At 46.9% G+C, this 56,228-nt stretch carries 55 protein-coding genes; 14 read left to right on the top strand and 41 right to left on the bottom strand.

The window, feature by feature from the left end:
* Window positions 1-20: 20 nt before the first annotated feature.
* The 3 genes from CHH53_RS13475 to CHH53_RS13465 form a co-directional block, all read right to left on the bottom strand.
* Complete coding sequence (locus tag CHH53_RS13475) at window positions 21-824, bottom strand: carbohydrate ABC transporter permease (RefSeq protein WP_369819892.1); 804 nt, start codon at window positions 822-824, stop codon at window positions 21-23.
* Between the two features lie 33 nt (window positions 825-857).
* Window positions 858-1,736: a carbohydrate ABC transporter permease gene (locus tag CHH53_RS13470; RefSeq protein WP_095216645.1), complete on the bottom strand. Its 879-nt coding sequence runs from the start codon at window positions 1,734-1,736 to the stop codon at window positions 858-860.
* A gap of 67 nt (window positions 1,737-1,803) precedes the next feature.
* Window positions 1,804-3,093 carry an extracellular solute-binding protein gene (locus CHH53_RS13465; RefSeq protein ID WP_095216644.1) on the bottom strand — a complete coding sequence of 430 codons (1,290 nt, stop codon included), beginning with the start codon at window positions 3,091-3,093 and terminating at the stop codon, window positions 1,804-1,806.
* A 144-nt stretch (window positions 3,094-3,237) separates the two neighbouring features.
* On the opposite strand from CHH53_RS13465, the gene CHH53_RS13460 reads away from it, so the two are divergent.
* Both CHH53_RS13460 and CHH53_RS13455 read left to right on the top strand, forming a co-directional pair.
* The gene (locus tag CHH53_RS13460) at window positions 3,238-4,422 is read left to right on the top strand and encodes an ROK family protein (RefSeq protein WP_095216643.1); all 1,185 of its coding nucleotides are present in this window, start codon (window positions 3,238-3,240) and stop codon (window positions 4,420-4,422) included.
* A 35-nt stretch (window positions 4,423-4,457) separates the two neighbouring features.
* Window positions 4,458-6,101, top strand: coding sequence for a glycoside hydrolase family 43 protein (locus CHH53_RS13455; RefSeq protein ID WP_095216642.1), 1,644 nt, complete (start codon window positions 4,458-4,460; stop codon window positions 6,099-6,101).
* A 71-nt stretch (window positions 6,102-6,172) separates the two neighbouring features.
* Here CHH53_RS13455 and hisIE read toward each other — a convergent pair whose 3' ends face one another.
* From hisIE to CHH53_RS13420, 7 genes are read right to left on the bottom strand one after another with little or no spacing between them, the layout of a single operon-like run.
* Entirely contained in the window at window positions 6,173-6,823 is a 651-nt protein-coding gene (hisIE, locus tag CHH53_RS13450; protein ID WP_095216641.1) for a bifunctional phosphoribosyl-AMP cyclohydrolase/phosphoribosyl-ATP diphosphatase HisIE, read from the bottom strand.
* Window positions 6,813-7,571, bottom strand: a complete 759-nt coding sequence (gene hisF, locus CHH53_RS13445; RefSeq protein WP_095216640.1) for an imidazole glycerol phosphate synthase subunit HisF — start codon at window positions 7,569-7,571, stop codon at window positions 6,813-6,815. The genes hisIE and hisF overlap by 11 nt, the downstream gene beginning before the upstream one ends.
* Window positions 7,568-8,191, bottom strand: coding sequence for an imidazole glycerol phosphate synthase subunit HisH (gene hisH / locus CHH53_RS13440; protein ID WP_095216639.1), 624 nt, complete (start codon window positions 8,189-8,191; stop codon window positions 7,568-7,570). The genes hisF and hisH overlap by 4 nt, the downstream gene beginning before the upstream one ends.
* Window positions 8,188-8,775, bottom strand: a complete 588-nt coding sequence (gene hisB / locus CHH53_RS13435; RefSeq protein ID WP_095216638.1) for an imidazoleglycerol-phosphate dehydratase HisB — start codon at window positions 8,773-8,775, stop codon at window positions 8,188-8,190. The genes hisH and hisB overlap by 4 nt, the downstream gene beginning before the upstream one ends.
* 17 nt (window positions 8,776-8,792) lie before the next feature.
* On the bottom strand, window positions 8,793-10,067 hold the full coding sequence (gene hisD, locus CHH53_RS13430; RefSeq protein ID WP_095216637.1) for a histidinol dehydrogenase: 1,275 nt from the start codon (window positions 10,065-10,067) through the stop codon (window positions 8,793-8,795).
* Window positions 10,064-10,684, bottom strand: coding sequence for an ATP phosphoribosyltransferase (gene hisG / locus CHH53_RS13425; protein ID WP_095216636.1), 621 nt, complete (start codon window positions 10,682-10,684; stop codon window positions 10,064-10,066). Before hisG ends, hisD begins: the two co-directional genes overlap by 4 nt.
* Entirely contained in the window at window positions 10,681-11,799 is a 1,119-nt protein-coding gene (locus CHH53_RS13420) for an ATP phosphoribosyltransferase regulatory subunit (protein WP_095216635.1), read from the bottom strand. The genes hisG and CHH53_RS13420 overlap by 4 nt, the downstream gene beginning before the upstream one ends.
* Window positions 11,800-11,919: 120 nt before the next feature.
* On the opposite strand from CHH53_RS13420, the gene hisJ reads away from it, so the two are divergent.
* The gene (gene hisJ, locus CHH53_RS13415; RefSeq protein ID WP_095216634.1) at window positions 11,920-12,747 is read left to right on the top strand and encodes a histidinol-phosphatase HisJ; all 828 of its coding nucleotides are present in this window, start codon (window positions 11,920-11,922) and stop codon (window positions 12,745-12,747) included.
* Between the two features lie 244 nt (window positions 12,748-12,991).
* Window positions 12,992-13,960, top strand: coding sequence for an arabinan endo-1,5-alpha-L-arabinosidase AbnA (gene abnA / locus CHH53_RS13410; RefSeq protein ID WP_369819891.1), 969 nt, complete (start codon window positions 12,992-12,994; stop codon window positions 13,958-13,960).
* A 208-nt stretch (window positions 13,961-14,168) separates the two neighbouring features.
* On the opposite strand, the gene CHH53_RS13405 is transcribed toward abnA, so the two are convergent.
* The gene (locus tag CHH53_RS13405) at window positions 14,169-14,933 is read right to left on the bottom strand and encodes an SDR family oxidoreductase (RefSeq protein ID WP_095216633.1); all 765 of its coding nucleotides are present in this window, start codon (window positions 14,931-14,933) and stop codon (window positions 14,169-14,171) included.
* Window positions 14,934-15,053: 120 nt separating this feature from the next.
* On the opposite strand from CHH53_RS13405, the gene CHH53_RS13400 reads away from it, so the two are divergent.
* On the top strand, window positions 15,054-15,596 hold the full coding sequence (locus CHH53_RS13400) for a TetR/AcrR family transcriptional regulator (RefSeq protein WP_095216632.1): 543 nt from the start codon (window positions 15,054-15,056) through the stop codon (window positions 15,594-15,596).
* Window positions 15,597-15,837: 241 nt separating this feature from the next.
* On the opposite strand, the gene CHH53_RS13395 is transcribed toward CHH53_RS13400, so the two are convergent.
* Entirely contained in the window at window positions 15,838-16,092 is a 255-nt protein-coding gene (locus CHH53_RS13395; RefSeq protein ID WP_095216631.1) for an HPr family phosphocarrier protein, read from the bottom strand.
* A 403-nt stretch (window positions 16,093-16,495) separates the two neighbouring features.
* Between CHH53_RS13395 and CHH53_RS13390 the strand changes: the two genes are divergently transcribed.
* Window positions 16,496-17,392, top strand: a complete 897-nt coding sequence (locus CHH53_RS13390) for a LysR family transcriptional regulator (protein WP_095216630.1) — start codon at window positions 16,496-16,498, stop codon at window positions 17,390-17,392.
* A gap of 66 nt (window positions 17,393-17,458) precedes the next feature.
* Here the strand turns inward: CHH53_RS13390 and CHH53_RS13385 are convergent, their stop codons facing one another.
* Window positions 17,459-18,499 (bottom strand): NAD(P)-dependent alcohol dehydrogenase, encoded by a 1,041-nt coding sequence (locus CHH53_RS13385; RefSeq protein WP_095216629.1) that lies wholly within the window; start codon window positions 18,497-18,499, stop codon window positions 17,459-17,461.
* Window positions 18,500-18,729: 230 nt separating this feature from the next.
* On the opposite strand from CHH53_RS13385, the gene CHH53_RS13380 reads away from it, so the two are divergent.
* From CHH53_RS13380 to CHH53_RS13370, 3 genes are all read left to right on the top strand, one after another.
* The gene (locus CHH53_RS13380) at window positions 18,730-19,170 is read left to right on the top strand and encodes a MerR family transcriptional regulator (RefSeq protein WP_095216628.1); all 441 of its coding nucleotides are present in this window, start codon (window positions 18,730-18,732) and stop codon (window positions 19,168-19,170) included.
* A gap of 114 nt (window positions 19,171-19,284) precedes the next feature.
* Window positions 19,285-20,034 carry an SDR family oxidoreductase gene (locus CHH53_RS13375; protein ID WP_095216627.1) on the top strand — a complete coding sequence of 250 codons (750 nt, stop codon included), beginning with the start codon at window positions 19,285-19,287 and terminating at the stop codon, window positions 20,032-20,034.
* A 35-nt stretch (window positions 20,035-20,069) separates the two neighbouring features.
* Window positions 20,070-20,459, top strand: a complete 390-nt coding sequence (locus CHH53_RS13370) for a DUF2255 family protein (RefSeq protein ID WP_095216626.1) — start codon at window positions 20,070-20,072, stop codon at window positions 20,457-20,459.
* A 79-nt stretch (window positions 20,460-20,538) separates the two neighbouring features.
* Here CHH53_RS13370 and CHH53_RS13365 read toward each other — a convergent pair whose 3' ends face one another.
* The 6 genes from CHH53_RS13365 to CHH53_RS13345 form a co-directional block, all read right to left on the bottom strand.
* Complete coding sequence (locus CHH53_RS13365) at window positions 20,539-21,714, bottom strand: NupC/NupG family nucleoside CNT transporter (RefSeq protein WP_095216625.1); 1,176 nt, start codon at window positions 21,712-21,714, stop codon at window positions 20,539-20,541.
* Window positions 21,715-22,649: 935 nt separating this feature from the next.
* On the bottom strand, window positions 22,650-24,152 hold the full coding sequence (locus CHH53_RS13360) for an FAD-dependent oxidoreductase (RefSeq protein ID WP_095216624.1): 1,503 nt from the start codon (window positions 24,150-24,152) through the stop codon (window positions 22,650-22,652).
* A 60-nt stretch (window positions 24,153-24,212) separates the two neighbouring features.
* Complete coding sequence (locus CHH53_RS13355) at window positions 24,213-27,773, bottom strand: dynamin family protein (protein ID WP_158221564.1); 3,561 nt, start codon at window positions 27,771-27,773, stop codon at window positions 24,213-24,215.
* A gap of 88 nt (window positions 27,774-27,861) precedes the next feature.
* Window positions 27,862-28,908: a C45 family autoproteolytic acyltransferase/hydrolase gene (locus CHH53_RS13350; RefSeq protein ID WP_095216622.1), complete on the bottom strand. Its 1,047-nt coding sequence runs from the start codon at window positions 28,906-28,908 to the stop codon at window positions 27,862-27,864.
* Window positions 28,909-29,147: 239 nt separating this feature from the next.
* Entirely contained in the window at window positions 29,148-29,273 is a 126-nt protein-coding gene (locus CHH53_RS17805) for a hypothetical protein (RefSeq protein ID WP_255374715.1), read from the bottom strand.
* A 129-nt stretch (window positions 29,274-29,402) separates the two neighbouring features.
* Window positions 29,403-29,492 (bottom strand): YjcZ family sporulation protein, encoded by a 90-nt coding sequence (locus CHH53_RS13345; RefSeq protein WP_095216621.1) that lies wholly within the window; start codon window positions 29,490-29,492, stop codon window positions 29,403-29,405.
* Window positions 29,493-29,692: 200 nt separating this feature from the next.
* Here CHH53_RS13345 and CHH53_RS13340 point away from each other — a divergent pair, with 200 nt between their 5' ends.
* Complete coding sequence (locus tag CHH53_RS13340) at window positions 29,693-29,785, top strand: YjcZ family sporulation protein (protein ID WP_095216620.1); 93 nt, start codon at window positions 29,693-29,695, stop codon at window positions 29,783-29,785.
* 122 nt (window positions 29,786-29,907) lie between these two features.
* Here CHH53_RS13340 and CHH53_RS13335 read toward each other — a convergent pair whose 3' ends face one another.
* From CHH53_RS13335 to CHH53_RS13290, 10 genes are all read right to left on the bottom strand, one after another.
* Window positions 29,908-30,543, bottom strand: a complete 636-nt coding sequence (locus tag CHH53_RS13335; protein WP_095216619.1) for a PepSY domain-containing protein — start codon at window positions 30,541-30,543, stop codon at window positions 29,908-29,910.
* A gap of 89 nt (window positions 30,544-30,632) precedes the next feature.
* Entirely contained in the window at window positions 30,633-31,970 is a 1,338-nt protein-coding gene (locus tag CHH53_RS13330) for a sensor histidine kinase (protein WP_095216618.1), read from the bottom strand.
* The gene (locus CHH53_RS13325) at window positions 31,967-32,659 is read right to left on the bottom strand and encodes a response regulator transcription factor (RefSeq protein WP_095216617.1); all 693 of its coding nucleotides are present in this window, start codon (window positions 32,657-32,659) and stop codon (window positions 31,967-31,969) included. The genes CHH53_RS13330 and CHH53_RS13325 overlap by 4 nt, the downstream gene beginning before the upstream one ends.
* A 17-nt stretch (window positions 32,660-32,676) precedes the next feature.
* Complete coding sequence (locus tag CHH53_RS13320) at window positions 32,677-33,138, bottom strand: flavin reductase family protein (RefSeq protein WP_095216616.1); 462 nt, start codon at window positions 33,136-33,138, stop codon at window positions 32,677-32,679.
* 150 nt (window positions 33,139-33,288) lie between these two features.
* Window positions 33,289-35,730, bottom strand: coding sequence for a DNA topoisomerase IV subunit A (parC, locus tag CHH53_RS13315; RefSeq protein WP_095216615.1), 2,442 nt, complete (start codon window positions 35,728-35,730; stop codon window positions 33,289-33,291).
* A 12-nt stretch (window positions 35,731-35,742) separates the two neighbouring features.
* Window positions 35,743-37,743: a DNA topoisomerase IV subunit B gene (gene parE, locus CHH53_RS13310; protein WP_198946052.1), complete on the bottom strand. Its 2,001-nt coding sequence runs from the start codon at window positions 37,741-37,743 to the stop codon at window positions 35,743-35,745.
* A 300-nt stretch (window positions 37,744-38,043) separates the two neighbouring features.
* Entirely contained in the window at window positions 38,044-39,495 is a 1,452-nt protein-coding gene (locus CHH53_RS13305; RefSeq protein WP_095216648.1) for a protein adenylyltransferase SelO, read from the bottom strand.
* Window positions 39,496-39,556: 61 nt separating this feature from the next.
* Window positions 39,557-39,985 (bottom strand): CoA-binding protein, encoded by a 429-nt coding sequence (locus CHH53_RS13300; protein WP_095216614.1) that lies wholly within the window; start codon window positions 39,983-39,985, stop codon window positions 39,557-39,559.
* 18 nt (window positions 39,986-40,003) lie between these two features.
* Window positions 40,004-41,524, bottom strand: coding sequence for an ABC transporter permease/substrate-binding protein (locus CHH53_RS13295; protein WP_095216613.1), 1,521 nt, complete (start codon window positions 41,522-41,524; stop codon window positions 40,004-40,006).
* Window positions 41,521-42,588 carry an ABC transporter ATP-binding protein gene (locus CHH53_RS13290; protein WP_095216612.1) on the bottom strand — a complete coding sequence of 356 codons (1,068 nt, stop codon included), beginning with the start codon at window positions 42,586-42,588 and terminating at the stop codon, window positions 41,521-41,523. Before CHH53_RS13290 ends, CHH53_RS13295 begins: the two co-directional genes overlap by 4 nt.
* Before the next feature lie 155 nt (window positions 42,589-42,743).
* Here CHH53_RS13290 and plsY point away from each other — a divergent pair, with 155 nt between their 5' ends.
* From plsY to yidD, 3 genes are all read left to right on the top strand, one after another.
* A complete protein-coding gene (gene plsY, locus CHH53_RS13285) occupies window positions 42,744-43,346 on the top strand; it encodes a glycerol-3-phosphate 1-O-acyltransferase PlsY (protein WP_095216611.1) in 603 nt (200 codons plus the stop codon).
* Between the two features lie 112 nt (window positions 43,347-43,458).
* Complete coding sequence (gene folE2 / locus CHH53_RS13280; protein WP_095216610.1) at window positions 43,459-44,391, top strand: GTP cyclohydrolase FolE2; 933 nt, start codon at window positions 43,459-43,461, stop codon at window positions 44,389-44,391.
* Window positions 44,392-44,395: 4 nt separating this feature from the next.
* Window positions 44,396-44,644 carry a membrane protein insertion efficiency factor YidD gene (gene yidD, locus CHH53_RS13275; RefSeq protein WP_095216609.1) on the top strand — a complete coding sequence of 83 codons (249 nt, stop codon included), beginning with the start codon at window positions 44,396-44,398 and terminating at the stop codon, window positions 44,642-44,644.
* A 25-nt stretch (window positions 44,645-44,669) separates the two neighbouring features.
* Here yidD and CHH53_RS13270 read toward each other — a convergent pair whose 3' ends face one another.
* The 5 genes from CHH53_RS13270 to acnA form a co-directional block, all read right to left on the bottom strand.
* Window positions 44,670-44,978: a hypothetical protein gene (locus CHH53_RS13270; RefSeq protein WP_095216608.1), complete on the bottom strand. Its 309-nt coding sequence runs from the start codon at window positions 44,976-44,978 to the stop codon at window positions 44,670-44,672.
* 3 nt (window positions 44,979-44,981) lie between these two features.
* On the bottom strand, window positions 44,982-45,401 hold the full coding sequence (locus tag CHH53_RS13265) for an acyl-CoA thioesterase (RefSeq protein WP_095216607.1): 420 nt from the start codon (window positions 45,399-45,401) through the stop codon (window positions 44,982-44,984).
* Window positions 45,398-47,650 carry an AAA family ATPase gene (locus tag CHH53_RS13260; RefSeq protein ID WP_340082100.1) on the bottom strand — a complete coding sequence of 751 codons (2,253 nt, stop codon included), beginning with the start codon at window positions 47,648-47,650 and terminating at the stop codon, window positions 45,398-45,400. The genes CHH53_RS13265 and CHH53_RS13260 overlap by 4 nt, the downstream gene beginning before the upstream one ends.
* A gap of 65 nt (window positions 47,651-47,715) precedes the next feature.
* Window positions 47,716-48,159 (bottom strand): TlpA family protein disulfide reductase, encoded by a 444-nt coding sequence (locus CHH53_RS13255; RefSeq protein ID WP_095216606.1) that lies wholly within the window; start codon window positions 48,157-48,159, stop codon window positions 47,716-47,718.
* A 90-nt stretch (window positions 48,160-48,249) separates the two neighbouring features.
* Complete coding sequence (acnA, locus tag CHH53_RS13250; RefSeq protein ID WP_095216605.1) at window positions 48,250-50,958, bottom strand: aconitate hydratase AcnA; 2,709 nt, start codon at window positions 50,956-50,958, stop codon at window positions 48,250-48,252.
* 244 nt (window positions 50,959-51,202) lie between these two features.
* Here acnA and CHH53_RS13245 point away from each other — a divergent pair, with 244 nt between their 5' ends.
* Window positions 51,203-51,328, top strand: coding sequence for a small acid-soluble spore protein P (locus CHH53_RS13245; RefSeq protein ID WP_095216604.1), 126 nt, complete (start codon window positions 51,203-51,205; stop codon window positions 51,326-51,328).
* Between the two features lie 39 nt (window positions 51,329-51,367).
* Here CHH53_RS13245 and CHH53_RS13240 read toward each other — a convergent pair whose 3' ends face one another.
* The 7 genes from CHH53_RS13240 to CHH53_RS13210 all read right to left on the bottom strand — a co-directional run bounded on the left by CHH53_RS13240 (window position 51,368) and on the right by CHH53_RS13210 (window position 56,076).
* Window positions 51,368-52,474, bottom strand: a complete 1,107-nt coding sequence (locus CHH53_RS13240) for an ATP-binding protein (RefSeq protein ID WP_233135102.1) — start codon at window positions 52,472-52,474, stop codon at window positions 51,368-51,370.
* Between the two features lie 179 nt (window positions 52,475-52,653).
* The gene (locus tag CHH53_RS13235) at window positions 52,654-53,127 is read right to left on the bottom strand and encodes a CcdC family protein (RefSeq protein WP_095216602.1); all 474 of its coding nucleotides are present in this window, start codon (window positions 53,125-53,127) and stop codon (window positions 52,654-52,656) included.
* A 29-nt stretch (window positions 53,128-53,156) separates the two neighbouring features.
* On the bottom strand, window positions 53,157-53,480 hold the full coding sequence (locus CHH53_RS13230) for a response regulator (RefSeq protein WP_233135105.1): 324 nt from the start codon (window positions 53,478-53,480) through the stop codon (window positions 53,157-53,159).
* Window positions 53,481-53,493: 13 nt separating this feature from the next.
* Window positions 53,494-53,964 (bottom strand): Na(+)/H(+) antiporter subunit B, encoded by a 471-nt coding sequence (locus tag CHH53_RS13225; protein ID WP_095216600.1) that lies wholly within the window; start codon window positions 53,962-53,964, stop codon window positions 53,494-53,496.
* Between the two features lie 54 nt (window positions 53,965-54,018).
* The gene (locus CHH53_RS13220; RefSeq protein WP_095216599.1) at window positions 54,019-54,714 is read right to left on the bottom strand and encodes a cytochrome c biogenesis CcdA family protein; all 696 of its coding nucleotides are present in this window, start codon (window positions 54,712-54,714) and stop codon (window positions 54,019-54,021) included.
* Window positions 54,715-54,801: 87 nt separating this feature from the next.
* Window positions 54,802-55,215, bottom strand: coding sequence for a YndM family protein (locus CHH53_RS13215; RefSeq protein WP_095216598.1), 414 nt, complete (start codon window positions 55,213-55,215; stop codon window positions 54,802-54,804).
* A 114-nt stretch (window positions 55,216-55,329) separates the two neighbouring features.
* Window positions 55,330-56,076, bottom strand: a complete 747-nt coding sequence (locus tag CHH53_RS13210) for a nucleotidyltransferase domain-containing protein (RefSeq protein ID WP_095216597.1) — start codon at window positions 56,074-56,076, stop codon at window positions 55,330-55,332.
* Window positions 56,077-56,228 lie beyond the last annotated feature (152 nt).

Below are 56,228 nucleotides of genomic sequence, written 5' to 3'. Positions count from 1 at the left end.
GTCCCAGCCTCTTTGGCTTTTTAACCTTTGACTGCACTGGAGGAAATACCTTCCACCACTTTATTGCTGAAAAACAGGAAGGCCAGCAATATAGGCAGCATACTGATGATCAGAGTTGCCCCGATTGCCCCCCAATCCGTCATATACTGTCCAATGAAATTTTGTATCCCGACTGTCAGTGTTTTGTATTCATCCGAACTTATAAAGGTATTCACAAAAACAAATTCATTCCAGTTATAAATCATGTTGATGATCACTGTGGTGGACAATACCGGAACAGTCATCGGAAGGATGATCCTGAAAAAAATCCTATGAACCGAACAGCCATCCATAATGGCTGCCTCTTCTATTTCGCGAGGCAATGCATAGTAGAATCCCAACAAAATCATCAAGGTGATCGGTAAATTATAAGCTGTATACGTGATGACGATCGACCAAGGATTATCTATCATATCCACTTTCAAAAACATGTTGAACAAAGGGATGATGGAAGAATGTATAGGAATCATCAATCCCACCATGAATAGCCCAAGCACCGGTTTGCTTAACTTCCATTTCATCCTGGTAATTGCAAATGCGGCCATACTTGCCAACAAAACGGTAAAGATGATGGCTACTCCTGTAATCCAGACACTATTCCAGAAATAACCTCCTATACCGCTATCCCATACCTTCATATAATTTTCCCATCTAAATGCAGTTGGCAGGGCGAATGGGGATTCCGAAAAGATCTCCTGATTATTTTTCAAGGAAAAAAGAAACAGCCATAAAATCGGGAATATCTGCAACACAGCCACTGCAGCCAAACATACATAAAGAAGCATGTAGCTTACTTTTTTCAAGGGAACGACCTCCTTTTAATATTGCAATTCCTCTTTGGAAGCTGTGACTTTTCGTATAATGACGGTAACAATCAGTGTGATGAGCAATAACAAGAAACCAATGGCACTGCCATATCCAAAGTCATTACTGGAGAATGCTAACTTGTACATATAGGATGCCATCACTTCACTGGCACCATTAGGTCCGCCGCCAGTCATGACATAAATCAAGTCAAAGTACTTCAATGAGCCTACGACCGCCAGGACAATCGTCACTTTCACAACCCCCATGATCAAAGGCAGTTTGATCCTGTACGCAATCTGCAATGGTGTTGCTCCATCTATTCTGGCAGCCTCGACTATCGACTCGGGGATATTTTTCAAGGCAGCATAATAGATCAATATATAAAAGCCTGCATATTGCCAAAGAATCGGAATGAAGATGGCATATAGGACTACAGTCGGTTCTGCAAGCCAAGCGGGCGGGTTTTCCACCCCAACTAAAGCTAACATGCTATTTAAAATTCCATTGGAAGGATGAAAGACTTTGATCCATAGTTGGGCAATTGCCACCGATGATAACAACATTGGAATCAAGTATATTTTCCGTAGTAGATTGGATCCTTTAATCTTAGATGCCAGAACTAACGATATTGCCAAATACGCAATCAGACTCACAGTGGAAAATAATGCAAGCAAGAATGAATGCAAAGCGCTTTCCCAAAATAGTCCATCCTGGATGGCGTTGAAGTAGTTTTCCATACCGATGTACTTCATGGCACCGATACCATCCCAGTCCATCAAGCCATAGTATCCAGACAGCAGCAAAGGAATGAAGATGAATATGCTGATGAGTAAAAAAGCCGGGAGAATATACAATCCGATTATCCATTTATTGGACATCACTTTATCCATTGGGATCAACTCCTTTTTTATGAATGAAGGGCAATCCAGCTATAGGTTTGCCCTTCACTACCGCTGATTATTTTGAGAGAGCCGCTTCATGTTTTTCGGCGAATTCTTCTGGCGTCACCTCTTTTCCGAATAAGGACTGGATCATATCCAAGTGAACCTGGGCCACATCCGCACTCATTTGAACGTCAGCAAATAAGGTGATATTGCTGGCATTGTTCAAGTCATCCAGTACATCTACATACATTTTGGGAAGATCCAGTGAGGCAGCATCCACTTTTGTAGCTGGAATGACCCCTGCTTCCGTAACCGACTTTTTGCCCCATTCTTGTACAAAAAAAGATACGAATTCTTTTGCCTCTTCTTTTACATCCGAATCCTCTGCGACAAACAAACCGACTCCAGGTCCCCCCACATAACTGCTCATATCCCCCTTCCCATCAACTGTCGGGAAAGGAAAATAACCTACGGAATCCCTGAACTCCTGGAGGACATCTTCATTGGTCGTATAATTGGGAAGATCCCATGTCGCGATCAGATACATGGCTGCCTGTTCATTCATAAACATACTTTTTGCTTCCTCATCCGAAAGTCCATTGAATCCTTTCACAAATGCATCCATATCCACCATGTTCTGAACTTCTTCAGCAGCAGAAACCAGAGCAGGATCCTTGAAGGAACCAGAACCGCTGATTGCGTTTGTCAACGCATCCCCTCCGCCGATCCTATCAGCGAAATACATATACCATAAAGATCCTGTCCAGCGATCTTTATTACCCAATGCAATTGGAGCCACACCATTTTCGGACAGTGTTTTAACGACATCCTGAAATTCTTCGTATGTCTTTGGTACTTCCAAACCATTCTCTTCAAAAATCTTCTTATTATAGAATATTGAGGCAACATTCAATTCAAGCGGTAATCCATACGTACTCCCGTCAATCGCATAAGCTTCTGGTATCCCCGACACAAAACTGTCTTTTAAATCCCCTTCCAGCACATCATCCAACGGAGCAAATTTTTCACCTTCCACATATGGCTCCAAATAACCCGCAGCCCATGTCATACCTACATCGGGCAGTTCATTGGAAGTAGACAACACCTTGATTTTATCCTTGTATTGCTCGTTACTCATCACTTCCAGCTTTACCTTTACGTCTGGATTTTCCGCTTCAAAATCCGCAACGATATCTTGCACGATTTCATTATGCTGCTTCGAACTCCCTTCAGGCCATAGATGCATAAACTCAATTGTTTTACCATCCGAACCAGATACATCATCCGAACCGGAACATCCACTGATCAACAGCAACGAGGAAATAACAGCAAAGAAAATTGTAACCGCTTTCTTTTTACTCAATTCATATTCCTCCCCATTATGCTTTTTTTGTAATGGTCTTGTTACTGGAATAAGTTTACCATCGGGAACAATGTTTGTCTAGTGGATAAACTAAGTTTATCATGGTAAAATGGAAATATTCAAACATTAGAATGGAGCTTTTTCATGAAATCATCCCAAACCTTCAATCAGCATGTTGTAAAAAAAGGAAACAAATCATTGGTTTTACAAACCATACAAGAGCAGATGCCTATATCAAGGGCAGATATCGCAGCTGAAACAGGTCTGAATAAAGGAACTGTATCTTCCCAAGTAAGTGAGCTTCTGGAGGAGAATTTAATCCTGGAATCCGGGCCGGGAGTTTCAAGCGGCGGAAGACGTCCCGTAATGCTTCTATTCAATCACATTGCAGGATACTCCATCGGAATTGATATCGGGGTGAATTACATTCTTGGTATTCTTACGGATTTGCAAGGGAATATCAAGAATGAAAAAATCATTTCTTTCAACGATCTATCCTATGAGGAAATCCTCGGGGAACTATATGCTTCGATTGACTCCCTCCTCCTTTCCATGCCCCCAAGTCCCTATGGACTGGTTGGAATCGGCGTCGGTGTACCAGGAACAGTCAATACAGAAGGTGAAATCTTGCTCGCTCCGAACTTGAATTGGCGAAATATCAATCTGAAGGGTGTGCTGGAGGAAAAATATAAAGTACCGGTGCTGATCGAAAATGAGGCAAACGCAGGAGCTTATGGGGAAAAGCAATTCGGTGCCGGAAAATCTTCCAATAATTTAGTATATGTCAGTGTGGGCATCGGGATTGGTGTCGGCCTCATCCTGAACGGTGAACTCTATAAAGGGCAAAATGGATTCTCGGGGGAGCTTGGACATATGAGCATCGAAACGAATGGTCCATTGTGCCGCTGCGGCAACCATGGGTGCTGGGAACTGTATGCCTCGGAAAAAGCATTGATAAATAGAGCGATTGCATCCGGAATCACATCGGTAAATGGAGATAGGATCTCCCTCGAAGAGCTTAACGACCTTGCTGAAGGAGGTGATCAGCATGCTGTAGAAGTATTTGACAAAATCGGAAGTTATCTTGCAATTGGGATCAACAATATTATCAATATTTTCAATCCAGAAAAAATCATCATCGGCAACCGTCTCGCCTCTTCTGCTAAATGGTTAAGCGAATCCATTGAAATGAAAAAGGCACAGACGCTGCGCACGCATCAGGAAGATTTAAAGATTGATTTCTCTGAGCTATCTCGTTATTCAGCTGCCTTGGGTGCTGCTGCTTATGCCAACGAAAACTTCCTGGCTATCGATATCCAGGATGTTTAATTGTTCCGTATTCCTAGAAAAGAGAGGTTATTCAAATGACAATCATTCAAAATCCCATTCTCACAGGGTTTAATCCGGATCCAAGTATTTGTCGCTCAGGAGAAGATTATTATATTGCTGTATCCACTTTCGAATGGTTTCCGGGAGTGGGCATTTATCACTCGAAAGATTTGAAAAATTGGCGTTTGGCATCAAGGCCCCTTAGTCGTATAAGCCAATTGAATATGATGGGTAATCCTGATTCCGGAGGCGTTTGGGCTCCTGCCTTATCCTTTCATGACAATAAGTTCTGGCTCATCTATACCGATGTCAAAGTAGTCGATGGCCAATGGAAGGATTGCCATAATTACTTGGTTACCTGCGATACCATAGATGGTGATTGGTCTGAACCGATATACTTGAACAGTTCTGGATTCGACCCTTCTTTGTTCCATGACGACGACGGTAAAAAATATCTTGTAAACATGGTTTGGGATCAACGAGTCGATCATCATAATTTTTATGGCATCGCTCTGCAGGAATACAATGTTTTGGAAGAAAAACTTGTAGGCAAACGAGAAATCATCTTCAAAGGTACAGAGGTGAAATTAACCGAAGCTCCGCACCTATATAAAATGAACGGATATTATTATCTTTTGACAGCCGAGGGGGGAACCAAATACGACCATCAAGCAACTATTGCACGGTCTGAAAATTTGCACGGGCCATATGAAGTTCATCCGGAAAATCCTTTGATCACTTCTTTTCCGTATCCTAAAAATCCGCTGCAGAAAGCTGGGCACGCATCCATTGTTCAAACACATACCAATGAGTGGTTTCTGGTTCACTTGACGGGCCGACCTTTGTCACAACCAGACAAACCCTTGCTGGACCCGCGCGGATATTGTCCGCTTGGCCGTGAAACCGCGATTCAACGCTTGGAGTGGAAAAATGATTGGCCTTATGTTACAGGAGGCAATCAACCTTCCCTAAAAATAGAAGGTCCAACCATCCAAGAGGTGAAATGGGAACGTGATTATGAGGTAAAAGACGATTTTGATTCCGATTCGCTGAATCTTCACTTCCAATCACTGCGAATACCCTTAAACGATAAGATTGCCAATCTTAAAGATAACCCTGGTCATCTAAGGCTCTACGGGAGAGAATCGCTTACTTCTAAATTCACACAGGCCTTTGTTGCAAGAAGGTGGCAGCATTTTCACTTTACAGCTGAAACAAAAGTATCTTATCATCCGACCAATTTTCAGCAGGCTGCTGGGCTGGTGAACTATTATAATACCCAAAATTGGTCTGCCTTGCAGGTTACATGGGATGAAGATAAAGGAAGGATACTTGATTTGACCATATGTGATAACTTTGTTTTTCAGCAGCCTCTCCGAGATAAACAAATCATTATTCCTGAAGAAGTGGAATACATTTATTTGCGCTGTAATGTAAACGCTAACACATACACTTATCATTACTCCTTTGATGGGGAAAAGTGGGGAACACTCCCGATTACACTCCCTTCCCATAAACTATCGGATGATTATATCCATGGCGGCGGCTTCTTTACAGGCGCATTTATCGGGATGCAATGCCAGGATACATCAGGTCAGCAGCTGCATGCTGATTTTGATTATTTTATCTACAATGCTGAAGATGGTACCGAGTCCGACCTCTCTCTAACTCAAAGCTGATCGAGCATCGTATCTTTGCAACTCGATGTAGTCATGGATGGATATATAGCAACACAATAGGAAAAAGAGCGTCACCACTCCTCAATCGGCGGACGCTCTCCTTTATTATTGCCTTTCTTTTGAAAACGGCGGGCCAGCTCTGCCTCCACTTCCTGCAGGCTGACACCTTGATTGGCCAGCAGGACGAAGCTGTGATACAGCAGGTCGCTCACTTCATTTATCAGTTCCTCCTGATCATCATTTTTGGCAGCAATGACGACTTCCCCTGCCTCTTCAATCACTTTCTTGCCTATTTTATCGACACCCTTCTCATAAAGGTAGTTTGTATAGGAATTTTCGACTGGATTCTTTTTCCGGTCTTCAGCTTCATCCATGACAGTATGGAAGATATTCGTTTCTGTCATCGTTTCTCCATTTATTGGTGTTTCGTTGAAGAAACAGCTCACCTCACCCGTGTGACAGGCTGGTCCCTGCGGAATGACACTGATCAGGATCGTGTCATTATCACAATCCAATTTCATATCGACGACTTGCTGGGTGTTGCCGGAGGTCGCCCCTTTATTCCAAAACTCCTCACGCGATCGGGAATAGAACCATGTTTCTTTTGTTTCCAGTGTCCTTTCATAGGCTTCTGCGTTCATATAGGCTAGCATGAGCACTTGCTTGGTCCGACTGTCCTGCACGATGGCAGGGACAAGTCCTTTGGTGAAATCAGGCTTCACGAATTCGAACTCCTTCCTGTCGGCAGCTTTGTTTCACTTCTTCGATGCTGAAGGTTTTATCATGGAAAATCGATGCTGCAAGTGCAGCTGAAACATCTGTTTCCTGGAATACTTCGGTTATATGCTCGGGGCTGCCGCAGCCTCCGGAAGCAATCACCGGTATGCGGACTTGATCGACGATTGCTTTGGTGAGGGGCAGGTCGTATCCGGTTTTCACACCATCGGCATCCATGCTTGTCAGCAGGATCTCCCCTGCTCCCCTTGCTTGGGCTTCTTTTGCCCATTCGATGGCATCGATCCCGGTATCCTTACGGCCGCCATGCGTGACGACATGCCAGCCATCATCAAAGCGCTTCGCGTCGATGGCAGCGACGATGCACTGGGAACCGAATTTCTGTGCTCCCATCGTGATAAGTTCCGGATCAGCAACAGCCGCTGAATTGATGGCTACTTTGTCTGCCCCTGCCTGCAGCATGGTAGTCATGTCATCCAGCGAGCGCACACCGCCGCCGACTGTGAAAGGCACGAACACATGTAATGCCGTCTGGCGCACGATATCCATCATCGTTGCCCGTCCTTCATGCGTTGCCGAGATATCAAGGAAGACAATCTCATCGGCCCCGCTTTTTGAATAAGCAGCGGCCATCGCGACTGGATCACCGAGCTCGCGCAGGGAAACGAAGTTCGTCCCCTTCACGACAGTGCCATCCTTTACATCAAGGCATGGAATGATGCGTTTTGCGATCATTTGCTTCCCTCCTTTCCAATGGCCTGCTGACTGCTTTCAAACACACTTTGCAATAGCAGCTGGCCGGCTTTTTCACTTTTTTCCGGATGGAACTGAATCCCGCAAATATTATTCTTCTGCACGATGGCAGGTATGTTTGTACCATACTCCGTGCTGGCGACGATATGATCTTCTGGTGTGTACGCCTGGTAGCTGTGGACAAAATAAACATGCTTGCCGTCATGCTCCGCATAAGCAGGAAAACTCTCGCTTACTTTCAAAGCATTCCAGCCGATATGAGGAAGCAGATGGCTCGTTTCGATTTTATCGATCGTTCCCGGGATGAGACCCAGCCCTGCTGTTTCCCCATGTTCAAAACCTTTCTCGAATAATAGCTGCATGCCGACACAGATACCGATGAACGGTTTACGTGCAGCAAGATCAAGAAGCAGCTCGCTTAAGCTGCGTCTTTTGATTTCTTCCATAGCGGCGCGGAATGAACCGACGCCTGGCAGGATGATATGCGTCGCTTGCTCGAATTGCTCTTTTTCACCAGTCAGGATCGTTTCATAACCCAGCTGTTTGCAGGCATTGGCAACGCTCGCAACATTGCCGACGCCGTAATCGACGATTGCGATCATTCGATCATCCCTTTCGTGCTGTTGACTCCTTTGATATCCGGATTTATTTTTATGGCAATCGCAAGTGCCTGGCCAAGGGCCTTGAACAGGGACTCTGCTTTATGATGCGTATTGGAGCCATAATGCACCTTGGCATGCAGTGTAATACCTGCATGAACGGAGAAAGCCTGGAAGAATTCGCGTACCAGCTCTGTATCGAAGTTCCCCAGTTTCGGATTCTCGAACGCTGCATCAAACACAAGGAAGGGACGCCCGCTGATATCCAGGGCCACAAAGCCCAATGTTTCATCCATCGGTACAAAAGCATGACCGTATCGGTTGATCCCTTCCTTCGAACCGAGCGCTTCTTTGACCAGCTGACCGAGTACGATACCGGTATCCTCCACAGTATGGTGGCTATCGATATGCAAGTCTCCCTTCGCTTCGGTCACGAGGCCGATTCTCGCATGGCTTGCGAACAGTGTCAGCATATGATCGAAGAAACCTACTCCTGTATTGATTTCGATATTGCTGTGATCGTCCAGATTCACCTGCATATCGATGTCTGTTTCGAATGTTTTACGAGTTTTTTCTGCTTTGCGCATGATTGCATCCCCCTGTCTCATTTAAACCGGATATTGATCGATTCCCCATGGCCTGTCAGCTGTTCCTCTTCTGTCAGCTGAGTGACAGCCGTCCTGGCTTTCTGCAACGCTTGTTTTTCATAGAACGTATATGTTGTTTTCTTGATAAAATCATCCACACTGAGCCCGGACGAGAATCTGGCTGTGCCGTTTGTCGGCAGAACATGATTCGTCCCCCCGTAATAGTCTCCAAGTGCTGTCGGAGCATAAGCACCAAGAAAGACAGAACCAGCGTGTTTGATTTTCCCTAAGGATGATAGCGGATCGGCTGTCTGGATTTCCAAATGTTCCGGAGCGAATGCATTGGATAACTCAAAGCTTTCTGTCACTGATTCTGTCAGGACCAGAGCACTCTTCCCACTGATTGCAGCGCTTGCTATCGCTTTACGAGGCAGCTTTTCCAACTGCGCTTCGAGCTCCCTTTCCACTGATTCAATCAGCGTCCTGCTGTGTGTCAACAGGACCACTCTTGCATTTTCATCATGCTCTGCCTGAGCCAGTAAATCAGCGGCGATGTAGGCAGGGTCGGCTGTTTCATCCGCGATGATGGCCACTTCAGATGGTCCTGCAATCATATCGATCCCTACCTGGCCAAAGACAAGCATTTTTGCTGCCGCAACATAGGCATTGCCTGGTCCGACAATTTTATCGACCGGTGCGATGGTTTCCGTCCCGTACGCCAATGCGCCGATGGCCTGGGCACCGCCAATCTTATAGATCTTATCCACCCCGGCTATTTCAGCTGCTGCCACCAAGACCGGTGCAATGTCCCCGTTTTCCTTTACCGGTGTGACCATGATGATTTCCTTCACACCGGCCAATCGTGCCGGGATGCTATTCATCAGGATCGTCGATGGGTATACCGCTTTGCCGCCAGGCACATAAATGCCGATCCGTTCCATCGGCAGGACGAGCTGACCAAGCTGTCTGCCGTCTTCAGCCAGCATGATTCGGGACGGGCTGACTTGCTTTTCATGGAAAGCGCGGATATTGGCAGCTGCTTCCTCTAAAGCCATCAATGTTTCAGGTGCCACTTTTGCTTTCGCTTCTTGCATCTCGGTTTCTGAAACAAGCAGCTGTTCCGCTGTCGAGCCATCGAATCGTTCGGTATATTTACGGACGGCTTGATCACCCTCCGCCTGCACATCCTTTAAAATGTCCGATACAGCTTGAAGCACATCCGGATCAAAGCCGCTATCTGCTTTTCGGGTGCAAAACTGCTCCAAAAATCGTCTTCTTGTCAGCTTTTTCATGCTTGTGCCACCTCTTCCTGCAAAGCAGCAAGGTATGGCTGAAGAATATTCCGCTTCATTTTAAGCGAGGATCGATTGGCAATGACTCTGGCAGTGAAATGCTGGATATCTTCGATCACTTCTAAGCCATTCTCCTTCAAGGTTGTGCCCGTCTCGACGATATCGACGATCGCATCTGCCAATCCAAGCAGCGGCGCCAATTCCACAGATCCCTCCAGTTTGATGATGTCGACCGATTCCCCTTTATCGAGATAATATTGCTTCGTGATATTGGTATATTTGCTGGCAATTCGTTTCTTCCGATCCGGCCAGACCTTCCCCTTTTCCGCAGCCACTGCCATCTTGCAAGCCCCAAATGGCAGCGGGAAGAGATTAAAAACATCCGGCTGGAACTCTGCGATGATATCCTCCCCTACGATACCAAGGTCGGCAATGCCATGCTGTACGTAGGTTGTCACGTCCACACCTTTTGCAAAAAAATAAACAGCTTCCTCTGTTTCGACGCTCAACTTGCGTCCCTTTTCCACCAAAGGTGTACTATCGATGCCCCGTTTCTCCAAAAAGCCAAGGAATTGCTTCTCGACACGACCCTTTGTCAATGCGATGACTGGCTTCATTCTTCGATCACCTCATATCCTTCCCCGCGTTGTATCACTCGATAAACACGATCAAAATCCCCTGCTTTCGCTTCCGTCCTGACATCGACTACTGCATCCGGGTATTGATGGCGCAATGCTTCGGCAGCGATAAGCCCTTGTTCATCGGTCAGCAAGCAAATGCGTTCTTTCGCTTGTGGTGCCGGCAGTACAGCAGCAAGTACATCCATATCGAAAGCCAACCCGACTGCACTCATCCTGCCGCCGAATTGTTCATACAATTCATCATATCTGCCGCCGGAGAAGCATTCAGCTCCGCTTTCTGCAAGGAACCCCCTGAACATCGCGCCATTGTAATAAGGAAGCTGTTTGACGCGCCCAAGGTCGACGATGACATCCTGTCCCAGCTCTTCAAGGGCAGAAGCAAGCTGCTGCAGCTCTTGAATGACAGGGAATAATTTAACATCATTTTTCCATGCTTGTGCAAAAGCATCCAAAATGGCTGTCCCGCCGAATGCGTCTGTCAATGCAGCCACTGACTCAGCTGTCTCTTCATTCCCTGTTTCTTTGATGAGGCGGTATACTTCATCCTTCCGCTTATCATGCATTGCCTGCCTGACCTGGGAAGCTGTCACTTCATCGAGTTCCAAGGAAGAAATGAAGGTTTCGAAGATTTCCGTATGTCCCAGTTCGATGCTGTACTGTTCCACTCCAAGCTCCCTGAGAAAGCGGACAGCCGTGAACAGACTTTCATATTCCCCATACAGCCCCGGTGTGCGGATGATTTCGATGCCTGCCTGATGGCTTTCCACACCCGTGTGGTCCTTCTTGAATACAGATCCGGCATAAGCCCATTTCTGCTGATCCGACTGCTGATTGGCAAGGGCCCTGGCAACAGCGATCGTCCAATCCGGACGCAATACTTCGATTTCCCCTTCCTCATCGAACCATTTGAGCATCTTTTTAAGTGTCATACCCGCATACGGATTGGTAAAAGTCGTGCTATACTCAATGACAGGTGTTTCAATCGATTGATAATTCCGTAAATTAACGATAGACTGGAACTTTTCGTATATAGCTACACGATTGACAAGCTGTCGACCGGTCAAATCGCGGCTTCCTGCTGGTAAGAACATCTATAAGCCCCCGATTCTTTCTTTATCATTCTACCACTTTACCATGATAAAGGATTTCTGTTGATTTGAATGTATCATAATGAGATACTAACGTCAACACAAAAAGAAAGGAGCAAGCAAATGATCGGCGATTTTCATGTACATACCCAATACTGCCAGCACGGCGCAGATGATAAAATGGAGGACTATGTCCTGCAGGCAATCGAAAAAGGAATCAGCCACCTCTCCTTTACGGAACACGCTCCCCTTCCGGAAAACTTCAAAGATCCTGCCCCCAAGCGCGACAGCGCGATGGACAGGGACAAGGTCGAGACTTATTTGAAGGAAGGAAAAGCGCTGCAAAAACAATATGAAAAAGACATACAAATCAATATTGGCTTTGAAGTCGATTTTATCCGTGGCTTTGAACAGGAAACCGAGCAATTCCTTGATATGTATGGGCCGGAAATGGATGATGGCATCCTATCTGTGCATATGCTGCAGGCGCCGGATGATTCCTGGTTCTGCATTGACTACAGTAAAGAAGAATTTGGTCGTGCAGCGCGTGCATTCGGCGGACTTACACCATTATATAAAGCCTATTATACTAGTTTGCTAGCATCCATCGAAGCAGATCTCGGCCGCTTCAAGCCAAAACGGATCGGGCACATCACTTTGATACAAAAATTCCAGCTCGCTTACCCCAAGCCAGCTGACTTCTCCAAGGAACAGCAGCATATCCTGGAAATCACAAAGAGAAAAGGATATAAACTCGATGTGAATACAGCCGGTCTTTTTAAGCCTTTATGTAAGGAGATTTATCCTCCAGCCGAGCTCCTGGAACATGCTGCCGAGCTCGGCATCCCGCTGGTTCCTGGTTCTGACAGCCATGAAGCGATTGGTATTGCGAAAGGTTTCGACCGAATATCAGCTTTTTCTCTTCATCTTCCGCAAGAATTGAATAAGTAAGTATGGAAAAACAGCTGTGCACGGGATGTCTTATGCGCAGCTGTTTTCGAATTTCGTTACGTACCAGACACAGCTGTACCCTTCTTCCCCTTTCTTGAATCCTGGTATCGTTTTAAACTGAGTATTCAAGATTTCTTCCCACTGCAGCCCCATAAAGAAAAGATCTCTTTTTTGTTGTAAACGATTTCAAAAATGACTATAAATAAATTAAGCAATAACTAAATGAGAAGAGGAGGTCTTATGCGTGAAAAGTTTCAAAGCATTGGTTGGGAAGGTGTTTGGCTTATTTCTTATTTCTGTTTTGTTGTTTGCACCGAATGCATCGGCTAACTTCTGGGAGATATCAGGTGATACAATGCTGCATGATCCTTCACTCACGAAGGAAGGAAACGTGTGGTGGGCTTTTGGAACCGGGGAAGTGGATAAAAACGGAATTCGCGTCCTGCGTTCGGAGGATGGGAGACGTTGGGGCGCCACGCCGGTTATTTTTCCGCAGCCACTCCCTTGGTGGAAGCAGTACGTCCCGAATCATGCAAGCAATCAATGGGCGCCCGATGTCTCTTATTACAACGGCAGATACTGGGTATTTTATTCCGTCTCTTCATTTGGATCCAATACTTCCTTGATTGGCCTGACTTCCACAACCAGCATCCAATCCGGAAATTGGCGGGATGATGGACTTGTGATAAGGTCCACTCCAGCTAATGATTACAATGCAATCGACGGTGATCTGGTCATAGATGCAAATGGTGAGCCATGGCTGTCATTCGGCTCATTCTGGAGCGGGATCAAGCTCACAAAATTGGATAAGAATACTATGAAACCGACTGGTACGATCCATTCCATCGCAGCGCGTCCAAATGTTCCCAACAATCCGATTGAAGCACCAAATATTACGTACAGGAATGGGTACTATTATTTATTCGTTTCATTTGATCATTGCTGCCGAGGTGTGGACAGTGACTATAAGATCGCCGTTGGCCGATCCAAAAATATAACGGGTCCTTATGTTGATAAAAACGGCAGGAATATGCTTGATGGCGGCGGTACGATCTTTGATGCTGGCAATGAACGCTGGATCGGTCCGGGGCACCAGGATGTGTATGATAACAACGTCTTTGTCCGCCACGCCTACGATGCAGAAAATAATGGCATTCCACGGCTGCTGATCAACGATTTGTACTGGGATTCCAATGGATGGCCGCGATACTGACGGCAAGGCTGTAGGAGTCTTGTTTTATTGAATCCATTGAAGCAAAATCACCTATGCCCGACACTTATTGAACATGACCTTATCAGGTACTTAAATCTAGAGGCCCCTATATAAAAAACATTTCAATGGAATGTGTCCTATCCAATTATCAGGGAGGTATCAAAACCTTTGGCATCCATTGCCTCCCCCTTTTTCAACTATGAAATTCTCATCCTCGCACCATGGAATTAGAGAATGAATCAGGGAAGAATTTTCCTGCAAAGCGCAAAACTTTCGATAAACCCGGGACTACGCGCTTCTTGTTTTTTTCCATACCCTTGATGCCATGTTTAACAAGGGTATCCAAAGACATGCTTGGCATACTTGTAGTACTCTCACCTTTTGTTCCATTCGGTTCAAGATTTGTTTCTGCAACAAGCGGCGGTACTAATTCCATCACATGAATATTTTTCCCTGACTTATTCAATTGAATGCGAAGCGCGTCGGTATACATATGAACTCCTGCTTTCGTAGCAGAATAAACGGGATGAATAGGTGAAGTCAGATAAGATAGACCAGAACTCACCGTTACGACCATCGCTTCATTTTGCTTACAAAGCTGCGGCAGCAAAGCTTGGGTCATCCACATTGTTCCTTTAAGATTTATGTCAACTTCAGCTGTCGCCTGTTCAAGCTCCATTTTTTCATCAAGCAGTTTAAAAGAACGCATAATTCCGGCTGAATTAAATAAAACATTGGCTTCGGGGTAGTTTTCCTTAATGAAACTTGCCATTTTCCGAATTGAATCAAGACTTGAAACGTCCCCTTGTAATCCGATCAGTCCTTTGTACTCTTTCATCACCCGATCGATTGTTTTTTGATTACGGCCGATTACAATCACTTTATTCCCGCGTTTTAACAATTCCTTAGCATAAGCAAGACCAATTCCTGAAGTGCCGCCAGTAATAATGATTGTATTATTTGAAAGCTTCATAGTTCTTCTCCTCCCTTTGGTTACAATTTATGGTTTTTGTAACCTTAAACAAAACGATACCTCGCCCAGTTACAAAAGTCAACTTTTGTAACTGGGCGAGGTATATAGTATAATCGATATATGAAGAATTTAAGTAAAGAAATCATATTGGAAACTGCTCATCGTATGGTAGCTGAACATGGGATGGAAAAAGTCAATCTTTCAAAGGTTGGAAAAGAATTAGGAACGAGTCATGCAGCAATTTATAAATATTTCTCAGGAAAGGAAGCATTATGGACAGAGCTTGCCCTTTCATGGCTTGATAATGAACTGTCAAAACTATTTCCCTTCGAAACTAAAAGTTATTCCTCTACAAAGGAAATCATTCATGATTGGTTTTGGGTTTTGAGTGAATCAAAATACAACGCTTATCATCGCGAACCAGAAATGTTTAAGTTATATACAACGTATATCGATGGAAATCCCCAAGCTTTGGCTCATCACCTTACCGACTTATCCGGCAGCTTAAAAAAAGCAGCCGGAATTGAAAACAACAGTACATTAAAAGCACTGTTCTTGGCATTTTCATATTTTTCATCCCCCTCCTTTGCAGAAAATTGGTCACAAATCGACTTCAAAGGAGAATTCGAGAATGTCTGGAATTTGGTCGAAGCAGGAATTTAACCTAGAGCCTTCAAGCTAGGAGATGAACATCCATAGCCCAGAAGAACGAAGAGTAGAATCATATGTCTGCGTGAACAGTTAAGGATGCTGCCAAATGTATCACTGCACCTGCATGGTAATGATCCAAGAGCGGAAAAATGGATGAAAGATCCATATCCATACTAAATGGCCCTGAAAATGCTGCTGGCAACAGGGCCATCCTTCGTAAGTGATTATTGTCTGGCCTAGCCAATGCTGCTGTTCATTGATCTGTAAGGAATTCCTTCAATGTATCTATGGCTAGCTTTTCATCATCTCCATCAACAATCAAGGTAATCTCATCCCCGGTCTTCACGTGTAAATCCATGACTTTCATTATTTCTTTTCCATCTATGGGAACACCATCTTTGGAGATGATGACATCACTAGTGAACGCACATGCCCTGGACACGAATATAGCTGTGTTCCTGGCCTGCAGGCCACGCGGAATACGCACTGACAGCTTTGTCATCAGCATACCGAATGGAACCTCCCTTCCCTGTAAATGATCCCCCTTGAGCCTTTCAGGCCGGAACTTCTCCCTCTACTAGTCCACTTGCCTTGTCGGACGAATGATAATCTCGCTTACGGCCACCGTCTCAGATGTGCTGATTGCATAGGCGACAGCATAAGATATATCCTTGTGGGGCAGCAATGACTAATCTAGCTCCCTCCCCTATTCCGCTTGATACACCCATGATGACAACTCCTTCATTCCGGATATCCGGCACTTGGATTCATCTTTTCTGATGATTTTTCATGCTTTTTATTTAATTTTAGGGTGTGCATCCCACATATAACAAATACTTATATCTTATATCGTGATATGCTTGATAAGCATTTCTATTTGTATATACTGAACGTATAAGGGGAGATGGTAAATGGAATTACGTGTGCTTCGCTACTTCCTTACCGTGGCAAGAGAAGGCAACATCACGAAAGCAGCCAATTTCCTGCACGTGACACAGCCTACCTTATCCAGACAATTAAGGGACCTTGAACAAGCGCTGGGAAAAAAACTGTTCATCCGGAGCAGCCACAGTATTTCCCTTACAAATGAGGGAATTCTTTTAAAAAAGAGAGCTGAAGAAATCGTCTATATGGTCGATAAATTAGAATCGGAATTCAGCTCCATGAAACAAATGGTGAGTGGTGATATTCATATAGGCGGCGGTGAGACCGACGCCATCAGGCATATCGCCCGGATTGTCAAAGACTTGCACGAAAAATACCCAAATATACGCTACCACCTATACAGCGGCAACGAAGAAGACGTGGCGGATCGTCTTGACAGAGGCATGCTTGATTTTGGCATATCGATCGAACCAGCTGAGCTATCGAAATACAATCATCTGAATATCCCTGCCAAGGATATTTGGGGTGTCGTCATGAGAAAAGACAGCCCTCTTGCTGCTAAGGATGCAATTACGGCAGCCGACCTGTTAGATCTTCCGCTGATCTGTTCCAGACAGGCCATGAATCAGGGCTATTCCAAAAATGAATTTGCAGATTGGTTCGGCGAAGATCTTGACAGACTGAATATCGTGACGACCTATAATCTTGCCTACAATGCTGCAATCCTTGTGGAAGAAGGCATTGGTTACGCGATCACCCTTGATAAAATAGTGAATACATCAGAAGAAAGCACGCTTTGCTTCAAGCCCTTGGAGCCTAAAATCGAATCGGGATTAAGCCTTGTGTGGAAAAAACACCAGGTTTTTTCTGCAGCTGCGGATACATTCCTTAAAGCAGTTCAAACGGAATTCATCAGACAATAAGCAGAGCTGTCCTGTACGAAAAAAGGATGTCCTTCAACCCTAGGGACATCCTTTTTCCTAACACAATCACAGTGTGCTTGTATCGATTACGAAGCGGTAGCGTACATCGGAAGCTAACACTCGTTCATATGCTTCATCAATTTGATCGGCTGAGATGATTTCGATTTCAGGTACAATCTTATGCTGGGCACAGAAGTCCAGCATCTCCTGCGTTTCGCGGATTCCGCCGATCATGGAACCTGCGAATGTGCGACGCTGACTAATGAGATTGAACACATTCAGTGCCAATGGTTCTGCTGGTGCACCTACATTCACAAGGGCACCATCCAATTTCAACAGGGAAAGATACGCATCGATATCGATTTTTGCGCTTACTGTATTAAGAATAAAATCAAATGAGCCAGCCAATTCCTTAAATGTGTCCGGATCGCTGGTGGCATAATAATTTTCTGCCCCGAACTGCAGTCCGTCTTCTTTTTTCTTCAGGGACTGAGACAGCACCGTCACCTCGGCACCCATGGCATTGGCAATCTTGACAGCCAAATGTCCAAGGCCTCCCATCCCTACCACTGCCACTTTCTTTCCTGGGCTTGCATTCCAGTGGTTAAGAGGGGAATAAGTCGTGATACCTGCACATAGCAAAGGTGCAGCGGCATCAAGCTCGATACCATCAGGGATTCGAAGGACAAAGTCTTCCGTCACGACGATATGGCTGGAATAGCCACCTTGGGTAGGCTGTCCATACTTATCGACACCAGCATAAGTCGGTACATTTCCTTCGTGACAGTACTGTTCCTCCCCTTTCTTGCAGTTATCGCATTTGCCGCAGGAATCAACCATACAACCGACCCCTACTCGATCTCCGACTTGATACTTGGTGACCTCGGAACCTACAGCGGTGACGATTCCCGCAATCTCGTGGCCCGGAACGAGCGGATAATCCACCGGCCCCCATTCACCATGAGCGGTATGGATATCCGAATGACAGATACCTGCGAATTTAATCTCTATGAGCACGTCATGTGAATCCAGATCACGTCGCTCAATCTCAGCTGCGCGGAAAGGTTTGTCCGGACCATCAACAGCTCTTGCTTTAGCGATTACCATATCAACAACCTCCAAAGTAAATAATTTAATCACAAGAGTATCAGCCTATAAATATGTACTGACTGCCAGCTTGATCTCCTGCCTGAAATAATCCTAAGGGATAGAGTGGACTCTAAGTCAAGCGAAAACAAAATATTCAGCATCCAGAAATTAAAATATTGCCGTACACGTGAGACATTGATAAAATGACTTCACATTCAAGGTTTTTAAATCAGTTTGGGAGCGATATCATGAAAACCTATACGATCAGTGAAGTCGCAAAAGAATTAAATGTCACTGCATATACCTTGCGATACTATGATAAAGAAGGGCTCATGCCCTTTGTTGAACGCACAAGCAATGGACAAAGGTTGTTTAAAGAATCTGATATTGCCGCTTTAAAGGTGATTGAATGCCTGAAAGCTACCGGGATGCCCATCAAGGAAATAAAGAATTTCATCGATTGGTGTTCGGAGGGAGATTCCACATTACAGCAGCGGTTCGACATGTTTGTGGAACGTAAAGCCGCTGTGGAAAGACAGATCAAGGAACTTCAGGATACCCTGGGACTCATCGATCATAAATGTTCATACTACAAGGAAGCATTGGAAGCCGGTACAGAAGCAATTCACAAACAAGATAAAATTGATATACCTGCTCAGCGAATTAACGAAGAAGGGATCTGCATCTGATAGTCGATGCAGATCCCTTCTTTTCACTTGTGAAAAATCAGGAGAGGTTTTCTCTTGCCATAGAGTCAGCTCTAAGGTATAGGCTTGATTTATCGCGATGAAGGAGGAATCAAAATGACAATCGAAAACAAAGTAGTGGTAATTACGGGGGCTTCTTCCGGAATCGGGGAAGCAACTGCAAAATTATTGGCCAGCAAAGGCGCCAAAGTCGTCGTCCTGGGCGCTCGCCGGGAAGACAAATTGAAAGCATTGGCCGATGATATCCAAAATGCTGGCGGACAAGCCGCTTATCGGGTCACCGATGTTGTGAACCCGGACGATAGCAAGGAGCTTGTCCAGCTTGCGAAAGATACATTCGGCGGCGTCGATGTCATCTTCCTGAACGCTGGCCTTATGCCTAATGCACCTCTCTCCGCATTGAAAACGGATGAGTGGAACAGCATGATCGACGTGAATATCAAAGGTGTCTTGAATGGCATCGCGGCAGTATTGCCTGCATTCACCACCCAAAAATCCGGTCATATCATCACTACCTCCTCCGTGGCTGGACTTAAAGCCTATCCAGGAGGCGCGGTTTATGGCGCAACCAAGTGGGCTGTCCGTGATCTGATGGAGGTTTTGCGCATGGAATCCGCCCAAGAAGGAACCAACATCCGCACAGCTACCATTTATCCTGCAGCAATCCATACGGAATTGCTGGATACAATCACGGATAAAAACACAGCTGAAGGTATGACTGCCATGTACGAACAATATGGTATCACTCCTGATAGAGTTGCCAATGTTGTAGCATTCGCAATCGATCAGCCAGAAGATACAAATGTTAACGAATTTACAATCGGACCAACTAATCAACCTTGGTAAACAAATCGGCTCACGGGAAAATCAATGGAGGAGGAATGAAGATAATGGCTCTCTCATGGCCGAAAGAAGAATTAGCGAAAATCAAAGGAACAGATGACCTTCACATCTCCCCATTTCGGGATGACGGAGTTACCTATGGCACTCCGACTTGGATTTGGTCGGTGGTGGTCGATGAAAGCCTTTATGTGCGAGCATACAACGGAAAGCATTCACGTTGGTATAATGCTGCGCTAAAGCAGAAAGCGGGGCAAATCACTGCCGCTGGCATGACAAAAGAAGTCGTCTTCGAGCCTGTCGAAGGATCGATCAATGACAAAATCGATGAAGCTTATAAGGCAAAATACAAAAGCAGCCCTTATCTCGAGCCGATGATCGGCAGAAGGACCCGAGCTGCGACAATGAAGATTCTACCACGCGATAATTAGTTCACATCACACACAAGCAAAGCTGTAAAGGCATAAAAAGACTGTACATCCTTAAATGGTGTACAGTCTTTTTTGGGTCTTAGAGGAACAAACCGACAATCGTACCAGTCAATACGGATCCCATGGTAGCCACCAACAGGACTTTCAACCCTACTTTCGCCAGCAGGCTTGCCTGCTTCTGATCGATTGCCTGCACTGTTCCCAGAATCATACCTATGGAAGAGAAGTTAGCAAATGAAATCAAGTAGGCTGATACGATACCTACTGTCTTTGTAGACATATCCGGAATCATCTTAACGAAATCCGTAATGGCAACAAATTCATTGGCAGCCACTTTGGTTCCCATGACAGAGCCTGCATTCAGGATTTCGGAGGCCGGGATTCCCATGATGTATGCTACAGGTGCAAAAACATACCCTATAAGTTCCTGGAAGGTCATTCCTACCAAGCCATCGAGTATAAAGTTGATCATCGCCAGCAGCGCCATATAGGTGATCAGCATCGCTCCCACGATAAGAGCTGTTTTACCCCCTAATAATGTACCGTTACCAATGGCTTCAAAAAAGGATTTATCCGTATTCATTTCTTTGATATCGATGTCATAGTCCTCTTCACTTTTAACAGGAGCTACAATGGATGATAAAATCAGACCTGAAAATACGTTTATCGGCAATGCCACCAGGACATACTCGGCAGGAATCAGCTGTAAATAAGCTCCGAGCGTCGAACAGGATACCGCAACAAGAGATGAAGTAGCAACGATGAACAGACGGTTTGGGTTAAGCTTGTGAATTTGGGATTTTACAGAGATGATTGCAGTTGTATCGCCGAATATCATGGAATTCACGGCCACAAATGATTCGACCTTGGGAAGTCCAGTTATCTTGGACACCAGACCGCCTATATACTTGATAGCCAATGGCAGTATTCTGGTATAAGTTAAAATGGAAAGCAATGCTGATACGAAAATAATCATCATAAGAACATCAAGGAAGAAATAGCCTTTTGTCGATAGGTCACCAAATACAAAGGAGATTCCTTCATGTCCGAAGGAAAGTACTTTGGAAAATACATCTACTATTTTCTTTATGATTGTTCTGCCGATTGAAGTATTCAGCAAAAACCAAGCCAGTATAAGCTGAACAGCCAGCATGATACCGGTTGCTCGATAATTGATATTCTTTTTATCGTTTGACATAGCCCATGCCACAGCGACTAAAACAAGTATTCCTAAAACTCCAATAACAATTGACACTTCATTTACCTCCAACCCTGCAGAACCAACAATAGTCAACAGTGAAATTCCTTTTTTGCTTAGCTTTGGACAATTTTAATGTATGAACGGTTTTGCAAGGAAGAAGAAGTCTTATCCACAGCAATTACGTCTCTATTAAAATTTTGTGCTCCGCCATATGATTATCTTTCATCCATATCTATATGTAAGAATAATCACTGTCAAAAGTACCCCAAAACTATTGTCATCTATTATGACATATTTATTTTTACATGATAACACTTTTAGAATTAGTTATATTATTTTCATTTTTCCTAAAATACTTTCAACTAAGTCGGAGCATTTTCCTAAACGAATCCTAAATCAATAAACACATTATGCCTTCCTGACACAATAAAAATTCCTTCGATTCTGCAAGGTGTGCCAATCTCTTCCATTGTTTTATATAAGTAGATGCACCTGTAAAATCACTTTGGTTATATATCTTATAAAGCCGTATCTCCATCGGTTGATTAAATGGATACCTGAAGCGACATCGTGTATAAGGAAGTATTGTGTTGATCTATATACGATATAAGTTATACTAATTGCGTTTTTCTGCTATCGACAGAACATAATCGCTTGGAATACGCTCCTGACGTTTTATGCATATAAGTGAGCATTTCAGCTGTGCTGGCCTGATTTGTCTTGCAGACCGGTTACTTCTCACCATTCTCCTCCTGATTTATCGATATAAAAAGACAGCCTGCAGCTGCCTGTGACGTATACTTACTTTTTTAGACTGGCAGCATACAAAGGACCATTCAGCGTAATCGCAGTAATGATACGAACCATTTCTTGAGGAGATTCTTTTCTGCCGCTATATGTTCACCTCTCCTTTATAGTTTACCAGATCTAATTTACAAGGTTTCATATCGAAAAAAAGCTGCCGGGAAACCCGGCAGCTTTTTGTCTATCTATTCCCTATCCAGTGCCCGCAATGCAGGTCCTTCCACAACTTCCCCTTCCGCTGTGAAGCGGGAGCCGTGACAGGAACAATCCCATGTATGGTCGGCGTCATTCCAGGAAACCGGGCAGCCATTATGGGTGCAGGAGGCACTCATTTCATGCAGTTCCCCCTTATCATCCCTATAGTAGGCCATTGTCTGTCCATTTTTCTCGAGGATGGCGCCTGTTCCATTCGGCAGATCATCCGGCCTGATAACTGTTTCATTACCGGTGCGGTTCACATCGTCTTCGCCGAGGGTTTCAGGTTCTGCTTCTTCCATTTCCCTGCCGATTCTGTATACATCAGCAAACTCATTATCTTTACCCTCAATCAAATCGGCAAGCAATGTAGCTGCTGCAACCCCGTTGGATAACCCCCATTTTCCGAAGCCGGTCGCTGTGTAGATTCCGGGTGCATCATCACTGACTTTACCGATGAATGGCAGCTGATCCGTCGTAAGCAGGTCATGACTGGACCAATGCTCATAAAGTTCCTCCACGCCGAACTGCTCTTCGGCAAATTGATGGATTTTCTCATAGCGATCGAGAACGGAAGACCCATCTCCTGTCACATGGGACTCACCGCCGACAAGGACATAGTGATCTTCCCCCTTTTTCAGGCTCCGAATGGAACGTTTCGGGGATTCGAGACTGATATACATGCCCTTGGAATAAGGCTTTTTCGACTTGATGGCGATACCGTAGGAGTTTTTCGGATCCATGTTCGAGGAGAAGTATTGATTCTCCACCTGCAGCGGGAAATGTGTGGCGCTTACCACATGATTGGCTGTGATGGTATGCCCGTTTTCGGTATGCACGACTGGACGGGATTCTGTATCGAAGGAAACAGCCAATGTCTGTTCATAGATGCTTCCTCCCCGCAGTTCGATTTCCTTCAGCAAGCCGACCAAATATTTCACCGGGTGGAACTGGGCTTGCTGGCGCATCACGGCAGCTGCTTTGATGGGAATATCCAGCGGCATGGAGTCCGTCAAGTATCCATCGATGTGAAGTCTCCGGTAGGCATCGACCTCTTTTTCGATTATGTCTGCCCCCTCATCCAGCTGCGTATAGATATATGCCTCCTGCTCTTCGAATTCACAGTCGATGCCATGCTCGGCTGCTGTATCCTTCACATAATTGATTGCCCGCAAATTCGCTTGGAAATATTTTTTGGCAATCTCCTCGCCGTAACGTTCTATCAAACCTTGATAAATGATATCATGCTGCGCAGTCAGTTTACTGGTCGTATACCCCGTAGTACCTGAAATCAGCTCGCGTCCCTCGATAAGCACGACACGCCTGCCTCGCTTGATCAGCTCATAAGCTGTCGTGATACCGGCAATTCCTGCACCAATGACCAAAATGTCCGTATCCAGGTCTTGATCCAGTTCTGGATACGATGGCATATCCACTGAATTGCGCCAATAGGATGACGGTTTAACCGAGAAAAGCTTTTTTGCCTGCTCCATAACTGTAAACCTCCTGAATTGCTATCTATTTGGTTATACAGTATCCTGGATTGCTATCGGTCAAACTTCTTCCTGCAAAAGGGAAGTGAAAGTCTCCACTGCCCGCTGCAGCTGCTGGCGGGATGAATCGTCTGCCAGAGCACGAAGCAGACCGGCATAGTAGCTCGACAGCTGTCCGGCCGCCTGTTCCTTGAGCCTCGCTTCTTCCGTCTGCCAGATTTGCTCGTAATGTCGGGTCATAGCGTCTGTATATTCTTGCAGGATTCCGGCTAGAAGCGGCTCCATCAGCTTGAGCAGTTCCTCTTTCAGCTTCTCTTTTTCATTTCCTTGGAAAAAGGCTCTCGGTCCGCGGTACTGCTTCTGCAGTCGCGCCACCGTCCCCTGCTCCAAGCGGAAAATCGTTTTTGGCGGCGCAGTTTCCGGCAGTTTATCATGATCAGGTGCTGCGAATGACAATGCTTCGTCCACTGCCTGCACAGCTTGTTCCAATCCCATCTTCCATCTATCTGCTTGCTCTCGCACGGTTCTGTCGACACGGATTGTAACAGCACGGTATTCCTGTTCCAGCTGTATTTGGATAAGCTTTTCAAACTCGCGTAGCTGGCGGGCCACTTCCTCTTTACCTGCTGCGCCGGTGCTTTTGATCAGTGACGGATTAAAGCATTTCTTGAATAGATCATTTGCTTCCAAGAGCTGCCTTTCCTTTACATAATGCAGCTGTTTCTCGATTCGTTGGGTGATGGCTTGTTGGAATACAGGCTGTGAATAAGTATGAGCCTTATCCAATACCTCCTCCCGCTGCCTTTTATACTGCCTGATTTTCTGCAATTTCGCTTCTTCATCCAAATCCACGGCTTCGGCATATGCTTGAAGCTGTCCATATTGCCTTGTCAATTCCTGCTGGGCGCCTTGGATGATGACTTCTGTCAGTTCGTCGCGTATGAATCCACCAAGATCCTGTTCAAGCCTCTCAAGTCCTGAACCAAGCTGGGCGGAAGTTTGTTTCTCCTGCAGGCCAAGCAAGCTGCTCAAAGCGAAAAGACGAGGCTGCCTGATATGGAAGTTTGCCAGATTGGCTGTTACGTAGGAGGTGACATAATTTATTTCCTCTTCATCCTTAGCCAGGTCGCTGGCATTCACGATAAAGAACATATTGTCTTTTTCCAAGGCTCCTTTTACCTTGCCCAGCTGCTGCAGTACTTGTTCATCCGCTTTAGAGAAAGCATGATTATAGTAAGTGACGAACAAAATGGCATCCGCATGCTTCATGAATTGGAAGGTCACATCCGTATGGCGGGCGTTGACAGAATCGGCTCCGGGTGTATCGATCAATGTGATTCCTTGGCTTAGGAATTCATTCTCCAGATAAACGGTTATTTGCTCAATGAAGCAGCTTATCGTCTCCTTTGTCACATGGTCGCTGAATGCTGCGAACGGGATTTCTCCCTCTGTTCCAAGCTTGGCGTGAACAAAACTGTATCCGTTCTGAACGGCCTGCAGAAACACTTGATGCCTTTTATCGCTTACAAGCTCGGCAGGGTTTTGCGATAAGAATTCCTCCAGACTCATCTGCTTTCCGCTGAGACTCTCGATATCTGCTTCGATCTGCAGGCGGGATTTCCATTTGACGAGCACCGTTCGATGCGGATGCTGGCTTGTTGCCTGCTTCAGCATATTGATGGAAGCTGTCGTCGGATTAGGAGATACCGGCAGCATGCTTTCCCCGAGCAGCGCATTGGCAAACGATGATTTACCGGCGCTGAAAGCTCCAAAGAGCACCAATGTATAATCTTGATGTATCAATTTTTCTTGTCTATTCTTGATATCTTCAATCGCCGCTTGAAAACCTTCCACACCTTGAAGGGCCGCTGCTGCGCGATCAAGATCTTGCACCATCTGTTCCGGAGATCGTTTTGCAGTCCGTCTCTGCTTTTCAATCGATGGTTTTTCCGGCGTTTCAGTCGATTTACCTGGTTCCTCCGGCAGCTCCATCATTTCTTTCATCCGATACCTGTCTGCCAGGGCTTCCCTTGTTTGTTCGATGATATGTGCGTCCCTTTGCTGGCCCGTTTGCTGTATACGCTTGGCAAGTGCTTCAAAGGACTGTTTCAGCTGATCGATTTCCATTTTGATTCGCTCATTTTCTGCGGCTTTTCGTTTCTCCTGCTGTTCCAGGCGTTCTGCTTCTTGATAGGCACTCTGGGTCGTATTGACGGCAGCTTCCACTACTTGCAGTGCGGCTTTTTTAAAGCTGAGCTTAATATGATCCTGAACTGCCGCTGTATACACGAGCGTATAGGTCCCATTCATGCTTGCTCCCGGCTGGACATGCTGCTCCAATAAATCAGCCGGCAGTTCCGCCGCAAATTCCTGCAGCAGGACTTGTACCGATTCCGTATATACATCATGCCTCCTGGCCCAGTCACGCAGCTTGTCACGCAGTCTCCAAGTCAGCTGCTTCTCGATTTGCTGCTGAATCATCCCTTCCGTCTTGGCACGCCGTTGTTCCCGCTCCTCTGCCGTTTTCCGTTTACTGCCGAACAAGCCGACCTTGAAGTCAGGAAAAGTGGATTCCAAATATTCCTCAGCCGCATCACGTACTTCAAAAGGCATCAGATTGGCATTCTTCAAGGTCTGCAGAATCGTCTCGCGACCATCTTCCTCTGCTGCTTTCTGTTTCCCGCGCCAGTTACTGGCTGCATCCGCAGCAGCATCATCCAATTGATGGAGCGTTTCCATCAATATCGCTTCTTTTTCCGCAAGTTCTTGTTTCTTTTCCTGGAGATAGTAAGTGATCAGTCGCTGTCTGCCTCGCTCCACTCCTGCTTTATGCAGCCGCTCTCTGTCTCCAAGCAGGAGATCCATCTTCTCTTTCACAGCAGAAAGCTGATTGCGCTTATGGTCCGTCTCCTTCAGCGTTGTGTAATAAACAGCTTCAGGTGTGATGCCCCACTGTTCGAATACATTGGCGACTCCATGTTGAAAATCATACCAGGAAAGCTCTTCATCACGATGCTTATCGATTTGATTGATGATCAGATAGAATGGCTGCCCTTGATCGGAAAGCTGCTGTAAAAACAGTAAATTCACTTCCGATTGGACATGATTGTAATCAGTCACATAAAACATCGCATCCACAAGATGCAGTGCTGATTCGGTCATCAAACGGTCTGCATCATCACTTGCATCGATCCCCGGTGTATCCATCAAAGCGATACCGTATGGAAGATTGGTTTGATCGTCTTGAATTGCGATTCTTTGAATGTCTTTATTGCGGCAATATGTATCCAAGGTCTCTTTCCGATATGGCGCTGGCAGTTTATATTTCGTATCATCCGATCCATAGGCAAAGACTTCCGGCTCCCCATTTTGGATGGTGACGATATTGGCACTCGTCGGAATCGGACTGGCCGGAAGCACTTGGTCGCCAATCAAAGCATTGATGAGTGAACTTTTCCCAGCTGAAAAATGACCGGTGAAGCAGATGAAGGCAGTCCCCTTTTCGGCCTTCTCCACTAAATCGAGCGCTTTTTTGCTGTATTGCGATGCCTTTTCCGCTTCGAAAAATTGATATAATGCTGCCAGACTGAACAATTCCGTTGTTTCCGCTGTACGCCGCATGTTGCTCCCTCCCCTTATGTATGCGCATTCATATTTTTTATTATAAAACAGGAAAACCGCACTTACCATCGTAAATGCGGTTTTCATTTCATTCTCCCATATATGGAATCCGGACATCGGTGTCCAGGGATCCGGTGAATTGGCTGAATGACAGATCCTTACCTCGGAGCCAGGCGCCGAAGTCAACCTCAGTCGGCTGCTGATTCCCGATGGCAAATCCCATTTTAAGCTCTTTCGGTTTGTAGACAGATGTATGGATCGTACCTGCCCAGTTGCGATAGCTATCGGAAAATACGTCGTAGCTCGGATCGTTCAAGAGTCGGAAGCCTTGAGCTGCATCCATGTCTTCCTTATGATGAGCCTTGATGATCTCGAATCGACGGTTGCTATCCACTAAATGATGCCGGTTTTCTTTCGTCAAAACATCAAAATGGTTCGTACTATAATGAGCTTTCTTTACAGCCGTTCCGCGGGGACTTCCTTCGACCACTCGCCGAACACCATCGGCATCATTGATGACATAGTTGAATGAGTGCCGATGCGGCATTTCAGTCAGCTTCTCGACGGCTTCTTCTGTTGTGGTACAGGTTTCTAAGAGGATGCGAGACAGCATATTACAAATGAATCCTTCTTCCGGAAAACGCTGATGCACGAAGTTATAGCCGATCGTCAAGCCTTTTTCGTTCATACCGTCGATTCGCCCGAGAATCCGCTGGGAAGGACCGATGGTTGCAAAATATTCCGATTCCGAGGGCTGATACAATAGGAAACGTCCTTCATATGTTTTTGGATGATAATCATAATTGCGTGCCAGGAATTCATTCCCCGTCACGATCGAACAGCCGGAATTGATTCTCCATTCCTGCTGGAAGCCGCTGTAATCCATCAACGTCTCTTCGATAGAGAGACCCAAGGCATCACTGAGCCCAGTCAATTCTTCATAAATACCAGGATGATAGCTGCGGAACATACGGAAGGCATCGGCCGGGTCAACCGTAAAACGGCGGCGGTTCCGCTGTTTTTGTTTTTGCTGGTATCCAAATAATGGTGTATGTTTCAAACGCTCTCCCTGCATGAAGCCGAAATCATAATGCGATCCACGGAAGGTGAATACGTCGGAGTATATCTGTTTCATAGCGGACCCTTCTTTTCTGCATAGTATCCTCCTATTATCCAATACGATGCAGGGACGGGGGAAATGATATGCTTGCGGTCCTTCAACATTACAGATATGAAGCTGCGTGGGTATGATTCCAGGATGCTTGAAAATATAACCGTTATACCCACTCCATTTTTGAGTGTTCAGGTGTATCAACAGGCAATGATTTAAGGAATTTCATCTGCGTTAGCCAGCTGCCCGTTCATTTTCAGCTCCTATTCATCTGGTTTGGATTCCTTTGTTCTTTTGCTAGGCAATAGGATGACAAGCAGAAGTACTTTAATGATCTGATCAAACCAATTCCGGACCTTCCCGGTATTCGACTTCATCAAATCTTTCATGGAAATCTTCCCCAAACGTTATTCTTTGTAATGCACAACAAGTTCGCCCTAGCTCATACTGCAATTGATATTGAAATTGCATAAAAAAGAGACTGCTTCATTTAGCAGTCTCCTTCATTACGGATTAAATCAGCACCAAGCTGCCCCGACAATGATAAGCAAGATGAACAAAACTACTATCAGCGCAAAACCTGCGCCGTAACTGTACCCTCCGCTCATGATAACACCTCCATATGAATTAATATAATGTATGTATGGACTTCAGCCTTTGTATGGTCACTCACCCATTTTGATCTGAACGTTATTGTCCTTTTGCCAATTTGGATCGTTTCTATTCATGAAGCAGCAAAACAATACCCAATCATCCCTTACAGCAACACATACAATACATCATCCTTGTCATAATAGGAGGTGTACTAATGGGTTCTGGATACGGAGCAGGATTTGTGTTTATTATTGTATTGTTCATCCTTTTGATCATTCTCGGTGCATCTGGGTACGGCGGTTACTGATGTGATTTTTGTGCTCTTTATCAAGATCGGCAGGTCGAATGGCCTGTCGCCTTTTGCATGGTTTGAACCTATGTTCGTTTGGCCCTTTCTTATTTTAAAAAAAGAAGCAGCGGTATGCTGCTTCAATCATCTTCACTATCGTAGGTGATGGTCACAATTTCCCCGGATTGTGCGTTGATGACAACCTCTGCTTCATCATCAGCCGTTTCGAGCTCAAGCTCATACACAGGCAATCCATCCTCTTCATCGAACTCGGCGTTTGTCACGGTGCCGCCGACTTCGTCAGTGGCGATTTTGACAGCTTCGTCCATCGTGATTTTCACTTCAGCCTGGGAAGCTTGTTTTTGGGAAGGCGAAGTCCCCTGCTTATCGGATTGCTGCTGATCATCAGCCGATTGTTCGTTTTGCTCTTGCTTTTGATCATCAGCTGATGCTTGATCCTGGTCTTCTTTCGTTTTTCCCGGTAAAGTTTTCTGTATGCTGCTTTCCTTCAAACTGATCACTTCCCCGGTATTTCCATTCAAAGTCAGATCATACCGTCTTTCCCCGTTTTCCAGATCAATATCATATCTTGGCTCGCTGCCGCTGCGGTCCAATTCAATTTCTGTCACTGTCGCATTATATTGTTTCTCTGCCTGCTGCCGTGCTTGATCGATTGTCATCTCCGGTTCACCAGCGGACGCTTGCATCCGGTAAATACCAAATACAGCTGCGACAAGCACGACAATGGCGGCAGGGATAATCCATTTTTTCTTCATATCGATCGCCTCCAGCTATCATTGTATAGCCAGTATATATCTTGTTCATTAAAGAAATGGTGATTGCTTTATTAGAATTTCATGAGAAGCTAGAGTGGCAGCCGGATCGTGAATGTAGATCCTTTGCCCAGGATGCTGTCCACTTCAATCTCTCCATCATGCAGTCCTACCAGCTGTTTGGCAATGGCCAAGCCAAGGCCGCTGCCTCCCTTCTCGCGGGTGCGGGCTTTATCGACCCGATAAAATCGATCGAAAATACGCCGCTGATCTTGCTCATCGAGTCCTTCGCCCTGGTCGGTGACGGACAAGACCGCTTCATCCCGAGCAGCTTCAACAACGATTTCGATTCGCTCGTCACTGTATTTTATGCCATTGCTCAGCAGTATATAGACAACCTGCTTCAGCATATTGGCATCTGCTTTGACGACAACCTCCTGCTCGATATGAAGGCTGATTTCCCTCTGGTGAGCTGTTTCCATAGCTGCAGCACAGCCTTCAGCTATTCTACCGAGATCGACGGGTTCTTTTTGCAGCAATGCTGGGTCATCTTTTGCCAAAATCAATAATTGGTCTACCAATGCCTGCATCCGTTCTGTCTCGCTATGAATCGCTTGGACAGCTTCCTGCTGGACAGCAGGATCATCCGCCCCCCATCGATCCAGCAGCTTGCTGTAGCTCTTGATGATGCTGATTGGCGTTTTCAGTTCATGCGAGGCATCGGAAACGAACTGCTGCTGCTTGGTAAAGTTCTCTTCCAGCTGATCGACCATTTCATTGAAAGTATCACTCAGGGTCTGCAATTCATCATTACTTCTATTTTCCATTTCCATACGCTTCCATTTCCCGCTATTGCGGATTGTCTGCATGGCTGAAGTCAGGGCAAGGATCGGCCGCAGCAAGAAGCTGCCCAGCAGTCGGCCGCCGAAGATCGAGGGAATCAAAATGATCAGCCCAGCTATCGTCAGGCTGTATTTCAATACTTGAAACGTCTGCTGAAGACTGACAAGCTCTTCGACAACCTGCATCGTATAAATGCCATTATCCCGAATCACCGGGATGGATACTACTGCATACCAGCTGCCGTCATGATAAAAGGTTTGATCCCGTTCCTGTGATGTGAAAGTAAATGGGAGCTCCCGGTATTTTTCCGCTCTTGTTATCACACCTTCACTTTTGCCGTCAGAGCCAATGAATCGCACCATTCCTTCAGTCGGCAGATCCGCCTGAAAAAGACTGCTGCGCGATGTATCCTTCCAATCGACAGTCGCAGCTGTCTCAGCCAAAGCACGGCCTTGTTCATGCAGCCGTTCGACACTGTTATCCAGGCTTACCTCCCGGAACAGGAAGTAAATGGACATATTCACGACCAATAACAGGATCACGAGGGTAACGATTATGTATAGCTGGATCCTTGTGCGCAGCTTCACTTCTCTTCATCCTTGATTGTATATCCGACTCCCCGCACCGTCTTGATCAGCTTATGTTTTTCATCTGCATCGATTTTTTTCCTTAAATAGCGGATATACACATCGACTACATTCGTGTCTCCCGCATATTGGAAGCCCCAAACCCTCTCCAGCAGCTGATCCCGTGTCAGAACTTGCTTTTCGTGCTTCATCAGGAATAAAAGCAAATCATATTCGCGCGGTGTCAGCTCCAATTCCTTTTTGCCGCGTTTGACCGTTCTTGTTTTCTCATCAAGCGTCAAGTCACCGACCTGGAGCACTGGCTCTGGCACGACAGCCATCACGGTATGACGAAGGTGGGCTCGAATACGCGCCAATAATTCTTCAATCTCGAATGGCTTCGTCATATAATCAGTGGCACCAAGATCAAAACCGCTCACCTTATCCGGTACAGCATCTCTTGCCGTCAGCAGCATGACCGGTACATGGGCATCTTGCTTGCGGATGCGCCGAAGCAGCTCCATCCCGCTCAATGATGGCAGCATCACATCCAGCAAGATGAATTGATAGCTGTTAGCATAAAATGCTTCCAATGCATCCAGGCCATCGTACTTCACATCAACAGCGAAGCCTTCATGCTCCAGTTCCAGCTGAAGCAGCCTCGCCATTTTCTTTTCATCTTCCACTACCAGGATTGTCGTCTGATCCATAGGCTGGGCTCCCTTCCTCAGATCGATTTGATTTCTCGATAATTACCGCCAAAGTACAGCACCGGATCACCATCACGCAGCAGCAAGTCCTCGACTTCCCCAATGATGATCATATGATCGCCAGCCATCACTTTGTCGACTGTTTTACACGCCAGATTGACTAGGGCATCTTCTACGACCGGTACGTCATGCAGCGCAATGATCGGCACGGGCTCTTCTTCTTTCTGTTTGGCAAATACCATACTGATATCCTTTTGTTCCTCTCTCAGGACACTGACACCGAATGTGGGATTTGTCTGTAAAACATTATATAAGGACGCTTTTTTATCGATTGAAACAGCTATGAGCTTCGGCTCCAGTGATACAGACATAAAGGCATTCACCGTCATCCCTTTTGTCTCACCTGCCACATCGGTTGTAACAATGGTAATACCTGTCGCAAATTTCCCCATTGCATCTCTGAACGTACGATTATCCATTCTGCTCCCCCGTTCCATATGCTATACGTAAAACTATACCATGTCATTTGTGCTGCCTGTCAATTATTCTATCCTTACAGAGGGCTTATTGTGCAGAAAAAAGAGAGGCTCAATGCCCCTCTTGGTTTACATAATGATATTATTGTAAATTTAATCTTTTTCTTGAGAAAATACAGTTTCATAAATCGCTTCAGGATAAGTTGCGATGACTTCCCCATGCTTATCCGTATCCAAAACATAAGAGCCATTGCTATAACGATCATTGGCATTCAGATTCATAGGCTCAAGAATATGATCCTGTTTATCCTTCGTCACCAGATGAATCGCTGCAGCATCTTCCAATACATAGAATCCGACGATCCGATGCGGATTCTTCTTGAGTTCACGAAGCATCACAACACCTCGTTTTGCTCGGCCGCTTGGCTCGAATTCCTTCAATTTCATCCGTTTTGCAGACCCCCTATGTGTGATGACGACTACACTTGGGGAATGCTGCTGGCCAAATGTCTGGGCACCGACAATATATTCATCTTCCTTCAACTGCATTCCTTTCACACCTGCTGCCCGTATGCCGATCGGAGTGACCTCTTCTTCGGTAAACCATAGGCCATATCCCGAATTCGTTGCCATGAATAGCTGTTTGTTACCATCAGTCAGGGCTACGTGGCACACTTCGTCGTCCGCTTTCAGATTGATTGCGGTAAGTGACTTGTTAGCGCGTGTCGCTTCGTAAAGCTTGAGCTCACTGCGTTTCACCATGCCATTTTTAGTGAAGAAGACAAGGTAGCCGGCTTGTTTGAAATCACGGACCGGAATGCTGGCAATGACTTTTTCGTCCTTGTCCATGCTTGCGATATTGGCAAGATGCTGCCCTTGGTCTTTCCAGCGGATATCCGGCAGCTCATGCACCGGCATGAATATGAATTTCCCTTTATTCGTGAAGACGAGCAGCTTGTCGGTTGTATTGATCTCCTGCATGCCGATCAGATGATCTTCTTCCTTGATAGCCAAATCTTCCCCATTGGAAGCCTGATAGGATCGAAGGCTTGTCCGTTTGATGTAACCATCATGTGTGACAGTCACCAATACGTCCTCGGATGCGACCATGACCTCGAGGTTGATTTTCAATTCCTCGATTTCATCTTCGATCTGCGTGAGGCGGTCGGTGTGATAATTTTTCTTGATTGCCCGCAGATCCTGCTTGATCACTTTAAGCAACGTCTTTTCGTTTTTAAGGATATCCTCGAGCTTTTGGATCTGCTCATCCAGCTCGTCTGCTTCCCGCTGCAGTGCGGTGATATCCGTGTTCGTCAAACGATAAAGCTGCAGGTTCACAATCGCCTCTGCCTGGGCCTCGGTAAAGCCGTAAGCTGCCTCGATCCGCTGTTTGGCATCGGCTTTATCCTTGGAAGCGCGGATTGTCGCAATCAACTCATCCAGGATGGAGATTGCTTTAATCAGACCTTCGACGATATGCTTGCGGTCTTTTGCTTTTTGCAAATTGTAAGCAGATTGTCTCGTAACGACTTCCTTTTGGTGTTCGATATACGCATCAAGCAAGCTCGCCAAACCAAGCAGCTGCGGCGTCTTGTCTTTGATGGCGACCATGTTGAAGTTGTAAGAAATCTGCAAATCCGTATTTTTGTACAGATAATGCAGGATCCCCTGTGCATCCGCCTCTTTTTTGAGCTCGACGACGATTCGCATACCGGTGCGGTCGGTTTCGTCACGAACCTCTGCAATACCTTCCACTTTTCGGTCTAGGCGGAGCTCATCCATCCTTTTGACGAGATTCGCTTTATTCACTTCATACGGAATTTCATCTATGACGATTTGCTGCTTGCCGCCTTTGATATCCTCGATGCTCGTTTTGCCGCGAACGATGATTTTGCCTTTTCCCGTCTCATACGCCTTCTTGATTCCATCGACGCCCTGGATGATGCCGCCTGTCGGGAAATCCGGTCCCTTCATGACCGTCATCAGTTCATCCACCGTGCTGTTCGGCTTGTCCATGCGCATGATGACGGCATCGATCACTTCGCCAAGATGGTGCGGAGGTATTTCAGTGGCATAACCAGCAGAGATACCCGTTGAACCATTTACGAGCAGATTCGGGAACTTGGCCGGGAGAACAGTCGGCTCCGCGTTCGTATCGTCAAAGTTCGGGACGAATTCGACGGTATTCTTATCGATATCCCGCAGCAGTTCAGAAGCGATGCTGGATAGTCTCGCTTCCGTATAACGCATCGCTGCCGGCGGGTCACCATCCACACTGCCGTTATTCCCATGCATCTCAACCAGCACATTGCGTACTTTCCAGGTCTGACTGAGCCGGACCATCGCTTCATATACCGAACTGTCCCCGTGCGGGTGGAAGTTACCGATTACCGTACCGACAGTCTTGGCTGCCTTCCGGAACGGTTTATCATGTGTGTTCCGCTCATCGAACATCGCGTATAAAATCCGGCGCTGCACCGGTTTGAGGCCATCCCGGGCATCCGGCAGCGCTCGGTCTTGAATGATATATTTACTGTATCTGCCGAATCGGTCTCCGATGACTTCCTCCAATGGCAAATCCAAATAGTTTTCCAAAAGAAATCCCCCTTAGTTATGCAGCTTATCGTTTTCGAGGATATTCCCGTCTTCTTCCATACCGAAAGCGACATTACTCTCGATCCATTTACGCCGCGGTTCCACTTTGTCACCCATCAGTGTCGTGATCCGGCGCTCTGCACGGGCGAAATCCTCGATCGTCACACGGATCAGCGTTCGTGTCTCGGGATCCATCGTCGTTTCCCAAAGCTGATCGGCATTCATCTCGCCTAGTCCTTTGTAGCGCTGGATGGCATAGCCGTTTTTCATTTCCTGGATGATTTCACGCATCTCCTCATCGCTCCAAGCATAGCGGATGACTTCTTTTTTGCCTTTGCCTTTGGATAGCTTGTACAAAGGCGGGAGGGCGATGAATACTTTGCCTGCTTCGATCAATTCCTTCATATACCGGTAGAAGAATGTGAGCAGCAGGATCTGTATATGCGCGCCGTCGGTATCGGCATCCGTCATGATGACCACTTTGTCATACTGTACATCCTCCAAAGTGAAATCAGCTCCGACACCTGCACCTATTGTATGGATGATCGTCGAGATCTCCTCATTTTTCATGACATCCTGCAGTTTGGCTTTCTCCGTGTTGATGACCTTACCGCGCAAAGGCAGCACCGCCTGGAATTTCCGGTCGCGTCCCTGCTTGGCGGAACCGCCGGCGGAATCACCCTCCACCAAATACAGTTCGTTCTTTTGCGGATTGCGGGATTGGGCTGGTGTAAGCTTCCCGCTCAGCAATGTATCTTTCCGCTTCTTCTTCTTGCCGCTGCGCGCATCTTCGCGTGCCTTGCGCGCTGCTTCCCTTGCTTCCTTGGCCCGGATTGCTTTCTTTACGAGCATACCTGCAATATCGGGATTCTCAGAAAGGAAGTAAGAAAGTTTCTCCGATACGAGGGCATCGACCGCAGAGCGGGCTTCGGAAGTACCCAGCTTGCTCTTCGTCTGTCCTTCGAATTGAAGCAGTGCCTCCGGTATCCGGACACTGACGATTGCTGTCAATCCTTCGCGGATATCTGTCCCTTCGAGGTTTTTATCTTTTTCTTTCAGCAATCCATTCCGGCGTGCGTACTCATTGAAGACGCGTGTCATCCCGGATTTCGCTCCTGCTTCATGGGTACCGCCGTCTTTGGTGCGGACGTTGTTGACGAAGCTGAGCATCGTTTCTGTGTAACCATCATTGAACTGGAAAGCAAAGAATATCTCGATTCCTTGCTGCTCGCCTTCGAAGGCAAGGACGGGATGGAGCGTATCCTTCTCCTCGTTCAGATAGTCAACGAAAGACTGCAGGCCGTCAGGATACACATATGTCTCCTCTTTCCCGCTGCGCTTATCCGTGATATGGAACGCCACACCCTTAAGCAGGAATGCCGCTTCGCGCAGACGTTCAGCCAGCGTATCAAAATTGTAGCTGGTGGTAGAGAACATGGACGGATCCGGCTTGAAGTGGATGCTCGTGCCTGTCTTTTTCGTCTTGCCTTGCTTCACAAGCGAAGTGACAGGCTTGCCGCCATTTTCGAATCGCTGCGTATAAATATTTCCATCCCGATGGATCGTCACTTCGAGCCATTCGGACAGGGCATTGACGACAGATGCCCCGACGCCGTGCAAGCCGCCGCTCGTGCTATAGCCGCCCTGGCCGAATTTACCGCCTGCATGCAGCACAGTGAAAATCACCTCGGGAGTAGGCCTTCCGGTAGCATGCATACCCGTTGGCATACCGCGGCCGAAATCCTCGACAGAAATACTGTTATCCTGATGAATTGTCACATTGATTTTTTCTCCGTAGCCTGCCAGTGCTTCATCGACACTGTTATCGACTATTTCATAAACTAAATGATGCAATCCCCGGCTGTCAGTGCTACCGATATACATGCCGGGCCGCTTCCTGACCGCTTCAAGCCCCTCGAGCACTTGAATCGAGTCATCTGAATAATGCGATGCTTGTTTTACCAATGCCACATCGGCTCCCTTCTTCGAACAAAAAAACTGTTTCCAAGTCATTCATCCATCCGTTCACTGGAAAACGACAGTACGTTATGTTCATCATAACGCAAACATATGTTCTTGTAAACTGGCTCCCTCGCTTTGCAGAGTCCAGTGTATGCCTAATTAAAAGTAGCAGAATAATGCCAGTCAATCAATCCACATTTTGGGTTTTCATATAATTAATCGTCCATTTGGTGCCATTTTCATCGTGTTTTGCTTTCATAAGACAGTCTGGATCCATCTGGAATATAAATCATTGCTATCATTGTTCTTATTTTCACATTTATGTATACCTGCCCTGGGGGCAGGCCAATATCAGGTTCCGCAAAATGTTTGGAAAGGCTCCTTCGGCTCAGGCGGATCTTCGGTGAATTTTGAGTCGACCGGCTCATAACTGAAGGGATCAGACACAAGCTCACACAGCCGATCAAACAGCGTATAATCACCATTTCCGGCAGCATCCAGTGCTTCCTCCACCAAATGATTGCGCGGGATGATGCTGGGATTGGATTGACGCATCAAGTCACGTGCAGCCTCGATTCCTTCAGCTCCGATCCGGTCATCCCAGCGCTTTTTCCATGATGCAAAGCCCTCCGCCTGTTCAAGTGCAGCTGTATCGCCTATCGTCAATGCGCGGAAGGTATTCGTGTAATCCGCCCCCGCTTGCTCCATCCAGCCAAGTATATCCTCCACAAGTGCTTCATCGCTCTCTTTTGCACCTGTGATTCCAATTTTCCTGTACATGATATCGAGCCAGCATTTCCTATAAATCTGCGGAAATTCACGGAGCGTGTCTTCTGCTTGTTTCACTGCCTCTGCTGGAATCGAATCGAATAAGGGAAGCAATGCTTCGGCAAATCGCGCCAGGTTCCAAGCTGCGATCGGCGGCTGGTTGGCATAGGCATAGCGTCCCTGGATATCTATGGAGCTGAAAGCCGTCATCGGCTTGTATGCATCCAGGAAGGCACAAGGGCCGTAATCGATCGTTTCGCCGCTGATCGTCATATTATCCGTGTTCATCACGCCATGGATGAAGCCGGCACCCACCCATTTCGCCAGCAGTTCCGCCTGTCGTTCCATCACCGCTCGGAAAAAGCGCACATACTTATCAGGCTCTCCAGCCAGCTCAGGATAATGACGCTCTATGCTGTAATCTGCCAAGGCTATCAAGTCGGTTTCCGAACAAAATCTTCTGGCATATTCGAATGTCCCCACCCGGATATGGCTTGACGCAATCCTGGTTAATACCGCGCCAGGCAATGCCGTTTCCCGGTAAACCGGTTCACCCGTGGAAACGACAGCCAAGCTGCGCGTCGTCGGGATGCCGAGCCCATGCATCGCTTCACTGATGATGTATTCCCTGAGCATCGGCCCAAGCGCTGCACGTCCATCCCCGCCCCTGGAATATGGGGTGCGGCCGGCGCCCTTCAACTGGATATCCACTTTTTGGCCCGATCGATTTTGCCATTCCCCGAGGAGGATGGTCCTTCCGTCCCCAAGCATCGTGAAATTGCCGAATTGATGACCCGCATATGCTTGTGCAATCGGCTGTGCCCCTTCAGGGAAGGAGTTGCCTGCCAAGTGATCGAGAGCACCTTCTTGTCCGATGCCAAGCTGTTCAGCCAGTTCCTCGTTCCATTTTACCATTTGCGGATCCCTGACCGGATTTGGTGACATTCTGGTATAAAAAGTCTCAGGCAATGCCGTGTAGGAGGCATCCAATTTTCCATCTAAAACCACGATTCTTCCTCCTTCATTTTTCTGCATTGGTTCCATTATACGCTATTGATACAAGAACCCCATCTGCCTGTATGCAGATGGGGTATGTTCATTTGCCGGATGGCCCGACAAGTACGCTATGTGCGACTTTGATACATAAGTCCATCAAGACCGTAAAACCTTCCTGTTCCAAGTAAGCAGCTGCTCCTTCATCATGAACGCCTTGCTGGGCCCAGAATACGCGAGCATTCGTCCTGCTTGCTTCCCTTGCCAATCCCGGCAGGTACTCCGATCGGCGGAAGACATTGATGATATCGATCTCATCGGGTACATCAGCCAAGCTGGGATAGGCTTTCTCGCCGAGGACTTCGGTCACATTCGGATTGACCGGTATGATCCTGTAGCCTGCCTGCTGCATCGCACGGGAAACACCGTGAGATGTCCTGTCCGGTGAATCGGACAGTCCCACTACCGCAATCGTCTTCGCTTTCCGCAATATGTCACGAATCTGTTCATTTTCCGGATTCTGGAATGCCATTTGACATACCCCCTTCTTTCAGAGCAGACCTTCCTGTTCGAGGAAGTCCCTTGCGACGTCCTCAGGCTGCTTCTTTTTGAAATCGACTTGGTAATTCATCTCTGTCATCTGCTCATCTGTTATCTTGCCCGCAAGCTGACCCAATATGTCCGCAAGCTCCGGGTATTCCTCAAGTGTCTCCTGGCGCATCAGCGGAGCACCTTGGTACGGCGGGAACAGATTCTCAGGATCATCCAGTGTGACAAGATCCAAATCCCTGATATAACTGTCGGTCGAGTAAGCATCGATGACATCGACATCATCGGCTTCGATCGCCTGCTGACGGATGCCGGGATCCAGCGTCCTCAGCTCCCCGAACTCCACGCCATAGACATCCTGGATGCCCAGATAACCATCTTCCCGATCGCTGAACTCCAATGTGAAGCCCGCTGTCATCTCATCGTCCATTTTCCTAAGGTCCGCAATCGTCTGCAGGTCATTCTCCTCCGCATAGGATCGTTTCACAGCAAGTGTATACGTATTATTGTACGCCATCGGTTCCAGATATGCCATTTCGAAAGCTTCTGCCATACCTGCTTTGGCCTGCTCATACACTTGCTGACCATCATTGCTTTCTGCTTGTTCGCCTAATAATGTCACCAGAGCAGTACCGGTGAACTCCGGATAAATATCGATGCTGCCATTTTGCAAGGCTTCGAAAAGAAAATCTGTTTTCCCTAGATTCGGTTCCAATTCGACTTGTAAATCTGTCTGGTCCTCGATAAGCAATTTGTACATATTGATCAAAATTGTCGGCTCGGCATTCAGCTTGCCGCCTATCACCAAATCAGGCTGATCATCCTGCGCTGCCGCAAAGGGGGCCACGACCCCAATGACAGCCACGATAACCAGGACAGCCAGCGACTTGAAACCGAATCTGCGGCTGGTGCGCTCGAAAATCCGGATGACCAAATCCAGCAGGATGGCAAGCAATGCTGCCGGAATGGCACCAAGCAGGATGAGGTTCACATCTCCGCCGCGGTCGATGCCCAACAGGATGAGTTCCCCGAGTCCGCCAGCGCCGATTAAAGCGGCAATCGTGGTTGTACCGACGATCATCACCATAGCTGTCCGGATACCTGCCATGATGACGGGCATCGCCAATGGCAGCTCGACTTTGCGGAGGCGGCGGAAACCATTCATTCCCATGCCCGTTGCTGCTTCTTTCAAAGCTGGATCGACTTCGGCGATCCCGGTGTATGTATTACGAAGTATCGGAAGCAATGCATAAATGATGAGTGCTGCAACTGCCGGCTTCGTGCCGATTCCGATCAACGGAATCAAAAACGCCAAAACGGCTAGACTGGGAATCGTCTGCAGGACTGCCGCTATCGCGATGATCGGTTCGGCAAGCTTTTTGGACCGGCTGAGCAAAAGGCCGAGCGGAACGGCTATGGCAATACTGATCAGCAAGGCAATGATCGATATTTGCAAGTGTTCAGCCAATGCCGTCCATAAGGAATCACTGCGCTGTTCGAATACTTCCAGGAATGCTTTCATTGGGTCACCACCCCATTCCTGACTTCGGTTTTGCCGGCAAGGTAACGCAGCAGCTCCTGCTGTGTGACAGTCGCTATCAACTCTTCACCTTTTGTGACAGGCAGGATACTGGCACCTGCTTCCTCGAAAGCATGCACTGCTTCCAGGACATTCATATCACTCGGCACAGCGAGGACATTCTGCTGCTTCCCATGCTCGACGGCACAAAGCAATTGGCCGTCATCGCTTGTCAGGATATAGGCTTGATCTGGATCGAAATCGCCTGCTTCGTATGCTGTCTGCGTCAGGATATGGGAAACAGATTGGGCAGCGACGATATCGATGGCAGTCTGCCAAGGTGATTTTTTATCCCCGATAAAGCTGCGGACAAAGGAGTCACGCGGCTCCAGTATCAATTTCTGCGGCGTGTCGACCTGAATGATTTCACCGGCATTCATGAGGCAGATACGATCTCCCAAAGCTGTCGCTTCATCGATATCATGTGTGACAAACACTATCGTTTTCTTGATTTGCCGCTGCAATTTCCGGATATCCTTTTGCAGCCCTTCCCTGCTGATCGGATCCAAGGCGCTGAAGGGTTCATCCATCAGCAAAATCTGCGGATCGGCTGCCAGTGCCCGGATGACACCTACGCGCTGTGCCTGTCCGCCGGATAGTTCGGAAGGTTTCTTTTTCAAGTAGATGGACGGCTCCATCCCCACCATCCGCATCAATTCCTTGGCCCGATCATGTATTTCTTTCTTCTTCCACTTTTTCATCTCCGGAACGACAGCGATGTTCTCTTCGACTGTCATATGCGGAAATAATGCGATTTGCTGCAGGACATAGCCAATGTTCCAGCGAAGCTCATGGATGCTATAATCTTTTAATTGCCTGCCATCTATGTATATCTCGCCAGCCGTTGGCTCGACAAGCCTGTTGATCATCTTCATCGTCGTCGTTTTGCCGCATCCGCTTGGTCCGATCAGCGTGAGGAGTTCCCCCTCCTGCACTTTCAAATTGAAATCCTTGATGGCTTCCGTACCATCCGGGTATGTCTTATGTACACCTTTGAACTCAATCATACCTTCACCTCGTATTATGTACTGAATAGTTTTTTACCCTTGCTTCTGGTAAGTTAATCCTATACTATGTAAAAAGTTATGCCCTTCCATGATACTTCGTGCTAAAATGGATAAGCAAGCAACAGGAACGCCTAAGCAGTTAAAGGAGAATGAAAATGGAGTACGTGTTATTCATCCTGCTCGCCTATATCATCGGTTCGATTCCATCTGCCCTGATTGTCGGCAAGGTAAGCTATAATATAGATGTAAGAGAGCATGGCAGCGGAAATCTCGGTGCTACGAACACGTTCCGGACACTCGGTAAGAAAGCCGGGACCATCGTGCTGATCGCCGACATCCTGAAAGGTACGATTGCAACCATCCTGCCCGTTCTGTTCGGAATGGACTTATACCTGCTCGTCATCGGACTCGGGGCGGTCATCGGTCACGTATACCCGATCTTCGCCCGTTTCAAAGGAGGGAAAGCTGTCGCGACATCAGCCGGGATCATCCTGGGTGTCAATGCCTGGCTCTTTGTCATCATCCTGGCAAGCTTCGTCGTCGTTTTGCTCCTCAGCAAATATGTATCACTTGCCTCCATGACAGCGGGTGTCGTCGGTGTCATCGTCTCGATCTTCATTGCACAGGATGTCATTTTATCCATCGTACTCGGGCTCTTGGCGATATTCATCCTATACAAGCATCGGCAGAACATCGTCCGTATCATCAGACGGGAGGAACCAAAAGCTTCCTTCCTAGTGAAAAACAATTCCAAGTAACGGGATTGTTTTTTTCATTGCACCTGCATACCCGGTTCGGAAAATTGAATTACCAGCTTCGCATCGGGTATACTTTAAGCTAGTCCATGCGACTTTTGAAAGGAGTACAATCATGCAGCACCTACACACATCAACTAAAAAACAGCTGCCTTCAAAGGCGGAACGACATAAATTATTCGGCTCCGTGCCTCCAGGCAAGAAGACAAAACCAGAAAATAAAGCCGATATGGCCGACTTACAGAACACGAAAAAGAATTTCCTTTTCCATATAGATGCAGTCGGAATCGCGAAGGTCAAACACCCGATCCAGGTGATCAGCAATACCAGCCCGGCGATGCAGACAACGATCGGAACATTTGAATTCACCTCCTCCATCCAGCAGGACAGCAAAGGGACGAACATGAGCCGCTTCACGGAGCAGCTGGATTTGTATCACAAAAATGGCTTCACCGTTTCCGTGAAAAGCTTACAGACCTTTGTCGCTGAGCTTGCCGATCGCCTGAAGCAGGACGATGCACGAGTGAAAGTGACATTCCCATGGTTCTTTGAACGAAGCGGTCCTGCTTCCGGGATGACTGGATTGAATCATGCGGATGCCACATTGGAGGTCGCTTACGACAAGCAAACAGGCTTCCGGACCACGGCTAAGCTTTCCGGTACGGTTACGACACTTTGCCCCTGCTCGAAGGAAATCAGTGAGTACAGTGCACATAATCAGCGTGGTATCGTGTCAATGGAAGTACAGCTGACAGATGCATTCGACGAAGATGTGCGCGATTGGAAAGAGGATTTGCTCGAGGCTGCGGAAAGCAATGCAAGTGCCCGTATCCATCCTGTCCTGAAGCGTCCGGATGAAAAGATGGTCACCGAGACTGCCTACGAGAATCCGCGCTTTGTCGAAGACATGGTCCGTCTTGTGGCAGCGGATTTGTATGAACTGGATTATGTCGAAAAATTCACTGTATCCTGCAGCAATCAGGAATCGATCCACTTGCACGATGCCGTGGCGACATTGAGCTACGACAAGCGCGACGAAGAGGAATAAGCCGATGGACAAGGTATTCTTAGCCTTGATCCGTTTTTACAGGCGCTTCATCAGCCCCCTGACTCCGCCATCCTGCCGCTTTTATCCGACATGCTCCCAATACGGGCTGGAGGCAATCAAACGGCATGGGGCATGGAAGGGCGGCTGGCTCACCGTCAAGCGCATCTCAAAATGTCATCCTTTTCACCGGGGTGGATTCGATCCTGTACCAGGTGCGAATTGTGAGCATCATCACCATGAAAAAAAGCAGTGATCCCCAATCAAGGGGTCACTGCTTTTTATTTTGGCAATAAGTGAAATCTTTCCAACTGCTCCCATTGCCGTTCAGCCTGGAGGACACGCAGCTGATGTTCCCCTATCAGATCGAAATGCAGTAAATCCTCATGCTCATCTATCCATGCTTCCTCCAGACCATATTGCGCCCCCCACTCTATCAGCTTCTGCCGATCGGCACAGCCCGCTTTCGTTACCGTTTTTGCTTCCGGGAACCGGGCATCCAGCCAATAGTGGGTCAAAAAGGCAATCTCCCCGCGGCGGACCTGCTCCTTCCACCGCTGCAACTCACCGCGTCTGATCCCGAATGCCATCTGTTATGCTTCCAGCGCTTTCGAATAAGCAGCATGCCATTCGGGCAGTGAACGTCGTATCGAAACAGGTCGGAAATTTTCTTTTTTCACGACTGTATGGGTAGTTGTACCGGATACACAGAGTTTGCCATCCTCATTTTTGATTTCATAGCCATACTGTGTCCGGATTCCATCATAGGAGCGGAGCCATGTATCCACAACCGGCTTCTCCCCATAACGAACGGGGTAGTGAAAATTCAGCTGGGCATCCACAACCGGGGAAAGAAAGCCATCCTCTTCCATGCCTGCGTAATGCAAACCTAATGTCTCGATGAAATCAGTTCGCCCGATCTCAAACCAAATAAGATAATTCGCATGATACACGACTCCCATTTGATCTGTTTCTCCATATCTTACATTTATTTCTGATGTCGATTTCTTCATAAAGCACTTCTCCTTACCATTTCCCAAGCATTCTCTATATCTTTCTTATTCAATAAATCCATTTCCAGCTTTTCTTCCTCTTCGACAAGGCGGAGCGATTGGAACTGAATCGCTTCATCGAGAAGATTCGTAACGAATCTGGCATTGCCGGAAACAGCTTCTGTTTCCAGTCGTTCCCTAAGGAGAGCTTCCGCTTCTTCCGAGAGCGTATATGCATAATTTTCCATTGCATGCTTAAAAATAGCGACGAGCTCTTCACTGTTGTAATCAGGGAAAGTGAAATATTTCTTGAAGCGTGAAGCAAGTCCTGGATTGCTGTCGATGAATTGCTTCATTTCCTGCTGGTATCCTGCCAGTACCACGACGAGATTCTCATTATGCTTCGTCATTTCATCCACAAGCGTGTCGATTGCTTCTTTACCGAAATCCTGTGCACCTCGGAATAAGCTGTACGCTTCATCGATGAATAGTACCCCTCCAAGGGCATCACGGATGACCGTTTTCGTCTTAGCTGCTGTCTGGCCGACATAACCAGCTACCAAATCACTTCTTGAAGCAACTACCAGATGCCCTCTTTTCAGCAGACCGCGCTCTTTTAAAATCTCCGCATAGATCTTGGCGATCGTCGTCTTACCGGTTCCCGGATTGCCGGTAAAGACAGCATGCAGCTGAATCGGCACTGCCGGAGCCCCTTTTTGTTTCCGCTCCTGCTGGATTTGGACAAAGGAAGACAGCTTTTTGACCTCTTCTTTGATCGATTGCAAGCCGATCAATTGATCCAGCTGCTGCAATGGTTCTGATTCTTTTTCATTTCGGTCTGGATCTTTCACGTCTTGGGCGGATAATGTCATATGATCGATCCATGACTCCGTCGTCAATTTGCGATCGGCTCCCTTCTGGAAGATGATACGCAATACAATATCCCGGACAGAGCGGGCATTTCCGAATGTTTCATCGACCCGAGCCTGTTCGATTTTGTCCTCAACCAGGCGCAATGCTTCCTCAGTGAAGAAAAAATCGTTGGCAAGCGCCGTATTTTCGGCAATCTGCAAAAGCTCCTCGGTTTCAAAATCCGGTAACTCGATGTAATTCTGATCTGGAATACGGCTGCGCAGTCCTGGATTGGCAAACAGGAATTGACGCGTCTCCTCGGGATAGCCTGCCAGGAAAACAGCAAATTTCCCGCCGTATTCGCTGCTTGTCATACTGGAAACAAGCGTGTCGATCACTGCCTGTCCATAATCATTTCCGCTTTGGCCTTCCCTTTTCAGACTGTACGCTTCATCAATGAACAACACGCCGCCGATCGCCTGCCGCACATAATTGGTTGTATTTTCTTCGCTTTGGCCAAGATACGAACCAACCAGATGAGAGCGGTTCACCTCGACGACATGATCGGAGTCCAACAGCCCAAGCTGGTGGTAAAGCTTGGCCAAAAGACGTGCAATCGTCGTCTTCCCGGTTCCGGGATTGCCGGTGATGACCATATTCAGACCCGGTTCATCCACCATCTGGAAACCAAATTGCTTCCTTTCCTGCTGATAGCGCAGATAATGGTAATAATCATGAATATATGTCTTCACATCCTGTAAACCTATCAGTTGATCCAGGGCTTCAAGCGGACGGCTTTCACTTGCCTGGCTTAATACATCAGGCAGTGCATCCTGTACAGCTTCCAGGGATTTCAATATCTGCAGGACGGTTGCATTCATCGCAGTGACAGGTGATCCTGTCTTCCTGTTTTCAATCGTTTCGATGGTCTGTTCCAAGAGTACCAGTAAATCCTCCAGTTCCTCATAGGAACGATTGTATGCCGCCGCCAATTTGCTTGCGCCATTCAACCTGCGTGGATAAGCTTTCATTATATCATTCAGCTGACCATACAAGCTTTGGGATTTCTTTAATTTTGCAGGGTCAAAATCTGTTTCCCGCACCGACCATACTGGCAAATCCGTATCCATCAATGCCTGATAATATTGACTTACCTGTGCAAATTGATCGATTTCAAGCACAATTGGATGTGTCCGCTCCGATTCTGCCAGCAGCTGTCTGCTGATCGGATCCTGCTTTTGCACACGCATGATCCGGTAAAAAGCTATGATTCGATACAAGCCCTGTTTTAGGGCTTCTTCCCCTGAATCCAGCTTTGATGCCATACGTAACGCCTCTATCTCTGATAGAGGCGGTGAGATGTCCATTGAACTCCATGCAATCACTTGTTCTTTCAGGGTTTTCTCTGTCTGAGCCACAAGTATGCCCCCTTTTCTACCATCATTTTAGCATACCGGAGCCATACAGGTGAACTGGTGTGTCCTTAATCGATCCATTCCTGCAGCTGTTCCTTCGTCACGGGACCGGGAATGATCCGCTGCTTGCCGGATTCATCGACCAGAATGGTAAAAGGAACCGCTACTTGGCGGAATTGATGCGCTACAGTACCTTCCACATCCAAATAGACAGGCACCTGAAGTGCGCTTTTCCCGATGAAATTCTTCACTTGCTTCACGCTTCGCTCACTCTTTGTCGCATTGATACTGTATACGCCGACCTTACTGCCTACCAGAGCACGAAACTCCTCCAGCTCGGATAGATCCGACAAGCATGTATCACACCATGTAGCCCAATACGTTATCACAACAGGCTTCCCATCGGCTGCTTCTATCAAAGCTTCAACCGATTTCAGCTCTGCTGTACCGGCTTTGGCGATGGTTGGAAAGATGAACAAAAAAGCGCACAAGAGGATCAGTCCTCGTTTCATGCAAATTCCCCCTTCGCCGTTTATTGTAAGCGGAAAGGAGTCAAACTAACCAAAAAAGAAGCAGCCATTCCGGCTGCTTCCCATAGATACTTATGCGTGCTGTAATTTGTCACGAAGGACCATGTTCAAGATTCCGCCATGACGATAATAATCGATTTCGACTTCACTATCGAAACGTGCTATAGCTTCGAATTCAGTCACTTTTCCATCTTCTGCAGTGGCTTTCACTTTGACGATATCACGCGGAGACACATTCTCATCGATTGCAACATCGATGCTCTCACGGCCAGTCAGACCAAGTGAATCAGCACTTTCACCAGGCTGGAACTGCAATGGCAGCACACCCATCATGACGAGGTTGGAACGGTGGATCCGTTCAAAGCTCTGTGCAATGACGGTTTTGATACCGAGCAAGTTCGTACCTTTTGCAGCCCAGTCACGGGAGCTTCCCATACCATAATCTTCTCCGGCAAAGATAGCCAGTCCAGTCTGATCAGCTTGGTATTTCATTGCTGCATCATAAATCGGCATCACTTCATCCGTCGGCCAGTATGTTGTGTAACCGCCCTCGGTTCCCGGTGCAAGCTGGTTGCGGATGCGGATATTCGCAAATGTACCGCGCATCATGACCTCATGGTTGCCTCGGCGGGAACCATAGGAGTTGAACTCTCGAGGTGTCACACCTTTGGCTTGCAGATATTTACCAGCCGGCATATCCTTGGCGATTGCACCAGCCGGGGAAATATGGTCGGTGGTGACAGAGTCGCCGAACTTCCCGATTACACGCAATCCTTGCAATGGCTCGACAGTACCGCTTCCTCCGGAGATGTTCTCGAAGAAGGTCGGGTTTTGGATATAAGTGGAATCCGGATCCCATTTATAGAGTGGTTCGTCTGTCGTAGCAATCGCATTCCATTTCTCATTGGAATGGAAGACATCCTCATACTCCTTACGGAAGATTTCCGGTGTCACGACTTCAGCTACTGCATCACGGATTTCCTTAGGAGATGGCCATAGATCCTTGAAATATACCGCGTTGCCATCTTTATCCGTTCCGATCGGATCTTTGTACAAGTCGATATCGACTGTACCCGCCAGCGCGTAAGCCACAACCAATGGCGGCGAAGCCAAATAGTTCGCCCGGACAAGCGGATGGATGCGGCCTTCGAAGTTACGGTTCCCCGAAAGGACGGATGCGACAGTCAAATCACTGGATGCAATCGCTTCCTCGATTTCAGGGGACAACGGACCTGAGTTACCGATGCATGTCGTACATCCATAGCCGACAAGCGTGAAGCCCAATTGGTCGAGATAAGGTGTCAATCCTGCATCTGCCAAGTAGCGAGTAACTACCTTGGAACCAGGAGCCAGGGAGGTTTTCACATATGCCGGGACGCTAAGTCCTTTTTCCACGGCGTTCTTGGCGAGAAGTCCTGCCCCGAGCATGACATACGGGTTGGATGTATTCGTACAGGATGTGATCGCAGCAATTGCGACAGCACCTGTTTTCATCGTGGATGTCTTGCCATCCGGATGGCTGATGTCCACCGATTTATCGAATTCACTCTTATCAAGGCCGAATCCTTGGTTGCCGGCTGGTGCCGTGATCGAATCAACGAATGATTTCTGCATGCCGGAAAGCGGAATCAGATCCTGCGGGCGCTTCGGACCGGATAGGTTCGGCTCCAATGCAGACAGATCGATTTCCACCAATTCTGTATACTCGGGATCGCGGACATCCGGAGAGTACCAGAAGTCGTTTTCCTTTGCATATTTCTCCACAAGATCGATTTGTTCCTTGCTTCTTCCTGTCAAATGCAGGTAGTTCAATGTCTCTTCATCAATCGGGAAGAATCCGCATGTCGCCCCATATTCCGGCGCCATGTTGGAAATCGTCGCTCGGTCGGCAAGCGGCATATCCGCAAGGCCCGGGCCGAAGAATTCGACAAATTTTCCGACTACGTTCTTTTGACGCAGCACCTGTGTCACTTTCAGCGCCAAATCTGTCGCTGTCGAGCCTGCCGGCATCGTACCGACGAATTTGACCCCGATGACATCCGGTGCAGGGAAGTAAGACGGCTGTCCAAGCATGCTTGCTTCCGCTTCGATACCGCCGACACCCCACCCAAGGACGCCAAGACCATTGATCATCGTCGTATGGGAATCCGTACCGACAAGCGTATCCGGATAAGCAATATAAGTTCCGTCTTCCTCTTTATTCTCGTGGACCACACTAGCCAAGTATTCCAGGTTGACCTGGTGCACGATACCGGTTGCCGGCGGAACGGCACGATAGTTATCGAATGCTTTTTGTGCCCAGTTCAAAAATTCATAACGTTCTTTGTTTCGCTCAAATTCCAATTCCATATTCACTTTCAGTGCGTCTTGCGTGCCATACTTATCAACCTGTACGGAGTGGTCGATGACAAGGTCAACAGGGATTTCCGGGTTGATCCGGTCTGCATCCCCGCCAAGGTCTACCATCGCTTTTCTCAGGGAAGCGAGATCCACGACCGCCGGTACCCCGGTGAAGTCCTGCAGGATGACACGGGAAGGCTTGAATGGTACATCGGTGATGTCCCCATTCCCCCAATTTGCCAAGCCTTCCACATGCTCGTCCTTGATTGCAAAGCCATCATGCTGACGGATCAGTGATTCGAGCAGCACACGAATGGAGAATGGCAAGCGAGAGACTGTTCCGAGCCCCTTCTCTTCAAGCGCTTTCAATTGATAGTAATTGTACGTCTTTCCGTTTAATTCAAACTGCTTCTTTGCATTGTATGAATTATTTCCCACCATCGTATGAACAAACCCCCTTGTGAATTAGCCTGCTTATCACGATTCTATGATAAAGCAGCACGAGCTAACATCGATTTGCACTTTTTATTCTAAATGAAAACGATTCATAAGTAAATTAATTAAGAGCAAAAAACACGCGTAAAATAGGGAATCCTAGCGCATTTTGCAGCCTACCTATAGATTTTGACAACCCTCGAATAAGCCCTTTCACATAAGGGATAATAGTTGATGTGGAGGTGAGGAAATGGGAGATCAGAAAGGGAAACAGCGAAAACATCCAGAGAAGGTGAATGAGCCGCTGAGCGGGTCGAAGAAAGTGAAAAACAAAAATCATAGCAGACAAAAACATCATAGTCATCACGACATGTAAAAGAAAACATGGCCTCCTCGCGGGGGCCATGTATAAATATTATAAGGTTACAGGCAGGGACACCCTGAATGTGCTACCCTTGATTTCATTTCGAAGGATATCAAGGCTGCCATTATGCTTGTCCAGTATTTGAGCACAAATCATCAATCCAAGTCCCGTACCTTCTTTCTTTGTCGTAAAGAAAGGCTCCTTGAGCTTGGCAAGCACCTCATCCGGGATACCAGGCCCTTCATCCACGACATCCACTATACATTCTTCACCTTCTTGCCGCTGACGTATATCAATCTTGCCGCCATTCGGCATTTCTTCAAGTGCATTCTTGATAAGATTGATGAAGAGCTGTTTGATTTGAGATCTGTCACAGAGCAGCCTGCTATTCGATCCTTTTTCAAAATTGATCTGGACATTCTGCAGCCTTGCTTGTGAGTACAGCAGGGTGATGACATCCTGCAGCATTTCATGGATCGATTCCGATTCTTTGTTTTCCGCTACAGGTTTTGAAATGAATAGAAGCTCGGAAGTGATGGTTTCGATTTTCTGTATCTCATCCACCATGATCTTGTAATACTCTTCTTTGCGGCTGATACCCGCCTGGATGAGCTGGAGGAAGCCCTTCAGACTCGTAAGCGGGTTACGGATTTCATGCGCTATCCCAGCTGCAAGCTGTCCTGCCACACTCATTTTTTCCGAACGGAACATCATTTCCTCGATTTCTTTTTTATCGGAGACATCCTTGGCAACCCCGATATAATAAGGGGCATCTTGCTCCTTTACAAGTGAGATGCTGGCCTCCATCCATATATGCTTCCCCCTGTTATCCACAGCCGTGAAATGGAATCGCTGGGGCCATTCCGTCGCTGATTTGAACCTGTTTTTCAGGACAGGCACTTCACATGGATCCAAATAAGTCAAAGAAGACGTGCCGAACAATTCCTCTGGCAAATAGCCCAGCAGCCGCGTGACCGACGTGGAAGTATACCGAATCATCCCATCACTGCTGCAGACGAATACGATATCAAAACCGTTTTCATCGATCCATCGCAGCAGCGGTGCCGGAAGTTCAGCCAAAGAATGTGCCTCAAAGCCTGTCGAATCAAATGAAGCCGCCCTTGCCTTTTTCTCTGTCTTATAGTCGTCTTCGTTCAAGCTCCTTCGCCCCCTTTTATGTGACCTTCGTGCATCTATGTATGTATAAGTCCTTTTGTAATGTATGTTACTACAATTAAGCAAAAAACAAAACGCTCGTGCCATGATTTTCCTAAAACTTGTATGTCCTCAGTCTATGAAAAAAGACTTTCTCACTGGAAGAAAGTCTTTTCACACCATCAGGTGACTTGCAAGCTTCTTTCAAGCCGTTTGTACTTCCAAAGCATTGCAATCCGCCAGGAAGCGATCATGCCAAAGGCCAGCAGGAAGAAGACACCGCCCATCTCCCCTATTTCGATCGTCTGGCCGATCGCCACTTTGAGTAAAACCCGGACAAACACGAGACCGACAAGTATGATTGCGAATGCCTTCGAAGGCTTCAGGAAAATCTCCTGATCCCTGACTTCAAAATTGGAAGTCAGGATCAGCAAACTGGAAAAAATGATTCCTGCCCCCAATGAAAACCAAACCTCCGGCCAAGGTACACGGAACACCGGAAAAATGAACATCAGCGCTCCGGTACTCATGAAAAGGGGCGGCAGGATGATTTTCTTGGCCGTAACCGGTCTGGCTGCAGCCCGCATCCGTATCATGGCAACAGCCAGTCCCATACATGCCACCAGGATGGTACTGATGATAACAGGTAATGTCATACCCTTACCTTCTTTCAATTTACATTTCTTTAAGCGAGAATACGCTCCACAGTCTCAATCACTCGGACATCCTCGAAAGGCTTCGTAATAAAATCCTTTGCGCCAAGCTCGATCGCTTGCATGACGATGCGCTGCTGACCCATTGCAGAACACATGATCACCTTGGCATCCGGATCCATCCCGATGATCTCCTTCAAGGCTGCAAGCCCATCCTTATGCGGCATCGTGATATCCATGAACACAAGATCAGGATGGGTATCACGAAACTTTGAGACTGCTTCCAGTCCATCCGCAGCCTCCCCGACAACCTCATGATTGTTCTCGGTAAGCAGACCGCGCAATGTCTTCCGCATGAATTTTGCATCATCAACTATCAATATTTTTGCCACTTACATTCTCCTCACTGCTTGAACGATCTTGTGCGATGGACAGAATGATCGTCAGGGCGATACCGACAACGGTAAGATATACCCCCAGATCAAAAAGTGTCGCTGTAGCCAACTCCAGTTCCCCTAGTACCGGCAAATGGATATACGTGAAGGTATGGCTCAGGAATGGCTGTCCGAATAGGAATGACCCAGCACTGGTCAGGACCGCAATCAGCACACCCATCACCGTCAACACACGATAATTGATCGGCAGAACCTTGCTGACCGTCTTAAATCCATATGCCATATACATAAGCACCAGTGCAGCAGCAGTTCCCAGACCTCCGATGAATCCACCGCCCGGGGAATTATGGCCTGCAAAGAACAGATAGACCGAAAACCCTAGCAACAAGAAAGAGATGAGCACGGTTGTTGTTTTGAAAATTAAATTATTCGGTGAAAATTCCACAATCGACACCCTTTCCCTACATATTTTAAACTACTTCGCAGCATTTTTCACGATTTAAAAACCGTAAAAAGAGAAAAAACCGCCAAGATAAGCTGTTATCCTTGTTGTCAAATCGAATAGAAGCAAAATGCCGATCAGAATCAGGAAATAGCCGCTCACTTCATGCAAGAGCTTACCCGCTCTCTGCAATTTTTGCAGACGATATCCGAAAAAACCACAAACAAAAAAGGGAATGCTGAAACCAAGGACATAAGCCGACATCAGCGGGACGGCTTGAAGCGGCTGCAGTGCAGCAGTCGTCATGATCCCCGCCAATATCGGGCCTGTACATGGCGTCCAGCCCATGGCAAAGGCCAGTCCGATCAGGAAAGAACCCGCATATCCAGACGGTCTGTCCTTAAAACGAAACAAGCTTCCGGATGACTGCCATCTCCCTCCCAGCAATCCTATCTGTATCGCTCCCAATAGGATAAGGAAAGCTCCCCCGATGACACGTATGTATGCTTGATAAGCAAAAAGTAATTCAGATAATGCCAGTGCACTGTAGCCCAGCAATAAGAAAATCGCCGAAAACCCAAGCAAAAAGAAAATCGTATGCAAGAACCATCCATAGGCATGCGATTTTCCGCTGGATGAAGCCGGATTAACTCCAGTCAAATAGGATAGAAATGCCGGATAAAGCGGAAGGACACACGGGGATAAAAAGGATAGAAATCCTGCAGAAACAGCCAGCAGTATCGAAACCTCCACAAGATACCTCCTCCTTGATCATTCGGCAAGCAAAAGGAATCCCCATATAGGGATTCCTTCCATTAACTCATTCTACTATAGCATAATTCAGGACATACCAACAGTTTGGGCATTGTGATCTTCAATGACTTGATTATTGACATAACGATGGAAGAACCACTCGCCGATACCGATCACGACGGTGGAAATCAAGGATGCCAGCACAACATTATCATCAGGATCCAGCAATGCTTCCCCCAACACCCAAAGCACGATGAATGCGAGGACGGCATCACACACTGTCGCAATTGCATTCCGCTTGGTAAAATCACCATCCGGCTTGCTCCGATCCCCTGATCGGCTGAGGATAAACAAATCCCCGATCACATAAGCAGCGATCGTCAAGACGACACTCATAAGCAGCGTATCACCGAATTCCGCATCGAACATCAGAGTGAAAACAATCCATAAAACAGCTAAAATCATGATGAATTTGATCAATAGTGCCTTTACATGTTTCATTTTGCCCACTCACTCCTTTTCTTCTTTACTCTTACCTTCATATTTGCAGAATAAAACCTATTGTCTGCATTATGAGTGTTGCCTGCTTCCTGTATTTCATACCTTTGCCGGCACTTACCAGCCGCCTTCTTCTTTCATTACTGAAATATTTATGCTGACCAAGAGCTCATCAATGGCATGACGATCCGGCTCTTCCGGAAGCATGGAATCCTCTGCTGCCTTCCGGAGATCTTCATCCAACGACTCGATAAGCTCCACTGCTTCACCAAATGTGTATTTACCATTCCTGCAGTCAAGCAAAAAACCGCGATTTGGCCTGTAGGTGCTGAAATCGCCTGTTTCCAGTATCTCAATCGCGCTGGTCAGCAGCCTTACGCTATGCATAAAGAATTTCGTGTCGTACTCATACTGCTCGATCAAGTCCTGTCTGCCGGATCTGCTGGAATTTCTCTGCTTAAGCTTTTGGATCTGGGACTCGGCATAGCCACCAAATTTTTTGTGGATTGCTTTAGAAAGGAATAAATGCCGATCATCGATTAACCGCTGCCCCAAGTCTGTCACTTTTAAGTACTGCTCTCCATTCAAAAATAATATTTCGATGTTATTGGGCACCCCAGCCATAGCATCCTTGACGAACTTCGTGATATGGATGATATTGATATCGATATCATCTTTCGTGTTTTTGAAGTTTTTACCGCCGCTGCTGTTATATTCATTGAAGGAATCCAGCCCCAGGAAGTAACTTGCAGGCGGGATGCATATTCCTTTGAAATCTTTATCTGAATCCTCGGTATTCGTGCCATATGCATAACTTCCCGTTGGAGCCAGGATGATCGTTCTCTCTTCCAGCCAGTCAAACATTCAGCATCTTTCCCCCTTCTCCATCCAGTGATAGTTTCCGCATAAATCCAGAAAATATAAAATAGATGAAGCTTGAAATAACATCAAAAAAACCACGTTTCCTGCTAAATCTCTAAGCAGAAAACGTGGTTTTTCGATTTCATTGAAATCTT

The sequence above is a fragment of the Terribacillus sp. 7520-G genome, assembly GCF_002271665.1.
Classification (GTDB): Bacteria; Bacillota; Bacilli; order Bacillales; family Amphibacillaceae; genus Terribacillus.
This window is presented reverse-complemented; position numbering and strand designations above follow the sequence as displayed.

Coding starts and splice junctions, on each gene's coding strand:
- CHH53_RS13300 (WP_095216614.1), bottom strand. CDS start 39,985: ATGGCATTCCAGAATCCGGAAAATGAACAGATTCGTGACATATTGCGG.
- CHH53_RS13340 (WP_095216620.1), top strand. CDS start 29,693: ATGGGTTCTGGATACGGAGCAGGATTTGTGTTTATTATTGTATTGTTC.
- CHH53_RS13405 (WP_095216633.1), bottom strand. CDS start 14,933: ATGAAGCTTTCAAATAATACAATCATTATTACTGGCGGCACTTCAGGA.
- hisG (WP_095216636.1), bottom strand. CDS start 10,684: ATGAAGCCAGTCATCGCATTGACAAAGGGTCGTGTCGAGAAGCAATTC.
- hisF (WP_095216640.1), bottom strand. CDS start 7,571: ATGATCGCAAAACGCATCATTCCATGCCTTGATGTAAAGGATGGCACT.
- yidD (WP_095216609.1), top strand. CDS start 44,396: ATGGACAAGGTATTCTTAGCCTTGATCCGTTTTTACAGGCGCTTCATC.
- parE (WP_198946052.1), bottom strand. CDS start 37,743: ATGACTTGGAAACAGTTTTTTTGTTCGAAGAAGGGAGCCGATGTGGCA.
- CHH53_RS13475 (WP_369819892.1), bottom strand. CDS start 824: ATGCTTCTTTATGTATGTTTGGCTGCAGTGGCTGTGTTGCAGATATTC.
- CHH53_RS13420 (WP_095216635.1), bottom strand. CDS start 11,799: ATGTTCTTACCAGCAGGAAGCCGCGATTTGACCGGTCGACAGCTTGTC.
- folE2 (WP_095216610.1), top strand. CDS start 43,459: ATGCAGCACCTACACACATCAACTAAAAAACAGCTGCCTTCAAAGGCG.
- CHH53_RS13470 (WP_095216645.1), bottom strand. CDS start 1,736: ATGGATAAAGTGATGTCCAATAAATGGATAATCGGATTGTATATTCTC.
- CHH53_RS13305 (WP_095216648.1), bottom strand. CDS start 39,495: ATGCAGAAAAATGAAGGAGGAAGAATCGTGGTTTTAGATGGAAAATTG.
- CHH53_RS13235 (WP_095216602.1), bottom strand. CDS start 53,127: ATGACATTACCTGTTATCATCAGTACCATCCTGGTGGCATGTATGGGA.
- hisJ (WP_095216634.1), top strand. CDS start 11,920: ATGATCGGCGATTTTCATGTACATACCCAATACTGCCAGCACGGCGCA.
- acnA (WP_095216605.1), bottom strand. CDS start 50,958: ATGGTGGGAAATAATTCATACAATGCAAAGAAGCAGTTTGAATTAAAC.
- CHH53_RS13295 (WP_095216613.1), bottom strand. CDS start 41,524: ATGAAAGCATTCCTGGAAGTATTCGAACAGCGCAGTGATTCCTTATGG.
- CHH53_RS13320 (WP_095216616.1), bottom strand. CDS start 33,138: ATGGATAATCGTACGTTCAGAGATGCAATGGGGAAATTTGCGACAGGT.
- CHH53_RS13390 (WP_095216630.1), top strand. CDS start 16,496: ATGGAATTACGTGTGCTTCGCTACTTCCTTACCGTGGCAAGAGAAGGC.
- CHH53_RS13270 (WP_095216608.1), bottom strand. CDS start 44,978: ATGGCATTCGGGATCAGACGCGGTGAGTTGCAGCGGTGGAAGGAGCAG.
- CHH53_RS13245 (WP_095216604.1), top strand. CDS start 51,203: ATGGGAGATCAGAAAGGGAAACAGCGAAAACATCCAGAGAAGGTGAAT.
- hisH (WP_095216639.1), bottom strand. CDS start 8,191: ATGATCGCAATCGTCGATTACGGCGTCGGCAATGTTGCGAGCGTTGCC.
- CHH53_RS13230 (WP_233135105.1), bottom strand. CDS start 53,480: ATGCGGAAGACATTGCGCGGTCTGCTTACCGAGAACAATCATGAGGTT.
- CHH53_RS13395 (WP_095216631.1), bottom strand. CDS start 16,092: ATGCTGATGACAAAGCTGTCAGTGCGTATTCCGCGTGGCCTGCAGGCC.
- CHH53_RS13360 (WP_095216624.1), bottom strand. CDS start 24,152: ATGGAGCAGGCAAAAAAGCTTTTCTCGGTTAAACCGTCATCCTATTGG.
- hisD (WP_095216637.1), bottom strand. CDS start 10,067: ATGAAAAAGCTGACAAGAAGACGATTTTTGGAGCAGTTTTGCACCCGA.
- CHH53_RS13210 (WP_095216597.1), bottom strand. CDS start 56,076: ATGTTTGACTGGCTGGAAGAGAGAACGATCATCCTGGCTCCAACGGGA.
- CHH53_RS13335 (WP_095216619.1), bottom strand. CDS start 30,543: ATGAAGAAAAAATGGATTATCCCTGCCGCCATTGTCGTGCTTGTCGCA.
- CHH53_RS13215 (WP_095216598.1), bottom strand. CDS start 55,215: ATGAAACATGTAAAGGCACTATTGATCAAATTCATCATGATTTTAGCT.
- CHH53_RS13325 (WP_095216617.1), bottom strand. CDS start 32,659: ATGGATCAGACGACAATCCTGGTAGTGGAAGATGAAAAGAAAATGGCG.
- CHH53_RS13355 (WP_158221564.1), bottom strand. CDS start 27,773: ATGCGGCGTACAGCGGAAACAACGGAATTGTTCAGTCTGGCAGCATTA.
- CHH53_RS13380 (WP_095216628.1), top strand. CDS start 18,730: ATGAAAACCTATACGATCAGTGAAGTCGCAAAAGAATTAAATGTCACT.
- CHH53_RS13460 (WP_095216643.1), top strand. CDS start 3,238: ATGAAATCATCCCAAACCTTCAATCAGCATGTTGTAAAAAAAGGAAAC.
- CHH53_RS13455 (WP_095216642.1), top strand. CDS start 4,458: ATGACAATCATTCAAAATCCCATTCTCACAGGGTTTAATCCGGATCCA.
- CHH53_RS13265 (WP_095216607.1), bottom strand. CDS start 45,401: ATGAAGAAATCGACATCAGAAATAAATGTAAGATATGGAGAAACAGAT.
- CHH53_RS13290 (WP_095216612.1), bottom strand. CDS start 42,588: ATGATTGAGTTCAAAGGTGTACATAAGACATACCCGGATGGTACGGAA.
- CHH53_RS13400 (WP_095216632.1), top strand. CDS start 15,054: ATGAAGAATTTAAGTAAAGAAATCATATTGGAAACTGCTCATCGTATG.
- CHH53_RS13385 (WP_095216629.1), bottom strand. CDS start 18,499: ATGGTAATCGCTAAAGCAAGAGCTGTTGATGGTCCGGACAAACCTTTC.
- CHH53_RS13370 (WP_095216626.1), top strand. CDS start 20,070: ATGAAGATAATGGCTCTCTCATGGCCGAAAGAAGAATTAGCGAAAATC.
- CHH53_RS13350 (WP_095216622.1), bottom strand. CDS start 28,908: ATGAAACAGATATACTCCGACGTATTCACCTTCCGTGGATCGCATTAT.
- CHH53_RS13375 (WP_095216627.1), top strand. CDS start 19,285: ATGACAATCGAAAACAAAGTAGTGGTAATTACGGGGGCTTCTTCCGGA.
- CHH53_RS13345 (WP_095216621.1), bottom strand. CDS start 29,492: ATGAGCGGAGGGTACAGTTACGGCGCAGGTTTTGCGCTGATAGTAGTT.
- CHH53_RS13255 (WP_095216606.1), bottom strand. CDS start 48,159: ATGAAACGAGGACTGATCCTCTTGTGCGCTTTTTTGTTCATCTTTCCA.
- CHH53_RS17805 (WP_255374715.1), bottom strand. CDS start 29,273: ATGAAAGATTTGATGAAGTCGAATACCGGGAAGGTCCGGAATTGGTTT.
- plsY (WP_095216611.1), top strand. CDS start 42,744: ATGGAGTACGTGTTATTCATCCTGCTCGCCTATATCATCGGTTCGATT.
- hisB (WP_095216638.1), bottom strand. CDS start 8,775: ATGCGCAAAGCAGAAAAAACTCGTAAAACATTCGAAACAGACATCGAT.